Origin of the sequence: Lysinibacillus sp. KU-BSD001, assembly GCF_042920265.1 — a bacterium.
GTDB lineage: Bacteria > Bacillota > Bacilli > Bacillales_A > Planococcaceae > Lysinibacillus_B.
In genome coordinates this window covers 1-57,671 of sequence record NZ_JBDQZI010000014.1, presented here as the reverse complement: position 1 = coordinate 57,671, position 57,671 = coordinate 1, and the positions used below count along the sequence as shown (strand labels likewise).

The 57,671-nt window shown below is 37.7% G+C and carries 50 protein-coding genes and 2 riboswitches (1 of these 52 running past the window's edge); of the genes, 37 read left to right on the top strand and 13 right to left on the bottom strand.

The annotated features are described in order from the left end of the window. From AAGS61_RS17200 to AAGS61_RS17185, 4 genes are all read left to right on the top strand, one after another. Positions 1 to 509, top strand: the 3' portion of a protein-coding gene (locus tag AAGS61_RS17200; RefSeq protein ID WP_391374688.1) for a malate synthase. 346 nt of this gene lie to the left of the window's left edge; 509 of the gene's 855 nt are visible here — the last part of the coding sequence; the start codon falls outside the window, past its left edge; its stop codon occupies positions 507 to 509. A 490-nt stretch (positions 510 to 999) separates the two neighbouring features. Then, positions 1,000 to 1,851, top strand: a complete 852-nt coding sequence (locus AAGS61_RS17195) for a DegV family protein (RefSeq protein ID WP_391374685.1) — start codon at positions 1,000 to 1,002, stop codon at positions 1,849 to 1,851. 304 nt (positions 1,852 to 2,155) lie between these two features. After that, positions 2,156 to 2,992 (top strand): hypothetical protein, encoded by an 837-nt coding sequence (locus tag AAGS61_RS17190; RefSeq protein ID WP_391374683.1) that lies wholly within the window; start codon positions 2,156 to 2,158, stop codon positions 2,990 to 2,992. A gap of 518 nt (positions 2,993 to 3,510) precedes the next feature. After that, positions 3,511 to 5,502 (top strand): methyl-accepting chemotaxis protein, encoded by a 1,992-nt coding sequence (locus AAGS61_RS17185; RefSeq protein ID WP_391374680.1) that lies wholly within the window; start codon positions 3,511 to 3,513, stop codon positions 5,500 to 5,502. Positions 5,503 to 5,986: 484 nt separating this feature from the next. On the opposite strand, the gene AAGS61_RS17180 is transcribed toward AAGS61_RS17185, so the two are convergent. Both AAGS61_RS17180 and AAGS61_RS17175 read right to left on the bottom strand, forming a co-directional pair. Continuing rightward, positions 5,987 to 6,523: a phosphoribosyltransferase family protein gene (locus tag AAGS61_RS17180; protein ID WP_391374676.1), complete on the bottom strand. Its 537-nt coding sequence runs from the start codon at positions 6,521 to 6,523 to the stop codon at positions 5,987 to 5,989. Positions 6,524 to 6,540: 17 nt separating this feature from the next. Continuing rightward, entirely contained in the window at positions 6,541 to 7,614 is a 1,074-nt protein-coding gene (locus tag AAGS61_RS17175) for an NCS2 family permease (protein ID WP_391374673.1), read from the bottom strand. 157 nt (positions 7,615 to 7,771) lie between these two features. After that, a riboswitch (purine riboswitch) is annotated at positions 7,772 to 7,872 on the bottom strand. Positions 7,873 to 8,541: 669 nt separating this feature from the next. Here AAGS61_RS17175 and AAGS61_RS17170 point away from each other — a divergent pair. Together AAGS61_RS17170 and AAGS61_RS17165 are read left to right on the top strand one after the other, a co-directional pair. After that, positions 8,542 to 9,510, top strand: coding sequence for a tRNA dihydrouridine synthase (locus tag AAGS61_RS17170; RefSeq protein ID WP_391374669.1), 969 nt, complete (start codon positions 8,542 to 8,544; stop codon positions 9,508 to 9,510). A 1,150-nt stretch (positions 9,511 to 10,660) separates the two neighbouring features. Further along, the gene (locus tag AAGS61_RS17165; protein ID WP_391374667.1) at positions 10,661 to 12,355 is read left to right on the top strand and encodes a methyl-accepting chemotaxis protein; all 1,695 of its coding nucleotides are present in this window, start codon (positions 10,661 to 10,663) and stop codon (positions 12,353 to 12,355) included. A 400-nt stretch (positions 12,356 to 12,755) separates the two neighbouring features. On the opposite strand, the gene AAGS61_RS17160 is transcribed toward AAGS61_RS17165, so the two are convergent. Next, entirely contained in the window at positions 12,756 to 13,655 is a 900-nt protein-coding gene (locus AAGS61_RS17160; protein ID WP_391374664.1) for a LysR family transcriptional regulator, read from the bottom strand. A 123-nt stretch (positions 13,656 to 13,778) separates the two neighbouring features. Between AAGS61_RS17160 and AAGS61_RS17155 the strand changes: the two genes are divergently transcribed. The 8 genes from AAGS61_RS17155 to AAGS61_RS17120 all read left to right on the top strand — a co-directional run bounded on the left by AAGS61_RS17155 (position 13,779) and on the right by AAGS61_RS17120 (position 23,762). Then, complete coding sequence (locus tag AAGS61_RS17155) at positions 13,779 to 14,834, top strand: 2,3-butanediol dehydrogenase (RefSeq protein WP_391374661.1); 1,056 nt, start codon at positions 13,779 to 13,781, stop codon at positions 14,832 to 14,834. Positions 14,835 to 15,010: 176 nt separating this feature from the next. Continuing rightward, positions 15,011 to 15,697, top strand: a complete 687-nt coding sequence (locus AAGS61_RS17150) for a response regulator transcription factor (protein WP_391374657.1) — start codon at positions 15,011 to 15,013, stop codon at positions 15,695 to 15,697. Between the two features lie 68 nt (positions 15,698 to 15,765). Further along, entirely contained in the window at positions 15,766 to 16,965 is a 1,200-nt protein-coding gene (locus AAGS61_RS17145) for a sensor histidine kinase (RefSeq protein WP_391374654.1), read from the top strand. Between the two features lie 127 nt (positions 16,966 to 17,092). Further along, positions 17,093 to 17,854: an ABC transporter ATP-binding protein gene (locus tag AAGS61_RS17140; protein ID WP_391374651.1), complete on the top strand. Its 762-nt coding sequence runs from the start codon at positions 17,093 to 17,095 to the stop codon at positions 17,852 to 17,854. A gap of 1 nt (position 17,855) precedes the next feature. Continuing rightward, positions 17,856 to 20,201, top strand: a complete 2,346-nt coding sequence (locus tag AAGS61_RS17135; protein WP_391374648.1) for an ABC transporter permease — start codon at positions 17,856 to 17,858, stop codon at positions 20,199 to 20,201. Positions 20,202 to 20,451: 250 nt separating this feature from the next. Beyond that, positions 20,452 to 21,012 (top strand): DUF4256 domain-containing protein, encoded by a 561-nt coding sequence (locus tag AAGS61_RS17130; RefSeq protein WP_391374645.1) that lies wholly within the window; start codon positions 20,452 to 20,454, stop codon positions 21,010 to 21,012. A 195-nt stretch (positions 21,013 to 21,207) separates the two neighbouring features. Next, positions 21,208 to 22,455: an MFS transporter gene (locus AAGS61_RS17125; protein WP_391374642.1), complete on the top strand. Its 1,248-nt coding sequence runs from the start codon at positions 21,208 to 21,210 to the stop codon at positions 22,453 to 22,455. Further along, on the top strand, positions 22,452 to 23,762 hold the full coding sequence (locus AAGS61_RS17120; protein ID WP_391374639.1) for an alkaline phosphatase family protein: 1,311 nt from the start codon (positions 22,452 to 22,454) through the stop codon (positions 23,760 to 23,762). The genes AAGS61_RS17125 and AAGS61_RS17120 overlap by 4 nt, the downstream gene beginning before the upstream one ends. A gap of 113 nt (positions 23,763 to 23,875) precedes the next feature. On the opposite strand, the gene AAGS61_RS17115 is transcribed toward AAGS61_RS17120, so the two are convergent. Beyond that, positions 23,876 to 24,571 carry a YjjG family noncanonical pyrimidine nucleotidase gene (locus AAGS61_RS17115; protein WP_391374637.1) on the bottom strand — a complete coding sequence of 232 codons (696 nt, stop codon included), beginning with the start codon at positions 24,569 to 24,571 and terminating at the stop codon, positions 23,876 to 23,878. A gap of 77 nt (positions 24,572 to 24,648) precedes the next feature. Between AAGS61_RS17115 and yeiL the strand changes: the two genes are divergently transcribed. The 10 genes from yeiL to AAGS61_RS17065 all read left to right on the top strand — a co-directional run bounded on the left by yeiL (position 24,649) and on the right by AAGS61_RS17065 (position 35,998). After that, the gene (gene yeiL, locus AAGS61_RS17110; protein WP_391374634.1) at positions 24,649 to 25,332 is read left to right on the top strand and encodes a transcriptional regulator YeiL; all 684 of its coding nucleotides are present in this window, start codon (positions 24,649 to 24,651) and stop codon (positions 25,330 to 25,332) included. 298 nt (positions 25,333 to 25,630) lie between these two features. Further along, positions 25,631 to 26,257, top strand: a complete 627-nt coding sequence (locus AAGS61_RS17105) for a TetR/AcrR family transcriptional regulator (RefSeq protein ID WP_391374632.1) — start codon at positions 25,631 to 25,633, stop codon at positions 26,255 to 26,257. A 125-nt stretch (positions 26,258 to 26,382) separates the two neighbouring features. Then, the gene (locus AAGS61_RS17100; protein WP_391374629.1) at positions 26,383 to 28,701 is read left to right on the top strand and encodes an ABC transporter permease; all 2,319 of its coding nucleotides are present in this window, start codon (positions 26,383 to 26,385) and stop codon (positions 28,699 to 28,701) included. Between the two features lie 4 nt (positions 28,702 to 28,705). Then, entirely contained in the window at positions 28,706 to 29,464 is a 759-nt protein-coding gene (locus tag AAGS61_RS17095; protein WP_391374626.1) for an ABC transporter ATP-binding protein, read from the top strand. Between the two features lie 238 nt (positions 29,465 to 29,702). Continuing rightward, on the top strand, positions 29,703 to 30,287 hold the full coding sequence (locus AAGS61_RS17090; RefSeq protein WP_391374624.1) for a helix-turn-helix domain-containing protein: 585 nt from the start codon (positions 29,703 to 29,705) through the stop codon (positions 30,285 to 30,287). Between the two features lie 96 nt (positions 30,288 to 30,383). Then, positions 30,384 to 30,605, top strand: a complete 222-nt coding sequence (locus tag AAGS61_RS17085; protein WP_391374621.1) for a hypothetical protein — start codon at positions 30,384 to 30,386, stop codon at positions 30,603 to 30,605. A gap of 72 nt (positions 30,606 to 30,677) precedes the next feature. Continuing rightward, entirely contained in the window at positions 30,678 to 30,881 is a 204-nt protein-coding gene (locus AAGS61_RS17080) for a gamma-type small acid-soluble spore protein (RefSeq protein ID WP_391374618.1), read from the top strand. A gap of 464 nt (positions 30,882 to 31,345) precedes the next feature. After that, entirely contained in the window at positions 31,346 to 33,241 is a 1,896-nt protein-coding gene (locus AAGS61_RS17075; RefSeq protein WP_391374817.1) for a PrkA family serine protein kinase, read from the top strand. A 162-nt stretch (positions 33,242 to 33,403) separates the two neighbouring features. After that, positions 33,404 to 34,567 (top strand): sporulation protein YhbH, encoded by a 1,164-nt coding sequence (gene yhbH / locus AAGS61_RS17070; RefSeq protein WP_391374616.1) that lies wholly within the window; start codon positions 33,404 to 33,406, stop codon positions 34,565 to 34,567. Between the two features lie 24 nt (positions 34,568 to 34,591). Next, entirely contained in the window at positions 34,592 to 35,998 is a 1,407-nt protein-coding gene (locus tag AAGS61_RS17065; protein ID WP_391374614.1) for a SpoVR family protein, read from the top strand. A 54-nt stretch (positions 35,999 to 36,052) separates the two neighbouring features. Here the strand turns inward: AAGS61_RS17065 and AAGS61_RS17060 are convergent, their stop codons facing one another. The 4 genes from AAGS61_RS17060 to AAGS61_RS17045 all read right to left on the bottom strand — a co-directional run bounded on the left by AAGS61_RS17060 (position 36,053) and on the right by AAGS61_RS17045 (position 39,830). Continuing rightward, entirely contained in the window at positions 36,053 to 36,769 is a 717-nt protein-coding gene (locus AAGS61_RS17060) for a LutC/YkgG family protein (protein ID WP_391374611.1), read from the bottom strand. Position 36,770: 1 nt separating this feature from the next. Then, positions 36,771 to 38,195: a LutB/LldF family L-lactate oxidation iron-sulfur protein gene (locus tag AAGS61_RS17055; protein WP_391374609.1), complete on the bottom strand. Its 1,425-nt coding sequence runs from the start codon at positions 38,193 to 38,195 to the stop codon at positions 36,771 to 36,773. 13 nt (positions 38,196 to 38,208) lie between these two features. After that, positions 38,209 to 38,925 (bottom strand): (Fe-S)-binding protein, encoded by a 717-nt coding sequence (locus tag AAGS61_RS17050; RefSeq protein ID WP_391374606.1) that lies wholly within the window; start codon positions 38,923 to 38,925, stop codon positions 38,209 to 38,211. Between the two features lie 188 nt (positions 38,926 to 39,113). Further along, positions 39,114 to 39,830: a FadR/GntR family transcriptional regulator gene (locus AAGS61_RS17045; protein WP_391374604.1), complete on the bottom strand. Its 717-nt coding sequence runs from the start codon at positions 39,828 to 39,830 to the stop codon at positions 39,114 to 39,116. Positions 39,831 to 40,151: 321 nt separating this feature from the next. Here AAGS61_RS17045 and guaD point away from each other — a divergent pair, with 321 nt between their 5' ends. After that, positions 40,152 to 41,516 (top strand): guanine deaminase, encoded by a 1,365-nt coding sequence (gene guaD, locus AAGS61_RS17040; protein ID WP_391374602.1) that lies wholly within the window; start codon positions 40,152 to 40,154, stop codon positions 41,514 to 41,516. Positions 41,517 to 41,739: 223 nt separating this feature from the next. Here guaD and AAGS61_RS17035 read toward each other — a convergent pair whose 3' ends face one another. Together AAGS61_RS17035 and phaQ are read right to left on the bottom strand one after the other, a co-directional pair. Further along, on the bottom strand, positions 41,740 to 42,237 hold the full coding sequence (locus AAGS61_RS17035) for a hypothetical protein (RefSeq protein ID WP_391374599.1): 498 nt from the start codon (positions 42,235 to 42,237) through the stop codon (positions 41,740 to 41,742). A gap of 69 nt (positions 42,238 to 42,306) precedes the next feature. Next, complete coding sequence (gene phaQ / locus AAGS61_RS17030) at positions 42,307 to 42,837, bottom strand: poly-beta-hydroxybutyrate-responsive repressor (protein WP_391374596.1); 531 nt, start codon at positions 42,835 to 42,837, stop codon at positions 42,307 to 42,309. Between the two features lie 218 nt (positions 42,838 to 43,055). On the opposite strand from phaQ, the gene AAGS61_RS17025 reads away from it, so the two are divergent. The 3 genes from AAGS61_RS17025 to phaC all read left to right on the top strand — a co-directional run bounded on the left by AAGS61_RS17025 (position 43,056) and on the right by phaC (position 45,485). Next, positions 43,056 to 43,487, top strand: a complete 432-nt coding sequence (locus AAGS61_RS17025; RefSeq protein WP_391374593.1) for a polyhydroxyalkanoate biosynthesis repressor PhaR — start codon at positions 43,056 to 43,058, stop codon at positions 43,485 to 43,487. Positions 43,488 to 43,568: 81 nt separating this feature from the next. After that, entirely contained in the window at positions 43,569 to 44,345 is a 777-nt protein-coding gene (gene fabG, locus AAGS61_RS17020; protein WP_391374590.1) for a 3-oxoacyl-[acyl-carrier-protein] reductase, read from the top strand. A 42-nt stretch (positions 44,346 to 44,387) separates the two neighbouring features. Then, positions 44,388 to 45,485 (top strand): class III poly(R)-hydroxyalkanoic acid synthase subunit PhaC, encoded by a 1,098-nt coding sequence (gene phaC / locus AAGS61_RS17015; RefSeq protein ID WP_391374588.1) that lies wholly within the window; start codon positions 44,388 to 44,390, stop codon positions 45,483 to 45,485. Positions 45,486 to 45,643: 158 nt separating this feature from the next. On the opposite strand, the gene AAGS61_RS17010 is transcribed toward phaC, so the two are convergent. Then, entirely contained in the window at positions 45,644 to 46,060 is a 417-nt protein-coding gene (locus tag AAGS61_RS17010) for a DUF1284 domain-containing protein (protein WP_391374585.1), read from the bottom strand. 901 nt (positions 46,061 to 46,961) lie between these two features. Then, a riboswitch (TPP riboswitch) is annotated at positions 46,962 to 47,071 on the top strand. Positions 47,072 to 47,176: 105 nt separating this feature from the next. On the opposite strand from AAGS61_RS17010, the gene AAGS61_RS17005 reads away from it, so the two are divergent. Genes AAGS61_RS17005 through AAGS61_RS16985 form a run of 5 tightly spaced genes read left to right on the top strand, consistent with a single transcriptional unit; the run spans position 47,177 to position 50,895 of the window. After that, on the top strand, positions 47,177 to 47,794 hold the full coding sequence (locus tag AAGS61_RS17005; RefSeq protein WP_391374582.1) for a thiamine phosphate synthase: 618 nt from the start codon (positions 47,177 to 47,179) through the stop codon (positions 47,792 to 47,794). Continuing rightward, a complete protein-coding gene (gene thiO / locus AAGS61_RS17000) occupies positions 47,778 to 48,890 on the top strand; it encodes a glycine oxidase ThiO (protein ID WP_391374579.1) in 1,113 nt (370 codons plus the stop codon). The genes AAGS61_RS17005 and thiO overlap by 17 nt, the downstream gene beginning before the upstream one ends. A 14-nt stretch (positions 48,891 to 48,904) precedes the next feature. Continuing rightward, the gene (thiS, locus tag AAGS61_RS16995; protein ID WP_391374576.1) at positions 48,905 to 49,108 is read left to right on the top strand and encodes a sulfur carrier protein ThiS; all 204 of its coding nucleotides are present in this window, start codon (positions 48,905 to 48,907) and stop codon (positions 49,106 to 49,108) included. A 3-nt stretch (positions 49,109 to 49,111) separates the two neighbouring features. After that, the gene (locus AAGS61_RS16990; protein ID WP_391374574.1) at positions 49,112 to 49,879 is read left to right on the top strand and encodes a thiazole synthase; all 768 of its coding nucleotides are present in this window, start codon (positions 49,112 to 49,114) and stop codon (positions 49,877 to 49,879) included. Further along, positions 49,876 to 50,895, top strand: a complete 1,020-nt coding sequence (locus AAGS61_RS16985) for a ThiF family adenylyltransferase (protein WP_391374571.1) — start codon at positions 49,876 to 49,878, stop codon at positions 50,893 to 50,895. Before AAGS61_RS16990 ends, AAGS61_RS16985 begins: the two co-directional genes overlap by 4 nt. A 161-nt stretch (positions 50,896 to 51,056) precedes the next feature. On the opposite strand, the gene AAGS61_RS16980 is transcribed toward AAGS61_RS16985, so the two are convergent. Both AAGS61_RS16980 and AAGS61_RS16975 read right to left on the bottom strand, forming a co-directional pair. Continuing rightward, positions 51,057 to 51,743 (bottom strand): zinc transporter family protein, encoded by a 687-nt coding sequence (locus AAGS61_RS16980; protein WP_391374815.1) that lies wholly within the window; start codon positions 51,741 to 51,743, stop codon positions 51,057 to 51,059. 202 nt (positions 51,744 to 51,945) lie between these two features. After that, entirely contained in the window at positions 51,946 to 53,649 is a 1,704-nt protein-coding gene (locus tag AAGS61_RS16975; protein ID WP_391374569.1) for a methyl-accepting chemotaxis protein, read from the bottom strand. 243 nt (positions 53,650 to 53,892) lie between these two features. Here AAGS61_RS16975 and AAGS61_RS16970 point away from each other — a divergent pair, with 243 nt between their 5' ends. The 4 genes from AAGS61_RS16970 (at position 53,893) to thpR (ending at position 57,144) form a co-directional block, all read left to right on the top strand. After that, positions 53,893 to 54,459, top strand: a complete 567-nt coding sequence (locus tag AAGS61_RS16970) for a cupin domain-containing protein (protein WP_391374566.1) — start codon at positions 53,893 to 53,895, stop codon at positions 54,457 to 54,459. A gap of 360 nt (positions 54,460 to 54,819) precedes the next feature. Further along, entirely contained in the window at positions 54,820 to 55,812 is a 993-nt protein-coding gene (locus tag AAGS61_RS16965) for a zinc-binding dehydrogenase (protein WP_391374563.1), read from the top strand. A gap of 50 nt (positions 55,813 to 55,862) precedes the next feature. Next, entirely contained in the window at positions 55,863 to 56,351 is a 489-nt protein-coding gene (locus AAGS61_RS16960) for a PaaI family thioesterase (protein WP_391374560.1), read from the top strand. Between the two features lie 226 nt (positions 56,352 to 56,577). Next, positions 56,578 to 57,144, top strand: coding sequence for an RNA 2',3'-cyclic phosphodiesterase (thpR, locus tag AAGS61_RS16955; protein ID WP_391374557.1), 567 nt, complete (start codon positions 56,578 to 56,580; stop codon positions 57,142 to 57,144). The last annotated feature ends 527 nt before the right edge of the window (positions 57,145 to 57,671 follow it).

The window sequence follows — 57,671 nt, the reverse complement described above, 5'->3', positions numbered from 1 at the left end:
AGCAGAATCATGCTTTTTCAGAGTGGAACGTTTTTTCGGGCGCAATCAAAAGTGGAAATAACAAAGGGAAGCCAAACAAGCCGAGCCGCTTGCACCAAAATAGCGCTGTCCTGTTAACGGCAATAGATGCCAGCAAGCCTGAAAAAGATAGACGTATATTAGGTGTCTATATGGTAAATGAAGATTTTATCGGTAAGCTTTGTGAAGATGGAAATGTTCCTGCTCATTCAAAATACAAGCTTCAACTTACGGAACAGGAATCGGATCAGTTACTTTTCTGGAAATATTACATGAACAAAAAATCCCCTCAAACAATGTCATGGAATACCGGCAAATATCGTTATTTTGATAATTTATGGATGGCCCAAATTTTACTTGATATAGTTTCGTTAAAAAGTGATCCAAAGGAACGCGAGCTAGCACAACAATTTTTTAAACATTTTTGTAAAATGAATCAAATAACAGAGCAAGAGTTACCAAAGCCTAATGGTGCATTAATGCATAGTTAGACATTCGCCTAAAGATAATAACAATGACAGGAGACTAACACATTTTCTAGTCCTGTTTGCTATTAAACCCACCAGCACCCTATATGTTGCCACATAGCATATTGTAAGGCAGTCGCATAGTTGAAGCTTAATGAAATAAAGTAAACAAGCAGACAGTTTAGAGGTGCGATGATGCATTTCTAACCCGTCTGCTTTTATATTAATTCTAGGTTTAAACCATGTAAAATAGTGGGAAGTAAGTATCGTAAAATTAATTAAAGAAACAATAGATGATGTTACATGATGGTCCAGCCTTAATAGACCTTACTTTATTTGTCTAACGTAGTGTGGCCTCTAAAACCCCCTATAATTTTTGTCGAGAATGTTGATATGCCATTTCACGAATCAATTTTCCGAGTATTATAATGGATAATTTACCCATTTAGTGTATATTTAGAATAAATCAAAATAAATACGCAGGAATGGTTGCGTTGATTGGAAGGAATGTACAATGAGAAGGATTATTTTATCGACAGAGAGTGGAGCGGATTTACCGAAGGACCTGGTTGAAAAATATCAAATTCAAGTAGTACCGATGCACGTCATTATGGATGGGAAGGATTATTTAGATGGTGAGCTATCGGTAGAAGAAGTGTTTGAGTATCATAGTCGCACCAAGAAAATACCATCTACAGCTGCAACGAATGTACATGAGTATCATGATTTATTTACAAAAATTAGAATGAATTTTCCTGATAGCATCATTATTCACATTGGCTATACGTCAAAAGCATCTGCTTCCTTTCAAAGTGCGTTAATTGCAGCGGAAGATTTTGAAGATCTTTTCCTAATTGATACGCTAAACGTGACAGGTGGATTAGGTGCCATCGTGATGTATGCAGTCACACTGCTTGAGGAAGAACCGTCCATTGACCATGTGCACTTAATAGAAAAAATAGAAGCCGTCGTTCCTAAAACAAGGCTAGCTTTCATTCCTGGCAGTTTAGACTTTCTAAGAGCGGGTGGACGGGTAAGTAACATTGCTTATATTGGAGGATCATTGTTAAAAATAAAGCCGTGCATCGAATTAAAAGAAGGAAAGCTTGTGTCAACTAGAAAATATCGTGGGAATATGAGCATCGTTGCGGAAAAACTGATGCGTGATTACTTAAACGAATACGACATTGATCGAAAACAGCTGTATTTGATCTACTCTATCGGACTTGATGAAAGTATTAAGAGACGAATGGAGGAAATTGCAAAGGAAACAGGTTTTAAAAATGTCACGTGGATGCAAGCAGGTGCAATGATTTCCACCCATGCTGGACCTGGAGGCTTTGGGATAGCGGGACTAGAACAGTAGAAAACGGTTTGAAAAAACATCTTTCACATATAAACTTATTTATAGTTAGTGGAGGCATTTTTCAAATGTCTCCCTATCAAAATACTCACTGAAAAAAAACATAAAAAAAACTTCCCAAAAGGAAGCATACATTTAAATTATAATGCTACTACAGACTACAACAGCGCGGTCAATAGTAAGCATTTTATAACATGTCACAAACTACAATAGCGTGGTCAATTTCATGTTATAATACTTTAAATGTACACTTATTATAACAAATTATATGTAATAAATCAATTACTGATGCATTAGAGGTGATAATATGTCGAAGGAATACCCACACAAAGTAAAAATATTTTTTGATGAAAGTGGAAAAGATAAGGATTATCCTAATTTAATGGGCGCCGCCTTAATACCAGCTACATGTTATGAACATGAAACAATGAAACCATTATATGAATTAATTAAAGAGGGTAAGAATCCAATTCATTGGACTGAATATACAGGCGATGGAGCCGCAAAAAGAAGAATTAAAACGTTGGTTGCACAATTAATGAAATACTCAAAACTTATTAAGATCAATGTTATTTCATATAAAATGAATAAATTTGAAGAAATGGCTAAGCCCATAAAAGACTATTATCCCGAAATAACGAATCATACCATTTACACGAAATTACCTGAAAGAGTAGTATACGGCTTAGTTCGCAAATATGGTCAAGATACATATATCGATGCTTCTGTTTTTATCGAACATGACAATAGTTATTCAGGTAGACAAATTGTTGAAGAATCCAGTAATAAGAAAGATTTAAAAATTACGATGTTTGAGCAGCTAAATATACAGTCATTGTATCGGGGTGAACGATATAGAATTAGTGAAGTAGATTACTTTCCGAAACGAAAAGAGTTTGGAATCGAGTTTATTGACATCATGCTCGGAATTGTACGCACTGTTATTCAAAATAACCCTTCGACAAGTAAGTCGAAAAGAGCAAAAAATGAATTAATATTAGAAATGATTGAGATAATTCCTAATCTTTCAAGTTTCCTAGATTCTAATGTAATGCTTTACGAATGGAACGATATGCAAAATGAATTAAATACGGTACCGTTTAACAATTATTTAAATGTATTTTTAAGTGCTAATTTAAAATAGCTAAACCCACCAACATCTCGTGTATTGCCCCATACACCCCTGCTCAACTAATGAAAGCATATCTTTAACTTTTTGACGGTAGATACTGCGTAATTTTCATCTTCATATTGATTTTTTCATTAAGTGGAGTTTTTTTAGTTTGGTATTCTTTTAAAGCATCCAATTCAGATTGAGTTTGTTCTAGCCCTTTCTGAATTGGGTGTTTTTTTGTTGCGCTTTCCTCTTTTAAACTATTGTACAGTCACTTTAGCTTATGCAAGATGACGTTTTTTCACGAACTACCACTGTACCCACACCTCATGTTGCCACCACATCGTAAAAAGTATATAAATTGAGTTGTTAAAATTCAACATTTAAACGATATATTTGGGTAGAAAGTTATATGTAATATTATGTAAAATAAATCGTTTGACATTACGAATTATAAGAGAAATGAATACATAGACTAAAAAATTTAAAGAAAAAACAGAAAATTGTGTTATAATTACTGAAATCCAAATAGAGAGAGAGGATTCAGTTTGTATAAATCAGTCAAAACGAAAATTATTTTAATCGTGATGATTCTGTTTATTGTCGGTGTCTCAACGATGAGCGTAATCAGTATCATGCAAATGAAAAATAAAACGGAGGAAAGTGTGGTCGACCAAAGCACGGTCTTTGTTAATCAGATGTCCGTCTCCATCAAAAATTATCTAGAACAATATGAAAAAGGGATCGACCAGTTATCCAATTCTCGTACTTTCGATGGTTTCATGGAAGTAGACAAGCCTAAAAACGATACTAGCTCAGTTCTTGACAAAGAGTTCTCCCAATTTTTAGACACCTACAGTGATGCGGCATTCATTTATTTTGCATTTCCAACGAAAGAAATGATCCACATTCCATATGTAGATTTAGGTTCGGATTTTGATCCAACAAGCCGCGGTTGGTATAAAGGCGCGGCCAGCAATCCTGATGCCGTTTATTGGACGAATCCATACATTGACGCCGCAACGGGAGATTATGCGATTACCGCAGCTAAAGCTGTGCAGCGCAATGGAGAACTTGTAGGGGTTATTGGTATTAGCATAGAGCTATCTGCGCTTACTAATACTATTCTCGAAGTGGAACTTGGCTACAACGGATATCCAATTTTGTTAGATCCAGAGGGGGTTGCGATTGTTCATCCGACGTTAAGTGGTGAAAATATGATGGAACTGCCTTTTATTAAGGAAATGTATACAGACGGTAAGAATAGCGGGAACATTGATTATAATTATGAAGGTGCCGACAAAGTGTTGCTCTTTACAACGATTCCAGAACTGAATTGGAAAGTGGCCGCAACCTACGAGAGTAAAAATATCAACGCATCAGCAATAGAGTTGCGAAACAACATGCTGTTAGTAGCACTAGTTACGTTAGTAGTCTTATTTACGGTGTTATATTTCGTGATTAGTCGGACAATCAAACCGATCAGTACACTAAAAACACTGATGAATGCTGTATCTAAAGGAGATTTGACCGTTCGTTCCGACATCAAAACGAAAGATGAGATTGGGGAGCTTGGAGAGAATTTCAACACAATGATCGACAATATGAATACCATTATTACGGTCGTGAATGGCTCTGTGGAAAACGTCCGAGCGAACTCTGAAAGTTTAAGTGCGGTTGCTCAAGAAACAAGCGCTTCAAGTACCGAAGTCTCTCACGCAGTTAGTGAAATTGCACAAGGTGCTTCCAAATCGGCGGCAGACGCAGAAACCGTCACTGAACGGGCCGATTTACTTGGTCAGCAAATTAACGAAATCACAGTGAAAGCTAGAATCATGTCGGATATCGCAATGAAAACCGGCGAAATGAACACCGATGGACAAGTTAAAATGCACGAGCTGAAACTGTCCTTCAACGATTGGGAGCGAAACTTACAATCGATGTTTGAAGTGATTAGCACATTAGAAAATAAAGTGAAAGCGATCGGCGGTGTCATGGAGACTATTACAGAAATCTCCTCACAAACAAACCTACTTGCACTGAATGCAAGCATCGAAGCCGCACGTGCAGGGGAACATGGCAAAGGCTTCGCAGTCGTCGCCGAAGAAGTGCGTAAACTTGCCGAACAATCGGCACGCTCGACAGAAGAAGTAAAAGTGACCGTTCAAGAGCTACAAGCAGAGTCCCGACTCGTCACGGAGCAAATGGGTGAAACGCGTGAACACTTCCTACGACAAGGCAACGTCGTCAATGCCACTGAAATAACGTTTAGTGAAATCTCGACGCTCATGTCAAATATGCAGGATTCGATTGACTCGGTATATGAAGAAATTCAAAAAGTAGCAGCGCACAAAGACGACGTCACGGAAACAATCCAAATGATGGCGGCTACTTCACAAGAAACAGCCGCAGCCTGTGAGGAAGTGAGTGCCTCTACAGATGAACAGCTTCGTGCCATCCAATCTGTGACGGATGCAGCCGAAACGCTGGAGAAGTTAAGTGATCAATTAAGTGAGGCGGTAAATCAGTTTAAAGTATAGTGACAGTAATCCAGCCTCATAAAATGGATACGAAACAATAGTCACTCGTAACGTCTTACAACTCATTTTAAAAGAAGGGGGTGTCCAGAAAGGTAAAAACTTTCTGGACACCCCTTTACTTCTTAATCATGGTCCATTAAGAACTATTGCTCCTGCGGTGGTCACAGCAAAATGCCGCCATCCTCGTCGCAAAGCTTTATCCTACTTCTAAGGGACTTTACCTTCGTGTGTACAAGTAATCCGCTCAATTAGTGAATCACATTCATTCATTAAGCTAGTTTTTCTTAGATGGTACATATCACTTAAATAAAATTGAAGAGCAAAAGCTTTTTAAAACAGTAGACTTCTCAGGATATATTGCAAAAGTTGTAGAAGATCATAGAGGTAAACACATCACGATAATAAGAGAACGAAAAGAAACACCTTCAGCACATTACTCGGTCGAAGGTGTTTCCTTTTGTTAAGATATAATCATTGTTACCAATTACTCAAAAAGGGGTAGTTTTTCTAAGAATATAATGTCGTCGCGATGAGCTGCGTCACCTTCTGCTAAAATCGCTGCTTGTGCTACGATGTTTGCGCCTGCACTTTCAACAAGTTCTGCAAGTGCGCGAAGGGATTCACCACTACTAATGACGTCGTCAATTAATGCAACACGTTTGCCTTTAATGAATTCTGCATCCATTCGATCGAGGCAGAGAAATTGCTCTTTTTGTGTTGTGATGGAATTTACTTTGCTAATAAGTGGGTCTTCCATATATGCTTTGATTGACTTTCTCGCAACAATATAACGTGGCATTCCCAAATGCTTCGCTATCTCATGGACTAAGGGGATCCCTTTTGCTTCAGCTGTAATTAAAAGATCGACTTCTGGTAATTTATCAGCAAGCATAGGTGCTGTCACGCTGACGATTTCCGTATCACCAAGAATAACAAAGCTAGCAATACTTAACGAATCAGAGATAGGTAGAATCGGAAGCTCTCTTGTCAAAGAGCCGATTGTCAATGTATATGTGTTCATATTATGAAAATCCTCCATTAAAATCCGAATAAAGTCATAAGAAATTGTACAATGATTCCTGATAACATACCAAGGAATGGGTCAGTAATTGCAGTAACAACCATTGTCACACCGCCAACGATGCCATTTCCCGCACCTTCGCCTGTTAATGCCATTGCAGCATTACCTGGTAAAGTAACAATTGCACCTAAGACGAATAAGAAACCTGCAATCGAAGAACTTGGTACATACTTTCCGATTTTAGGAAGAAGTCCTGTAATCAGAACGATGGCCATCAATACCATCATCAAAACGCCTGACCAAACAGCGTGAGGTGCACTTGCAGTTGCTGAAATGACAATTTCAACAGGAGCTCCACCGAATAATGAAGAAACCATATCTGCTAAGCTACTAATAATCGTTAACGTATCTACATTGACATCAGTATTTGAGATTTCACCGTTGATTTTACCGAATGCAATATTTGCTCCGATATTTAAACATACCATTGCTAAGGCTCCACGGATCACCATAGGGTTGACAATTAATTTTTGTAAATGAAACCCTTCCTTAACTGCAGGGCGCTTGGCAAGATTGTCTTCTTCTTTTTTTGTAAATGCATATACAATGCTAGATAAAATAACAGATGCTGTAATCGTGTATACTAAATCCTTCGTCGCAAAGTAAACGACGAAAGCACTTAACACCGAAGTGATACCGACGATGCGATCGCTTTTCGCCATATCCCATGCCACTTTAGAAAGCATAATGCCAACACCGGCCATCATACCTGTCGTAATGATAGGCCCAATCCAATCAATAACCGTTTCTAAAATACCAAAAAGGCCAATAATTAATAAAATTGCAGCACCAAAGAAAATCATGGAGAGTCGTTCCCTCATGTTTTTCCCCATTGTACCAGCTAATGTAATAGTTTCAGCCTGATACGAAATAACTGCCACATTACTCGTTGCCGCATTACCAAACGCACCGACCATAAATGCAAGTGCAGTAGGAATGGAAGCGAAACCGAATGTAAGTGCGAGCAGCCCCTGTGGTAAAGCATTTAATACGCCACTAAGTGCTGCTAAAATGTCCTTCCAAATGTCCATCTTGTTCTCCCCTCAACACGCCACCATATGTGGAGCAACAAACGACACTATTCGTGATACAAAACCTCATGAAGATAAAGGCCAATAAAGTAATTGAAATGCGATCTATATAAAAAAGAAATGCTCTCTATACAATAAAAAAATGCGCTCTATACAATAAAAGAAATGCACCAACCATAGTAGAGCAATTAAGGTTGCTCCGTAGAAACTCCTGAACCCAATTATCAGGACTATATGGGGGTGATAGATTATTTAATCAGATAATAAAATAGCATATTTGAACTGATTTCACAATTACTAAATTCATTTAAAGACGAATAATGATATATTTTTATGTTTTATTGTTCGGTAATATAGCGGTATATACGCGTTGTTTAGTGTAGAAACTAATACGAAGAATATTTTTTGCGAACAAAAGTTAAAGGGTGAAAGTAGGTAGAATATTTGTGGGGGTTTATAGAAATTATTATAAAAAAATGAAATTCATCCATTTAATCTAGATTATTTACCACTCAACACAAAACCCATTTCTGTTAGGATTCGATGGCTGATAGAAATTATTTTAAAATTTGCGATAGTGACCGATCAAACAATCTAGTGCGAGCAAAACTTTGCTGTATCCGAGCAAAAGCCCGCGATGAACGGTCAAAAAGCTACGGTATCCGAGCAAAAAGCCGCTCCATCCGGTCAAAACTCAGATAGTATAGAAAAAAGTCTAAATCATCTGCTGTTTTGTTTATAAAAATACCATTCAGCATCGATTTTCGTTAAAATAAACATGTTCGATTTTCACAAAGTATAAATGTACTTGTGTTTGATAATGAGTAATGAAGCATGATATAAGTGTAAAAGAAGTGGAACAGTTAGCTTCATATTTTTGACCGAGAGTTTGAAGCAGTATCCATAGTGAGAGGATTTGAGTTTGACATGATAGAGAATTTTTGGCGTGATTTACCACGACCATTTTTTGTACTGGCACCAATGGAAGATGTGACCGATGTTGTTTTTCGTCACGTCGTAAGTGCAGCCGGTCGACCGGATGTATTTTTTACTGAGTTTACAAATTCGGATAGCTATTGTCATCCAGAGGGCATGAAAAGTGTGCGTGGCCGTTTGATTTTTACAGAAGATGAGCAGCCCATGGTGGCACATATTTGGGGGGATAATCCCGCATATTTCCGTCAAATGAGTATTGGCATGGCAGAGCTCGGGTTTAAAGGCATCGATATTAATATGGGCTGCCCTGTACCGAATGTGGCGTCGAGAGGGAAAGGCAGTGGTCTTATTCTACGTCCAGACGTCGCGGCAGAGCTGATTCAAGCAGCAAAAACGGGCGGACTGCCTGTCAGCGTGAAAACACGACTTGGCTATAGCGATGTCAATGAGTGGGAGGAGTGGCTAACGCATATTTTAAAACAAGATATTGCGAACCTTTCGATTCATTTACGTACAAGAAAGGAAATGAGCCAAGTAGATGCGCATTGGGAGCTAATTCCGGAAATCAAAAAATTACGTGACCGTATCGCACCAAATACGCTATTAACCATCAATGGAGACATTCCTGACCGTCAAACGGGGCTGGAGCTTGCTGAAAAATATGGTATTGATGGCGTGATGATCGGACGAGGTATTTTTAAAAATCCTTTTGCCTTTGAAAAAGAGCCAAAAGAGCATAGCAGTAAAGAGTACCTGGATCTTTTAAGGCTGCAGCTTGACCTTCAAGATCAATATGCAGAAGTACTACCACGTTCCATCACAGGGCTTCATCGCTTTTTCAAAATTTATGTCAAAGGATTCCGCGGAGCGGGTGAATTAAGAAATCAATTGATGAACACGAAATCAACAGATGAAGTGCGTGCATTGCTTGATCACTTTGAATCCAACAATGTGGATTGACGATAGAATGATGTAATCTTAAAAAGTTAGCGCTTATGAAGCAGTAATAAGCAGTGAACTGGCGCACTAAATCTAATTTAAACCTGTTTTTTAACATTGCTTTTATTAGGATGTATTTAAGTTATATGTAATTTAATATTTGTTCAAGCATAAAAAGTAGACGGTCTAGAAGTGTAATAATGCATTTCTAATTGGCCGTCTACTTTTACTATTATATTAAACAAAAAAATCCGGAATACCTTATAGACTTTTGTGAAAAGAGCTTGAAAATGAGCTATTCAGCATGTGCTAACGTGTGTAAATGAGCATCCATTACAGCGGTGTTTTTAAAAGTTTAATGCTATTTAAAACCTATAAGTTTGAGTTTAGGACTTCATCCGTATTATTACCCCAAAAAAAGCTCCTCAGTAGAAACCGGAGCAAGCAGTATAGCTGTTTTTCTCTTTTCTAATCTTAATATTAAGTAATAGAAAATAGTATTTTAAAGAATTTGCTTATGAATTCTCATTCTTTTAAGAGATTTATATCATTTATAATTGATTTAGAAGGGGGATTCATTATATATATGTTAAAATATCTATCGCTTTTAACAGCATTTTCAACCATAATAAAATATGTATTTCCTTTTTATAGTAATTTTTAAATGGTGATCTAGTAAAGTGTTAGGAATTTAGGTTTTGAGGAAAGGTTATAGCAAATGGTACAACGTCTCCTTGGCTGAATGGAAAATGGTAAAAATTGTGACGGATGCGTAACGGAACATTAACAGAAGTTTGGCGATACTTCTATTTAGGGGAAAGATAGTAATTCTACAACATGGGGGCTTTGTAAAAGGAACTTAATGATTGTTAGTATTGATGCGCAACTTTGATTTACCTAATACATATACATTTCATCGTGACTTACATAAATGATGGGCTGGTGAGCGTTTAAAAAAGATATACGTTAGTAATATAATATCTTGACTGAAAATAACGCCAACTATGCAGAGATTCAACATATGGTTTCACAAAAAATATTTGCAGCCGATTTAGTAGAAAGTATCATCCCGTCATAGAGACAATTATTGTATTCAACAAAAATACCAGTATGCATTTAGTTTATATCAAAGGATACGACTCAGTAAATTAATATAAAAGGAGCTATTATTATGGGAAAAATGACTATTGGTAAAAAAATATTATCAGCTTTTTCAATTGTTATCGTACTTTTAATTACTATCTCCATTATTACTTACACTCAATTTAAAGGTGTAGATAATAGCTATAGTGCAACTATTGAAGATCGTTCAACAAAAATTGAAATAGTAACTGAAATATTATCGTTAACGGATAACGAAATCATTGCATTACAAGACTATTTAGTTAGCGGAAACGAAGAGGAAATAAGAAACTTATACGCCATTGAAGAGGAAATAAAAATAAAAATTGAAGAAATCAATGCTAATACAACAAATCCTGAAGCGAAGCAACTAATTGAAAAAATAATAAAAGCAGAAAGTGACTACATTACCGTAGCTGAGAAAATGATTGCTCTGAAACAACAAGGTAATACGGAAATGGTGCTTCAAATAATGAAAACTGATGGAAAAGAAGCACGGAAAAATCTTTCCGCGGGTATTGATGCATTAATAAATTACCAACAGCAAGAATTACATATAGCAAGCGATGCTTTATCCAAGACAACTGTGAAGACAATAAACGTCGTTTTAGCAATTTCGATTCTATCAATTGTTATCTCCATTTTGATAGCATTAATTATTAGCCGAATGATTTCAAGACCAGTTATTTCTCTCACTGCGGCTGTCGGAAAAATTGCTAACGGTGATTTAACAGGTGAAAAAATAACTATACGGAATCGTGACGAAATTGGTCAGTTAGCAACTGGCTTTAATACGATGACACAAAACTTAAAAACATTGTTAAACGAAGTCAATGTAATGGCTGAGCAAGTTGCCGCTTCTTCAGAGCAACTAATGGCAAGTACTGAGCAAACAACATATACAACAAATCAAGTAGCAGGATCGATTCAAGAAGTAGCGTCTGCAATTGATACACAAGGAAAAAATACAGAAGAAAGTGCTGTTGCGATGAATGAAATTTCAACAGGTATTCAACGAATTGCGGACTCCTCTTCTTTAGTTGCTGAGTCTGTCACAGATACAGCTACACAATCAAACAAAGGATATGGTTTTATTCAAGAAGTATCAAACCAAATGAATGCAATCTTTGATACGAGTGAATTTACTAAGAAAACGATGCAACAATTAGAAAGTCGCTCAAATGAAATAGGGCAAATTATCGAAGCCATTACAAGTATTGCTGATCAAACGAATTTACTAGCATTGAATGCTGCAATTGAATCTGCACGCGCTGGAGAGCATGGGAAAGGATTCGCAGTGGTAGCGGATGAAGTACGTAAGCTGGCAGAGCAATCGAGAGAATCAGCCAATCAAATTGCAGAAATTATTCAACTTATCCAAAAAGAAACAGAAAAAGCAGTTGCTACTACAGAAAATGAAAATGAAGAAGTAAAAAAAGGGTTAGAAGTAGTAAAAGAAACAGGCAATGCATTTATTCAAATTTTACAGTCTGTTGAAAATGTAAATGCTCAAACGCAAGAATTAGCAGCTGTTTCAGAACAAATTTCGGCAAGCATTGAAGAGGTAACTGCCTCTGTTGATGAGGTTGCACATTTAGCGAAAAATTCTTCTAAAAACACACAAGAAATTGCTGCAGCGGCTGAAGAGCAACTAGCTACAATTGAAGAAGTATCTTCATCAGCAGCTTCATTATCTGAAATGGCTGAAAAACTAAGAACATTAGTAAGCCAATTCAAAATTTAATTTCTTAGTGGTTTGTTACAATATGGTGTTTTTATAAAAGCATATTTTCTAAAAGTTTATCATCCTTGACTGCAGGGCATATGGTAAGAGATTTGGCATAGTCGGAGATAGTGTAAATTTAATTATGAATAGATTCTGAGCTTGAGGAATCCGTTCACTTATAAAATAGCTCAAGTATAAAAATAGCAGACGGTTTAGAGTGTGATCATACACCTCTAGTTGACCGTCTGCTTTTTATTAGAAATGAACCAAGCTAAAAATCGTCGACACTTCATAGTTTGTTTGTTTTGATGTGTGGTGTAATAGAAGCATTTAATTCATGTTTATCTACAATGGGTGTAATTGATTATCTTAAACACCTTGCGTAAATATTCAAGTCGTCATTTCATCTTCCACCAATTTAAAAATCTAACACTTGAGCCATTTTATATCTGCTAATAAAATTTTTCACTTGTGGACTTAAGGGAATATGTTTGTTGCGAATCCAACCAATTTGTACAGGTAATTGTTCAAACCCTTTAATTTCTAATGGAACAAGTTTTCCTTCTAAATAAAATTGGGAGAAGTAAAGGGAATAGTCATGCCCAACACTCATGGCGTTTTGTTCTGAAATGCCTAGAATGATCGCTTCAACATTATTTGTACGAAATAGTATATTTAAATTTCCGTATTTTCTTGTGAACTCTGCTTCAAAGTGTTTTACATGGTCATCTTTATAAAAAATTAAATTTTCTTCCTTTAATTGTTCTACAGTGATGAATTTCTCTTTCGCATAAGGGGAGCGATGGCTTGCTACAGCAACCATTTTTCCTTTCACAACAGGCTCGAAAATTAAATCATTTATTTCTTCATGAAATAAACTTGATTGTACAATGAGTCCGGCATCTAATTCTCTGTCTAAAATTTTTTTTATGACCTCTTCACTTGATCCTTCTGTTAAAAAAATTTCAATGTTAGGATAGCTTTTTTTGTAATTAGTAACCGTTTTAACTAGTGGAAGCATGACACCTGGAATCGCTGCTAAACGTAATTCCTCCGTCACTTTCGTATACCCAAACAATGCATCTAATTCTTCAAATTTCTCCAGAATTTCAACAGCTTTTTTAATAATGTCTTTTCCTTTTTCACTTGGATAAGTGCCTGATTTTGACCGAATAAAGAGTGGAAATCCGATTTCTTCTTCCATTTGATAAATCGCTTGGCTAATTGTAGGCTGCGTGACGTTGAGACTTTTGGCAGCTTTGTTTATAGACTTCATTTTTGCCACTTCAATAATATATTCTAGCTTTGCTGGAAACATATAAGGATACCCCTTGTTGTTATAAAAAGTACCTATAACATAACAAATAATTTCGATTTTAACAATTTTGTGAACTAAATTATAATGGCACTGTACAAAACAATTCGATCGGAGGGTGTAACAATGAAAGCAGCAGTTTGGCATGGTGTAAAAGATATTCGTGTTGAGGACGTTACGGTTAAAGAAGTAACAGGCAATAAGGTAAAAGTAAAAGTGGAATGGGCAGGCATCTGCGGAAGTGACTTACATGCCTATATGCATGATTTAAGTGCATCAGGAGCAGGTATCCCAGTTGATCAACCACACTTCATTTCAGGTAGAAAAGCGCCTTTGACAATGGGACACGAATTTTCAGGCATTGTGACTGAAGTTGGTCCTGAAGCGACACACGTTTCTATCGGAGACCGTGTAGCAATCGAGCCAATTATTCGTGATGAGGCTTCTTCATATGTGCAAAAAGGTTTTTACAATTTAGGAAGATTTGGATTAGTAGGATTTAGTGACGATGGTGGGTTTGCAGAATATGCCGTTGTGGAAGATTATATGGTCCACAAAGTACCAGATCATGTATCGATGGAAGAGGCAGCTATGGTAGAACCTTTAGCCGTAGTGATGCGAGGGCTTACGGAAAGTAATTTTAAAGCGGGTATGACAGCCGCAGTATTTGGTGCAGGACCGATTGGTTTATTAACAGTGCTAGCATTAAAAGCCGCTGGAGCAAGAGACATTTATTTAGTAGATATTGTAGAAGAACGATTAGCATTAGGAAAAGAAATCGGTGCAACGCGTGTCATTAATAGCTTACATGAAAAAGCTGAAGAAGTTCTTGCTTCGTTAACGGAAGATGGAGTAGATATTGCTTTTGAAGTTGCGGGTGTGCAACCAACATTAGATAGTGCGATGAATGTTGTTCGTAAAGGCGGAGAAATAGTAGTATTATCTGTGTTTGCAGAATCACCACGCGTAAACTTTACTTTGATGATGCTAAAAGAACTTCGACTGCTATCAACTTATTGTTACCGAAACAACTATGAAGAAGTAATTGGCTTAATGGCTTCTGGTCAAATTAATGTAAAACCATTAATTACGAGCAAAATTCCTTTAGATGAAATCGTAGAAAACGGTTTCGATAAATTAGTGTCAGATAAAAAACAAGCTAAAATTTTAGTAAGACCATAATCATTTCAATAATAATAGCCCACCTATTTCGATCAATTTCCGTCGAAATAGGTGGGTTTTTTATGTGGAACAGCTTGAGAGGGGGAATATAAGTGTTTTTGATAAAAATGTAAGATAATGTATACTGTAAATATCCTGTTAGACAAGCATGGAAATCATTTTCTAGGAGATTTACGATGAAATTAGATTGTTTAATTGTTGATGATGAGCTCGCTTTAGCTGAAACAACTTGTGAATATTTTAATATGTTCGAGGTCAAAACAGCATTTGCTACAAGTGCAGAGGAGTGCGAGCTTTTGTTGAAGGAACATGATCCATCATTGATTCTTTTAGATATTAATCTCGGCGATGAATCGGGGTTTGATTTATGTAAAAGATTGCGTAAAACAACACAGATTCCGATTCTGTTTATAAGTGCTCGTTCCAGCGATGATGATGTTTTAATTGCACTTAACATCGGAGGAGATGATTACATTCAAAAGCCGTATACACTAAGTGTTTTACTAGCAAAAGTAAAAGCGGTACTCAAAAGATATGGTAGTAGTTCGAGTAGCCAACAAGAGATTTTAGAATTTGGTCAGATCCAAATTGATACAAAGCTTCATCGTGTTCGAGTAAAGAATAAGGATATTCAACTAAAAACAATGGAATATAGGCTTCTATATTATTTAGCCAATAATAAAAACCGTATCATTACAAAAAATGAATTGTTTCAAAATGTATGGGGAGATTCTTTTGTAGGAGATGGAACACTAAATGTGCATATTCGGTATTTACGTGAGAAAATTGAAGACAATCCAAAGAGCCCGCAATTCATCAAAACGATTTGGGGCACAGGTTATGTATTAGAGGACAATAACTAATGAGAATAAAACTGCTAATTGTCATTATATTAGTGATTTTTTCCTCAGGAATTGCTTTTCAAATAATTATGCTGAACAAGACAAATACTGCAAAAGTGAATATGGTAGATATTAATGAAGTCGTTAAGGTCGTCGAAAAAAATTGGGGAAACATCAATAAAGAAATAATTGAAACTAGCGGCTTTCAACAACAACTTACAATTATAGATAACTTAGAAAACGTAATTTATCAAACACCCAGCAATCCTTTTAACAATACATATGATGCCATCAAAAATAGGGATACGATTGTAGATGTGAAGCAAAATGACATGGTAGTAGGTAAAATAATTATCCGTAATAACGACCAGGATATAGTGCAGCAGATGAAAAAAGATCTGCTTATTTCTTTCAGTTTAATCGTAGGGCTATTAATCATTGTTACGATTCTTTATCATATCTATCTTTATAAAACATTATTGAAACCGTTTGGGCAGCTACAACAGTTCGCAGCAAATGTTGCTAGAGGTAATCTAGATATTCCTTTAAATATGGACAAGAACAATTATTTTGGGGCATTCACGGAAAGTTTTGATTTATTACGTGAAGAACTGTATGCTGCTCGTCAAAGAGAATATGAATCCAACCGCAGTAAGAAAGAGCTTGTTGCTACAATAAGTCATGATATTAAGACACCTATTGCTTCGATCAAAGCAGTCAGTGAGTTAATGCTGATGCAAATAAAAGATGAAAAGATGATGAAGCACGTCAATACAATCAATTCAAAAGCAGAGCAAATTAACTTACTTGTTACGGATATGTTCCATGCTACTTTAGAAGAACTTCAACAGTTAAAATTAACTGTTACAGAGGAGCCGAGTGAAATACTTGCTGACATGTTTGAAAACGTCAATTACGATCATCAAATCGTCTATGAACCATTTCCAGCGTGTATCATTTTAATCGATCCTGTGCGTTTGCAGCAGGTAATAGATAATATTATAAGCAATTCATATAAGTATGCAGGAACGAAAATCTCGATTACGTCTCACATTATTCAGGATTATCTTGAGCTACATATTCAAGATTTTGGACCGGGAATTAGTGAAGAGGAACTGCCTCTCCTGTTTAATAAATATTATCGAGGTAAAAATGTGGAAGGTAAGAATGGTTCTGGTCTTGGACTCTATATATCCAAGTACTTCATGGAAAATATGTACGGCCAAATTTCTTGTTACAATCGAGCGGATGGTTTTATTGCAATCTTGAGAATAAAGCTCGCGAGTTAATTAAGGAATAGTTAAGAATCATACAAAGACTTAATAAGAATTCATTTTGTATGCTAAGACTGTAATCTTCATTACGGTCTTTTTTCTTTGAATTGAAAATCAATTAGGGGAGAGTGCAAATTTCATTATGACAGGGATTATTATTAAAACAGAAAAGTTATGTAAAACTTTTTCGAGTGGTGGGATTCAGCAGCATGTTTTGAAAAATCTAGATATCAGTTTAGTTGAAGGGGACTTTACAATTATCATGGGGAGTTCAGGATCTGGGAAATCTACTTTACTTTACGCAATGAGTGGTATGGATAAACCAACGTTAGGAGAAATCAATTTTGCTGGAAAAAAGATATCTCGATTAAACAACGATCAACTAGCGATATTTAGAAGAAACCACTGTGGCTTTGTATTTCAACAAATTTATTTACTAGATAATATGAGCGTACTCGATAATGTACTTGCAAGTGGTCTTTTAGTAAATAAAAATAAGCGTGAACTCGCACAAAAAGCGAAAGAATTATTAATACAAGTAGGGATCGATGAAAACGCATGGTCTAAATTTCCGACACAACTTTCTGGTGGTGAGGCGCAGCGAGTGGGGATTGTTCGTGCATTGATAAACAGTCCGAGAATCCTTTTTGCAGACGAACCAACTGGTGCATTAAACTCTGCTTCTAGTGAAAGTGTGTTAGATGTATTAACAAATGTCAATCGAAACGAGCAAAGTATTGTCATGGTCACGCACGATATGAAAACAGCATTACGCGGAAATCGAATTTTATTTTTGCGAGATGGTGTCATTTGTGGTGATTTGCAATTAGGTACATACAGTGAACAAAACAATCTCGAACGGCAGGAAAAGCTTCAACATTTCCTAGAAGAAATGGGGTGGTAAGGTGAAAATCATAAACCTAGCCATGGCGAATATTAGAAAAAGTAAATCTGCTACCATGTCTTTATTTATATTCATTTTAGTTGCTGCGCTACTTCTTAATGTGGGGTTAATGGTCCATACGCAGCTCAATGCATTTTTTGATCAAAAAAACGAACAATTAAAAGATCCTCACGTAACATTTATAATGGACCAAGCAAGTTATCATGCGGCTCATAACGAATATTTAGCAAATTATGCTGGAATAAAAGAAACTGAAACAGAAGAAACTATCAACTTGCACACTGCTAAAGTTATTTTTGGTAATGGTGAATTAACGGATAGTTTTGTTATTTTTAATGCGGATACCAAACGTGCTATTGGACCGTTGAATTTAATTGAAAAGTCGAATACAACAAGTATCAATGATATTTATGTGCCTTACATTTTTAAAACAAATGGGGGCTATAAATTAGGCGATGACTTTACCATCACCTATCAAGATAAGAACTATGACTACCGGATCGCTGGTTTTTTAGAAACAACGATGATGGGTACAAATAACAACGGCGTGATGAAATTTATGTTAGCAGAGACCGCCTATGAATCACTAGCAAACGAACTAGCTAATCAATCAAAAGGGGTAATTATATCTGTAGTGATGGAAGACAAAAAACAATCTTCGAAATTAATCAATGATTTTTTTCAAAATGTAAAGAAACCTCAAGTAGACACATCAACTTCTTATATCGGGAGTTTAGATATTGAAATGCTTAAAAATGTAGATTCATTAGTTATTAAAATAATAGCTACAATATTAATAGCTTTTTCGGCAATTATTGTGATTGTCTCATTAATTGTCATTAAGTTTCGTGTTTCGAATAATATTGAAGATGACATGGCAAATATCGGCGTGTTGAAATCCATTGGTTATACAAGTAGGCAAATTCTTTCCTCAATTATGCTTCAATATTTCTTAATTACGCTTAGTGCTAGCGTAGTAGGAATTGCATTGTCATATGCTCTTATGCCGTTAATAGGAAGTATCATTTCAAAATTATCTGGATTAGTATGGATTAATAGCTTTGATGTGATGATCAATTTAATCAGTATTTTCTTTGTGACGGTTTGTGTTGTCATCGTAACATTACTATCAGCCTTTCGAGTACGAAAAATTCTACCTGTTGCAGCACTGCGTGGGGGTATTCAGACACATAGTTTTAGAAAAAATTATGTTCCTTTGGAAAAAGCAAAAGGCGGGCTTCATTTTTCATTAGCTATTAAGTCAATGCTAGTAAATGTGAAACAAAATATCATGATCCTTTTAATTATTATGGCGTTAACTTTTGCTACAGTTTTTTCTGTAGTGCTGTATTACAATATTGCTTTTGACAAGTCCACATTTGTTAACTTATTTGGTGAAGAACCTGGGAATGTGATGATATATGTTAATCCAGATACAAATACAAGTGAACTTTTAAGTGACATTAAACAGATGGACCAAGTAAGGAACGTAAATATAGTTGATATTATTTCAATAAAAATTGATGATCAGTCTGTATATACGAATGTTACGGAAAATTTTAATCGGTTAGAAAATAATGTTGTCTATGAAGGTCGTCAGCCTAAATATGAAAATGAAATTTCTATATCTTGGGTTGTGTCTGATCGAATAAATAAAGGAATTGGTGATACGGTTAACGTAAAATATGGAGATGAAACAGACAATTATTTAATAACGGGTCTTAGTCAAACAGTTGGTAATGTAGGGCAGACAGCATCATTAACAATGGACGGCATTCAACGATTACAATCAAATTATAAAGGTACTACATTTTTTGTATATTTAGATGGAATATCGAACAAGGACTTTATTTATAATGTCCAAAAACAGTACGGAGATTATATAGTTGATACATTAGATCTCGATAAACAGATAGAAAGTCAAACAAGTATGTACACAGATGCAGTATTGGCTATTATGGTAATCGTTTTGACAATTACTGTGTTAGTTGTTGTATTGATTTTATATTTAGTCATTCAAACAATAATTACAAAGCGTAAGAAAGAGTTTGGTGTTATGAAAGCAATTGGTTATTCAACAATTCAACTGATGAATCAAATATCTATCAGTTTGCTACCAATAATCATCACAGGTGTTGGTATTGGCGGCTTGTTCGGGATATTCTTCACTAATCCTATACTTTCTGTATTACTTTCAAGTGCAGGTATTAAACGTTTGGAATTCACCATCTATTTACCGATTATCGCAGTGGTTTGTGTAGGACTCCTTATGTTAGCCTACATTGTCTCAATGCTCGTATCTTTAAAAATTAAGAAAATATCTGCTTACGGTTTAATTACAGAATAATGAGAATCAGGAAAATTATAAACAGAGTGTGTTCCATTTTAAGGGGGGATGAATTTATTTTATTTGCTAATAAATACACCAGCAAAAATTATGTTGCCTCATTGTGAATTATTATAGATTTTATAGGAATGCATTCTTTTAGGGTGCATTCTTTTTACATATTGCGGCCGTTTTGTTGACGAAATAATAGCTACTCCTTTAATTTAAAGGGAAGAATACATTGTTATTACAATTGATTAGGAGATTTAAAATGGCAAAGAGTTTAACAAAAGAGCAGCATACGGAATTAGTACAGACGTTAAGGGATAGATTTGAGAAGAACATGAACCGTCATGAAGGGATTGAATGGGAACAGATAGTAGCAAAGCTTGAAGAGAATCCAGACAAGCTATGGTCGCTTCATCAAATGGAAGCGACGGAAGGTGAGCCTGATGTAGTAGGTGTTGATGCGAATACAGGAGGAGCGTATATTTTCATGGATTGTTCTGTAGAGAGTCCAAAGGGGCGCAGAAGTGTTTGCTACGACCACGAAGCACTAGAGTCAAGGAAACAAAATAAACCACAGAACAGCGCGATCGGTATGGCTGCTGATATGGGGATTGCGATTTTAACGGAAGAACAATACCGTGAGCTACAGCAGTTAGGGAATTTTGATATGAAAACATCGAGCTGGGTGAAAACACCGGACAATATTAGAAAGCTCGGTGGGGCCATCTTTTGTGATCGTCGCTACGATACGGTCTTTGTCTATCACAACGGAGCAGAATCTTACTATGCAGCTAGAGGCTTCCGTGGCTTGCTAAGGGTCTAACTTTTGCGGTGAGGAATCAGTGCAATACAATGAAGGAACGAATTTCTAAAGGTGGAATTCGTTCTTTTTTGTTTTTATTAAGGACTAACCTCATCTTTTTCACTTAACTATAAATTAACAAAACCTTTAATCATTTGAATAAAAGGAGAATGATATAATAACAGGAACAGATTTAATCTAAAAAGGGGTGGGTGGATGAAGCTAAGTAGGGAAGAGAAATCGTGGATACTGTATGATTGTGGGAATTCTGCTTATTCTATGGCGATTATGACGGCTTTGTTTCCGATTGTATTCGGCATGTTTGAGGAAACAAATAGTATGGACCTTGGCTATTTTAATTCATTAGCCAGTATTTTGGTTGCTGTCCTTAGCCCAATATTAGGCACAATCGCTGATTATAAGGATAAGAAAAAACGCTTCTTTATGTTTTTTGCATTACTTGGCATCCTAGCAACATGCTCTTTTACATTTATCTCTCCTGAAAGCGGTCAGTGGCAGCTTTTAATCCTACTTTACGTATTATCAGCAATTGGCTTTGCTGGTGCGAATATTTTTTATGACTCTTTTTTAGTTGATGTAACGAGCGATGAAAGAATGGATAAAGTGTCCACGAGCGGCTTTGCTTACGGTTATATTAGTAGTGTGATTCCGTTTGCGATTAGTCTTGCCGTCATTTTCTTTATGGGGATGGATCAGGCAATTGGGTATCAGATTGGCTTTATGATTACAGCACTTTGGTGGGGCTTATTAACGATACCGATGCTTAGAGATGTTTGCCAGCGCTACTATATTGAGCCAGAACCTAAACCTATAGTGAATAGCTTTAAACGACTAGGCATAACCCTTTTACAAATTAAAAACTATAAAGTTGTATTTCTATTTTTAATCGCCTACTTCTTCTATATTGATGGAGTGGATACGATTATTAAAATGGTCGTTCCATATGCCACAAGTGTGTTAGGGAATGATGCATTTAATACGTTCACATTACTTGGTATTTTACTAGTTATCCAAATCATTGCCTTTCCTTGTGCACTTCTTTACGGAAATTTAGCGAAAAAGTATTCAGCACGAAAGATGATTATTGTTGGTATTTTTACGTATATCGTTTCCTGTATCGCTGCATTTTTCATTTCATCCGTATGGCATATTTTTATTCTAGGTGCACTGATTGGGTCCGCACAAGGTGGGATTCAAGCACTGAGTAGGTCTTATTACGGGAAAATTATACCAAAGGAAATGTCGAATGAATTTTTTGGCTTCTATAATATTTTCGGTAAGTTTGCGGCTATTATAGGTCCATTTTTAATGGCATTCACAACTACTGTAACGGGTAACGCAAAATTAAGTATTTTATCGATTATTCCTTTATTTATCATTGGGCTCATTGTATTTTTAACATTACCAAAGGAAAAGAAAATCGGTGGAGAAGTGATCGGATGAATTCGAAATCAAAACATGAGAAATATGTAATCGTTATTTCCTATGATGCTTTTTCACAGGACAACTGGGAGATGGCTAGTCAACAGCCTAATTTATCGAAGCTAATCGGAAATGGTGCATGGACGACGAAGCTAAAAAGTGTCTACCCAACCCTCACATATGTGATTCATACGTCTTATGTAACAGGAGTTTACCCGAATAAGCATGGTATTTATCATAATAACCCGTTCCAACCATTTATTCCTGAAGAGGATCAGAGTTGGCACTGGTTTAGACGCGATATAAAAGTACGGACTGTTTATGAGGAAGCGATGAAGCGAGGAATGAAGGTAGCTGGCATCCTATGGCCAGTTTCAGGAAAGGCATCGATCCAATATAATATGCCAGAAATAAAGGCCATTAAAAATGAAAATCAAGCATTAAAAATATTAAAAAATGGTAGCCCGTTTTACAGTATGAGGATGGAATACAAATACGGTCGATATCGGAAAGGGGTTGAGCAGCCGTACTTGGATGATTTTTCAACCATGTGTGCAGTTGATACGATTAAGCGTAAAAAACCAAATCTTTTGCTGCTCCATTTAATCGAGCTGGATGATACGAAGCATGCGCTCGGCACAAAGGGAGAGCACATTGAGCAGGCGATTAGGCGTATGGATAAACGGCTAGGCGATTTAATGCATGCAGTAGAAGAAGCAGGCATCAAAGAGCATACTACTTTTATCGTAGTAGGTGACCACGGACAGCTAGATGTGCGATATAAGGTGTATTTAAATCGGTTGTTGAAAGATAACGGGCTCATTTATGAAGAAAACGGTGAAATGAGATGGCGAGCCTATGTACAAGGAGCAGGTGGAGCAGCTTACTTGCATGTTAGAGAAGGCGACCCTGAAGCACAAGTACGAGCACTTGAAGTACTCGAAAGAGCTCTTGCTGAAGATCGTTATGGAATTGAAAGTATTTTTGGGAGAAATGAGCTCGATGGCTTACATGTAGATAATGCATTCCACTACATGCTAGAGGCGAAGGAGGGCTATGCCTTTGAAGATGCAGCCGACGAACCCATTATCGTTGATTTGCATCAGGGCGGTATCAAATATGCTACACATGGCTATTCCCCCAATAAACCTAACTATACAAGTGTACTTGTCATATCAGGCGAAGCGGTTAAAAATCAATTTGAACTAGGCGAAGTAGAAGTCATCGATATTGCACCAACTATCGCTACTATCCTAGGTATAAACTTTACTGATTGTGACGGAAGAGCTTTGACGGACATATTTAAAACAAATGGTGTAACAGTGTAGCTTTAGGTAGACACAAAAAGACAGACGAATGGGCGACCCGTTCGTCTGCTTTTCGTTTTAACGTAAACATTGCTCTAGTAGCACTTCAGATGAACGGAACCCTTTTTTCATGCCTATTCCTCTAATAAGTCTAGAATTTGCATTAAATTTGATACGGTATAAGTACTTTTCGGGGAATGCAAAGGCGGTTCACTTTTTTTAGGATTAAACCATACGCAATCGATGCCAACATTAATGGCGCCCTGAATATCCGATGTTACACGATCACCAATCATCAAAAACTCTTCTTTGTGATCGGTATGAAGAGCATCAAAAATATAATGAAAGAAATTTGGGTTTGGTTTTTCATAACCAATTTCTTCCGAGATAAAAAGTTGTTCGAAATAGTCTTGTAGCTTGGCATCTGTTAATCTTTTTCTTTGTGTTTTGCCTACACCATTTGTACCGACATACAGTTGATACCCTTTCATCCGTAAAGCATGTAATAACTCCTGTGCATGAGGTATTGTTTTATGCCCTTCGTTTAAATGTTCACGGTACATCTCTTCTACTTTTGCTCCGTTTTCCTCAATATTAAATTCCTTTAGAAACAGTGAAAACCTTTTATTGAGTACATCTTCTCGAGAAATCAACCCTTCCTCCAGACGATGCCACAATTCCTCATTAATCTGTTTATAAACCGTAATTGTTTCTGGCGTATAAGGTAATTTGTATCGCATTATAATTTGCTTTAAAGCCTTTTGTTCTGAATCTTGAAAATCAAGTATCGTGTCATCTAAATCGAAAATAATGTGTTTGTATTTGTTCATGATGATCCACCTCTTAATAGTAATATACCGAAGGCCAGAATATAATAATAGGAGATATCTCACATTGAGGTGATGAAATGAAGAAAATATTATTGAAGGATTATGCCGAACATTTTGTAGATATATATCATGATCTTCAGAAAAAATTTCCGAAGTCTGTATTAGACCAAGCCTTTGTTTGTAAGTTTTTCGCTAATGAATACATCGTACGTTTTGATGAAAACATGCCGTACTTATTTTTCGTCATAGATGGGCGAGCAAAAATATATAGAGTCCATGAAAATGGAAAGCGGACGTTAATTCAATTTCTAAAGAACGATGATTTGATTGGGGAATTATCTTTAATTGGCGTAGAGGAGAATTTAAAAGATGTGGTGGCGATCAATGACTGCACGTGCTTAGCGATGACGTTGTCTACATCGAAGGACCTTTTGTTAAATAATAATGTGTTCCTTTATCATTTATCGAAATATTTAGGGGATAAATTACTGAAACGGACGAATCATTATACAGCGATGCAAGACTATGAATTCAAAAATCGATTGGCACAATATATTCTGCAACTAGAAAATAACGGATGTTTCGGAGAAAAACATACCGAAACAGCAGAGTACCTAGGTGTAAGCTATCGACATCTCATGCATACATTGAATCAATTTCAACAATATGGATTATTAAAGAAAGAAGGAAGGCAGTATTTTATTGTTAATAAAGGGGAATTAGAAAAATTAAGTTCAAATCGGATGCATGAAATGATTTGAAATGTAATATAAGTGAGCTTTTTACTTTAAATCGCCTATACCTGCTAAACAGTGACATAGTGAGAGGTTAATTTAATATGGCTTGAAATATAGAAAGCAGATGGTGTAGAAGTTCAGTAGTGAATTTCTCATTAACCATCTGCTTTTATTATGTTAGTTCGTTAAGTTACATAGAAAAAGGAACGGAGAATCTAAAGCCTCTCATAATTTTTCCTTTAATTTGTAATTTATTCTTGAAAATTGAAATAAAGGTGTTATAATTTTACAGACAGGCAGTCGGTCTATAGGAGGAGTAGAAATGAGAAAAGAAGCAGGGGAACGCAGGAACGAAATTTTGGATGCGGCAGATGAGCTTTTTGGTCAGAAAGGCTTTGACGGTACAAGTACAAACGATATTCTCGAAAAGGTCGGAATTGCGCGAGGAACATTGTATCACCACTTCAAATCGAAGGAGGATATTATGGATGCACTAATTGAGCGGTATAGTATTCGTCTTTTAGAGACAGCGCAGAAAATTGCGGCAGACAAGAGTATACCTGTAGTTGATCGCATTATTCGTGTTGTAATGTCAATGAACATAAGTGGTGGAAGTAGTCAGGAAATTATGGAGCATATTCACAGACCGCAGAATGCACTTATGCATCAGAAAATACAGAGGGTCGTCATCAACGGTCTTACGCCGATACTGGCAGAAATCATCTATGAGGGCATTGAGCAAGGGCTATTCAACACACCATTCCCGTATGAATGTATGGAAATGGTTGTGACATATGCCAATACGATCTTTGATGATGATATGGTTCAAATGACCAATGAGGAGCGTGCTACACGTATTCAGGCGTTTATTTTTAATGTAGAAAGGCTACTTGGTGTTGAAAGCGGAAATCTTATGTCGGTTATAAAGATGTTTGGTAGCAATGAATAATTAGAAAAAATCTTCAGTAGCGGAAAGTGATATTTCTCTTCTTATCATAAGAGTACTGATATGTGTAATATAGGTAATTATTTACAATTATAAATCGGTTAAAAGTTTGAAAACAGAGGTGACTTATGTATTTCAGGATAATCCGTAATGACATGTTAAAGAGCAAAATGATAACGCTGATCACAGTAATATTTGTCGCTATTGCAGCTATGCTTGTTTCGCTTGCGGCGATATTGATGGTTAATCTTTCAAGTGCGCTAGACACACTTATGATAAAAGCTAAAACGCCACATTTTATGCAAATGCATTCGGGGGAAATTGATACTGCACGACTGACATCTTTTGCAGAGCATAATAGTAATGTCGATGAATTTCAGATAGTAGAATTTCTCAATATAGATGGCGCACAAATTATATTAGGTGAAAGTGCACTTGCGGGTAATGTTCAGGATAATGGCTTTAGCGTACAAAATAAAAAATTCGATTATCTGCTTGACCTTGAAGGGAACATCATAAATGTATCCGATGGAGAGCTATATGTTCCAATAAGCTATATGAGAGATAACACGACAAAGGTTGGTGACAAGGCAACAATAAGCGGGAAGGAATTTACCGTTGCGGGATTCCTCCGCGATTCGCAGATGAATTCCACACTCTCCGCTTCAAAGCGATTTCTTATTAGCGAAAATGATTACGAGGAAATAAAAAGCCGTGGAAGTATAGAGTATTTGATTGAGTTCAGATTAAAGGATTCCTCTGCGTTAGGTGCATTTGAAACGGCTTACGCTTCTGCAGGACTTGAAGCCAATGGACCAACAGTTACCTATAAACTGTTCAAAATGATGAACGCACTTTCAGATGGAATGATGATTGCCGTGATACTTCTTATAAGCGCACTGATCATTATAATCGCATTTATGTGCATACGCTTTACGCTTCTTGCGAAAATCGAAGACGACTACCTTGAAATTGGTGTTATGAAAGCAATAGGTTTACGTGTTTCCGATATCCAGAAGATTTACCTTGCGAAATATGCAGCGATTGCTGTGGTAGGTGGCATTCTCGGGTTTGGACTTTCCAACATGTTCAAAGGCATGCTTCTTGAAAATATACGGCTTTATATGGGGGGAAGTGAAAATTCTTCGTTTGCTGCAGCTTTAGGGATTATTAGCATACTACTCGTACTATTTTTGATTATCTTCTATGTAAAAAGAGTACTACAACGTTTTCGAAAAATATCGGCTGCAGAGGCAATACGTTTTGGTACTTCACAGGAAAAAAACATCGGTGCAAAGCGTTTCGTACTAAGCACAAACAGATTGTTTAATACGAATATTTTTTTGGGGATTCAAGATGTTCTCGCAAGAAAAAGACTATATGCCACAATGCTTGCGGTGTTAGTGATTTCGGCATTTATTATGATTGTTCCTCAGAATCTATATAACACGATTTCTTCCAAAAGCTTTATCGGATATATGGGAGTCGGTAACTACGATATGCGGATTGACATTCAGCAGACGGATAATATTGCTGAAAAAGTCGCTGTAATTTCAAAGACGATCAGCAGTGACAATACCATTTCAAATTACACCGTTCTTACCACAAAAATATTCAAAGCAAAAATGGAAGACGGATCGGAGGAAAATATAAAAATTGAATTTGGCGATCATATGACATTTCCTATCGAATATTCAGACGGTAGAGCACCCGCCAAAGAAAATGAAATTGCGCTTTCAACTATGAATGCGGATGAAATGAACAAAAAGGTCGGAGATGTTCTTACGTTGGTAATAGAAGGAAAGGAGAAAGAGCTTACAGTAAGCGGAATATATTCTGATATTACCAACGGCGGTAAAACGGCCAAAGCTATATTTACCGACAAGTCGACAAATATTATGTGGAGCATTATCAGCGCTGAATTTTCAAATCCATCTCTTGTCGACAGAAAAGTCTCAGAGTATGCAGATCGGTTTAACTTTGCCAAAATTTCAGATGTGGATGAATTCGTTAAACAGACATTCGGTTCGACAATTAGTTCTGTTAAAATGGCTTCCTATGCTTCAGTTACGATTGCACTCATTATCACAGCGCTAGTGACACTATTATTTATGAAAATGCTCGTGGTAAAGGACAAATATTCCATTGCTGTAATGAAGGTGTTAGGTTTTACTAATACAGATATTGCGGCGCAGTATATTTCACGGTCGCTATTCGTTCTAATTAGTGGAATTATTCTCGGCACGCTTCTTGCAAATACGCTAGGAGAGGTACTTGCAGGTGCAGTGATCTCCTCGTTTGGGGCATCATCATTTAAGTTTACGGTCAATCCACTTTCGGCGTATCTATTTTCTCCACTGCTAATGACGGGTGTGGTACTTATCGCAACCATGGTTGGTACATCGGACGCCGGACGCATAAAAATTTCAGAAAGCATAAAGGAGTAGGGATATGAGCAAAATTATTATCGGTGACCATATAGTAAAAACTTTCGGCGAGGGAAGTGAAAAGCATCCTGTTCTCGACGGAGTGTCTGTTGAAATAAACGAGGGAGAGTTTGTTGCAGTGATGGGGCCTTCGGGATCGGGAAAATCGACGCTGATGTTTGTATTGAGCGGAACAGATCGTATTAATAGTGGAACAGTTAGTTTTGAAAGCAAAGATTTATCGGAGATTGGGGAGGAGAAGCTTTCAGATATACGTCGAACAAAGATGGGATTTGTTTTTCAGCAGCCTACTATGTTGAAAAATCTGAATGTTCTAGATAATATTATTCTTCCATCAATGCGTGATAATAGAAAAAATGCTGCAAAAATTACGGAGAAAGCAAGAGCACTTATGAAAAGGGTAGGGATTGAGCAACTTGAAAAGCGTGATATTACACAGGTTTCAGGAGGTCAACTTCAGCGTGCGGGCATATGCCGAGCACTTATGAACAATCCAAAAATTATCTTCGGTGACGAGCCTACAGGTGCCCTCAATTCAAAATCTGCGCAGGAGATTATGGCCTTATTTTCTGAAATTAATGCGGATGGTACTGCCATTATGCTTGTCACTCACGATGTAAAGGTTGCAGCGTGGACAGAACGAATTTTGTTTATGCGTGACGGAAAAATCGTGAGCGAGATGAATCTTCCGAAGTTTGACGGCACGGATATGGATGACAGGGTCCAAAAAATAACGGCGAAAATGATGGAAATAGGTATATGATTTGTTGTCTCAAAGTCATGAGTTTTAATAATAATTTAGATCTAATGTCTTCTAAGCAGTTGTTTTCTTGTGAGAGTATAGCAGACTTTACAGTAGTATAGCTAGAGTTAGTATAATAATGTAAGAGCGTATACCTAGTTAAAGGGCATATGTTCTTTTTTTCTTGTAGTACTCTACGGAGCGTTTGTTGTTGGAAAAGCGATTACGAACTATGATGAATGTATCAGGAGGTGAAGCGATGGATTGTAGTAAAATTGGCAACTTGATCTTAACGTTGCGAAAGGAAAAAGGGCTTACGCAAAAAGAATTAGCGGACCAAATGCATATTTCTGACCGAACGATTTCAAAATGGGAACGCGGTCAAGGCTGCCCAGATATCTCGCTATTGCAGGATTTGTCTTCCCTCCTTGGTGTCAACATTGAAGAGATTCTAGATGGTGAACTTACCACCAATGATTTTGTAGGAGGAAATATGAAAAAATCAACATACTTTGTATGCCCCGCATGCCATAATATTGTTTTATCCACAGGGAACGCCACGATCTCTTGCTGTGGCAGAAAACTAGATGCTTTAGTGCCGACCAAAGCGACAGACGAAGAGAAGCTGGAAATTTCAGTAGTTGAGGATGAGTGGTATATTTCAAGTAACCATTCGATGAACAAAGATCATTATATTTCATTTATTGCTTTTGCTACAGGAGAGCAAGTGCAGATAATCAAGCAATATCCAGAATGGGCATTGCAAACACGTATTCCGAAACGTAAACATGGAAAGCTGCTCTGGTACTGTACACAACACGGATTATTTTATCAGTTGATTTAAGAAATGATATATTCATCTGTGATAATCCTCATTATATTTCCCCATCAATCAGGAGAATATAACGATAATACCTGATACCTGAGGAGCTAAAAGCATATGAAGGAATTCAAAGTCACCTATTTTTTCGATGAAAACCATTATATTCGACGCTTCATTCATATGGAATCGCAAGAACAAGCAGAGGAGCTGATTCGAAGTGAGCGCGATCAGTATCTGTCGTTTACCGATAGTCGAGGCATGTATCACGAGTTGCACATGAGACATGTAAGGGTTGTGCAAATTTCGGAATATCATCGCATCGACAAAAGTAAAAAATAATTTCACGCAAACGCAGTCATAATAATCCTTCTTTGAGGAAACATAAAAGCAAACAATCAAGGAGGTTTATCCATGACTAATGAAAAATTTACTTCTTCTGGGACAAATATAGACGACGTCAAACGAAAAAATGCGGCTTCGGGCTTATCGTACAATCAAATAAAACGAATGCTTGTGCAAGTAGATGGATACGATACAACGAATAATGAGGAAATCGCAAAGGAATTTTATCACGAAAAGAACCCATCCAATAAAAATGAAGAACAAAAGCGCTAAAGCGCCTGCTCATCCCCGACACGCGCTGGAGAATCCCGACAAGTGTGCTTGCCACAAGTAGGAGGGAGTCGAAGCGTCGCGAGGGGATGGCGCTTTCGCCTAGACGTAGATGCTCTTTTCCACAACGATTATCCACAATGCGACATTTTATAATTTCCTTAACAATAAAAAAGAACGGAGAGATGCTACGGTGCATCTCTCCATTTTCTATTTGTAAGGATATGATACATATAAAGAAATGAAAATATTTAGGTGAAAGCATACGCCTTGGGACATAGCGATTCCTTTTGCGTTCACTTTAGATTCAATCAGATTTGTCGGGGCTACGCAGGCACTTACGCCCAATACCATCAAAATAATGAAAAATACATTCGCAATATTTAAAGGAATCCAAAAGTATTAGGTATCATCATTTGTCTTGTTTCATACTATGTTAAAAACATGCCCTGAATGGAGGGATGGTCATCGACATTTTAAATAAAGTCCGGGGCTACCGTGAAGAAGAGGATCGACTGAAGTGGGAAGGGACATTTGCTGAGTATTTAGAAATTGTAAGGGAAAGACCAGAAGTGGCGCAAACAGCACATTCGCGCGTGTACCACATGATTAAAAGTGCTGGTGTAGAGGAAAGAAATGGGCATAAAATGTACCAGTTTTTCGGTCAAGAAATTTTTGGGCTTGAAACAGCACTGGAGCGACTGGTAGAGGAATATTTCCACCCAGCAGCTAGAAGATTAGATGTTCGAAAGCGAATATTATTATTAATGGGACCAGTAAGTGGTGGTAAATCCACGATTGTGACCATGTTAAAAAGGGGACTTGAGCAATATTCTCGTACGGATGAAGGTGCCGTTTACGCAATCAAAGGGTGCCCGATGTTTGAGGATCCACTGCATCTCATTCCACACCATTTACGTGATGATTTTTATGAAGAGTATGGGATTCGAATCGAAGGGAGCTTATCACCATTAAATACGATGCGTCTAGAAAAGGAATATGATGGACGTATTGAAAACGTAATGGTAGAGCGTATTTTCTTCTCAGAAGACAAACGGGTTGGGATTGGTACATTTACGCCGTCTGATCCGAAATCACAAGACATTGCCGATTTAACAGGTAGTATTGATTTTTCAACGATTGCTGAATTTGGTTCAGAGTCTGACCCGCGCGCGTATCGCTTTGATGGGGAATTGAACAAAGCGAATCGCGGTATGATGGAGTTCCAAGAAATTCTAAAACTGGATGAAAAGTTTTTATGGCATTTATTATCGTTGACGCAAGAAGGGAATTTTAAAGCAGGCCGATTTGCGTTAATTAGCGCAGATGAATTAATTGTGGCCCATACGAATGAGACGGAATACCGGTCTTTTATTTCAAATAAGAAGAATGAAGCGCTCCACTCCCGAATTATCGTCATGCCGATTCCTTACAATTTAAAGGTGAGTGAGGAAGAACGCATCTATAAAAAAATGATTAGAAATAGCGACATGGCAGACGTGCATATTGCACCACATGCTTTAAAGGCTGCTGCTATTTTCTCGATTTTGACAAGGCTGGAAGTTCCGAAAAAACAAGGTATCGATCTTGTAAAGAAAATGCGTTTGTATGACGGCGAAAGTGTAGAAGGGTATAATGCAGTGGACGTAGAGGAGCTAAAAAAAGAATATTCATCTGAAGGTATGAACGGTATCGATCCACGTTATATTATTAATCGAATTTCTTCTGCTATTATTCGGAAAGAAGTACCGTCCATTAACGCGTTAGATGTTTTACGTTCATTGAAGGATGGACTAGATCAACATCCTTCGATTTCAGAAGAAGAACGAAAAAAATATATGAACTACATCGCAGTCGCACGGAAAGAATACGATGAAATTGCGAAAAATGAAGTGCAAAAGGCATTTGTATATTCATATGAAGAATCGGCAAAAACACTCATGAATAATTATCTTGATAACGTCGAAGCATATTGCAATAAAAATCGACTGCGAGATCCTTTAACAGGAGAGGAAATGAATCCTGACGAAAAATTAATGCGTTCGATCGAAGAACAAATTGGCGTATCGGAAAATGCGAAAAAGGCATTTCGTGAAGAAATTTTAATTCGTCTTTCAGCGTTTGCGCGAAAGGGGAAACGATTCGACTACGATTCGCATGAAAGATTACGAGAGGCGATTCAAAAGAAGATGTTTGCTGACTTAAAAGATATAGTGAAAATTACAACTTCAACGAAAACACCGGATGAATCGCAACTGAAAAAGATGAATGAAGTCATTGCTACATTAATCGATGAGCATGGCTACAATTCAACTTCCGCAAACGAATTACTACAATACGTAGGCAGCCTCTTAAATCGTTAAACTTTTGAACGGAGTGTCCAATGCTTTTTGGGCGCTCTTTTTTCTTACTCAAATTATGTACAAAAACTTTCAATACAGTCATAACATATAAAAAGTGAATGTTGTTCGCTTTGTGAAGCCCCTGGCAGATGTCAAACAATGAAAAGATGGAGGAGGATGAAAATGAGTGAAAATCAGCATAACCGATTTGTCGTTTCAAAAGAAAACTGGTCACTCCATCGCAAAGGCCATCAAGATCAACAACGCCATATGGAGAAAGTAAAAGAAGCGCTAAAAAATAATTTGCCTGATTTAATCACTGAAGAAAGCATTGTCATGTCGAATGGTCGTGAGGTTTTGAAAATTCCGATTCGGTCATTAGATGAATATAAAATTCGTTATAACAATGATAAGTCCAAACACGTTGGTCAAGGGAAAGGCGATAGTAAAGTCGGCGATGTAGTGGCACGAGATGGAAGTCCAGCACAGCAAGGAGCGGGGAAAGGGAAGGAAGCAGGCGATAAGCCGGGAGAAGATTACTATGAGGCAGAAGTAACGTTTGAAGAAGTAGAGAACATGTTATTTAAGGAGTTAGAGTTGCCAAATTTAGAGCAGAAAGAAATGGCAGATATTACGACTGATAAAATTGAATTTAATGATATTCGGAAAAAAGGACTAATGGGGAATATCGATAAGAAACGCACAATTCTTTCGGCTATTAAACGTAATGCGATTAAAGGAAAGGCAGCGATTAGCCCTATTCATAATGACGATTTACGATTTAAAACATGGGATGAAGTCGTGAAACCAGAATCAAGAGCAGTCGTGCTTGCGATGATGGATACAAGTGGTTCCATGGGCTATTTTGAAAAATATTGTGCAAGAAGCTTCTTCTTTTGGATGACCCGATTTTTACGTTCGAAATATGAAACTGTTGAAATTGAATTTATCGCCCATCATACAGAGGCAAAAGTGGTAACAGAGGAGGAATTTTTCACGAAAGGAGAAAGTGGCGGAACAATCTGTTCATCGGCTTACGCAAAAGCGTTAGAACTTATTCAAGCGAAGTATAGCCCGGTAAAATACAATATTTACCCAGTCCACTTTTCAGACGGAGAGAATGTGTCAGCGGACAATGAAAAATGTATTAAATTAGTACAGGAGTTAATGGGGGTTTCTAGAATGTTCGGCTACGGGGAAGTGAATCCTCATGGCAGATATTCTACACTAATGTCCACTTATAAAAGAATCGATAACCCGAAATTCCTTCATTATGTTTTGAAACAAAAAAGTGATGTGTATAAAGCATTAAAAACATTTTTCAAAAAGGAAGATGCTTTCGTTTGATTAGAAAGTCTAAGGGGGATGTAGATGGAAAAAGAACTACACCGAGCCATCGATGAAATAACAGAAATTGCGGCCGGCTTTGGACTTGATTTTTATCCAATGCATTATGAAATTTGCCCAGCCGATATTATTTATACGATCGGGGCATATGGCATGCCTACACGATATACGCATTGGAGCTTTGGGAAACAGTTTTACAAAATGAAGCTTCAATATGATTTAGGTTTGAGTCAAATATACGAGCTTGTCATTAATTCCAATCCTTGTTATGCTTTTTTACTTGATACGAATTCGTTAATCCAAAACAAATTAATTATCGCCCATGTGTTAGCCCATTGTGATTTTTTCAAAAATAATATTCGATTTTCGAATACGAGACGAGATATGGTCGAAAGTATGTCCGCAACAGCAGATAGAATCGCCCAGTACGAACTACAGTATGGGAAAGAGGAGGTCGAGAAATTTTTAGATGCCGTATTATCCATCCAAGAGCATATCGACCCATCGATTTTAAGACCGAAGCAGTTAATTGAAAATTATGATTTAGAAGTAGAAGACGAAGAAGTAGCGGCTCAAAAAACATCGTATGATGACCTTTGGAATTTAGATAACGAAGCACCAAAAGAAGATGTACCGAAGCGAAAGCGAAAACCATTCCCGCCGAAGCCTGAAAAGGACTTATTGCTATTTATTGAACAATTTAGTCGGGAATTGGACGATTGGCAACGAGATATTTTAACGATGATGCGAGAAGAAATGCTGTATTTTTGGCCACAGTTAGAAACAAAAATTATGAATGAAGGTTGGGCATCTTTTTGGCATCAGCGTATACTGCGAGAGTTAGATTTAACAACAACTGAAACGATTGAATTTGCGAAATTAAATGCAGGTGTTGTGCAACCATCTAAGACAACAATCAACCCGTATTATTTAGGGCTGAAAATTTTTGAAGATATTGAGAACAGGTATAATCATCCGACAGAGGAAATGAAAAAGGCAGGGGTTTTGCCAAACTCGGGTCGAGAGAAAATTTTCGAGGTACGCGAAATTGAATCGGATATTTCCTTTATTCGCAACTATTTAAAAAAGGAGCTAGTAGAGCAAGAAGATCTTTATTTATTTGAGAAGAAGGGCAATGAATATCGAATTACAGATAAAGATTATGAAAATGTCCGCGATCAACTCGTTTCCATGCGCGTAAATGGTGGCTTCCCTTATATTGTGGTAGAGGATGGCGATTACAAGAGGAGTGGCGAACTCTATTTAAAGCACGGCTATGAAGGAACCGAGCTGGACCCAAAATATTTAGAGCACGTGTTACCTTATATTTATCAGCTATGGGGACGCCCTGTTCATTTAGAAACGTGTGTAGAAAATAAACAAACGATTTACTCCTATGACGGGAAGAAAAGTTCGCGTAGTGTAAAATAAGATAAACAAACGAAGAGGCGTCCAAGAAGTTATTCCTGAACGCCTCTCTTCTATTTATTGATCTTCGATAACGATATAAGTCATTTTCACTGGTCCGTGAACCCCTACTACAAGGATCATTTCGATATCTGCTGAATTACTTGGTCCTGTAATGAAATTCACACATGAAGCGACTTGCTCACCATTTTCAATTGCATCATGTATTTTTTTAGCAGCTTGTGTCATACGTGGTACGATTGTGCTTTTAGGTATGAGTATAATGGAGTTTTCAGGTAAGAAGCTAACAGAACGCCCGCGATGTTTCCCGCTATATAAAACGGCCGTACCCGATTCGGCAAGCGTCATTTCACTAATCGTCATGCCCACTTTTGCCTGCTCAGCCAATCGGATGTTGTCAACCCCAGCCTCTTCATGCCAATAATGAAGTTGAATGTTTTCACTTGGCCATTGTTTATCCATAAGTGTGTCTAGCCCAAATGTTTGAAAACGCTCATCTTGCCAAGCGACAACGGATCCTGCACCGTATGATTTGACAACATCGTTCACGACAGTAGGTAATGTATTGGAATGGGTCACGAGTATATTCGTATGAATGTTTTTACATTGTTCAATTAATACTTCTAACAGCTCATCTTGACTTAAGCCCGCTAGCACTTGATGTTGCGGTCCGTATTGCCATGTAGGTTTTGGGACAGTCGTTAAACGTTCACGCCCAAGTTTACTCGCAATGTTCGTTAAAAACTGATCGCGATTATGAATCGTTCCGTTCATGTTATTTGCCTCCTTTCGTGCGCTCTTTCATCCATTGACGGAAGTTTTCTTTATTCGGGGCAGGGAAGTCACGTTCCTCTGTCCAAGCTTTTAGTGGTCCTGGGCCGTTTGTAATTTTATCGCCTTTTGTGAAAGGAGACATCACGGGCTTCGCCATTTTATTTGCCAAGCCATATAATCCTGAAGATGCACTACCAAAACCAAATGCTTTCATTATCATTTTTTCCGAGAAAGGTGTTCGTCCTTCCTGTTCCACAATGACTTGACGGTGTTTATGGAGTAATTGATGGAGCGGAATTTTCACCGGGCAAGCGTCTGTACAAGCGCCACATAAGGTGGACGCATAAGGTAATTCTTTATAATCGTCATAGCCACCTAAAAGAGGAGAAAGTACTGCGCCTACTGGACCTGAATAAATCGAGCCATACGTATGCCCCCCAACGTGACGATACACAGGGCAAACATTGACACAGGCAGCACAGCGAATACATTGTAAAATCGGTTGGAACTCGCTACCTAAAATATCGGAGCGCCCATTATCGACAATGACTAAATGGAATTCTTCTGGTCCGTCTGAATCTCCTTCATCGCGTACACCAGTTAATGTTGTAATATAGCTTGTTAGCTTTTGTCCAACCGCACTTCGTGTCAGTAAGCTCACGAGCACTTCCATTTCTTGAAACGTTGGTACGATACGCTCCATTCCCATGACGGTAATTTGCGTTTTCGGTAAGGCAGCAACTAAATCTGCATTTCCTTCATTCGTTACAAGTGTAATGGAACCACTTTCGGCGATGGCAAAGTTACAGCCCGTAACGCCGATATCGGCTGTTAAATATTCTTGGCGTAATTTTTCTCGTGCATGAAGCGCCAGTTCTTCCGGCTTGGATGTTTTATCATAGCCTTGTTTCTCTTTAAATACATCGCGAATTTGTTCTTTATTTTTATGCAGTGCAGGTACAACGATATGGGAAGGTGGCTCATGATCATCCACCTGTAAAATATACTCACCAAGGTCTGTTTCAATCACTTCACAACCGATTGCCTCGAGCGCTGCATTCATATGAATTTCTTCTGTCACCATCGATTTGGATTTGACAATTTTCTTCGCTTGTTTCTCTTTCGCTACTTGTTGAATATAGTGAAATGCTTCTTCAGCGGTTTGCGCAAAAAATACATGACCACCACGTTTCGCGACATTTTCACTTAGCTGATATAAATAATAATCTAAATGATTGAGTACGTGCTGGCGAATTTCTTCACCGTGTGAACGCCATTCCTCCCAGTTTCCGAGGGTTTCTGCTGCTGCTAGACGCCGTGTTTGGAAACGTTCCTGTGCAGCTGATACCGCACCACGCATAAACGTATCAGATAAATTATCTGTCACACGTTCTTTAAATGGTTTATCACTCGTTTTCATCGACATTGCCAATCCCCCCTTAGCGATTATTTAATACTTCTGCAATATGCATTACTTTAATAGGTTTCCCTTCACGACCGATACGCCCACCGATATTCATCAGGCATCCTGCATCTGCCCCAATTAAATAATTCGCCCCTGTCGATTCGACATCTTGCACTTTCTCATCAACCATTTGTCCGGAAATGTTCCCCATTTTCACAGAAAATGTTCCGCCGAAGCCACAACAACGGTCCTTACCTGGTAACTCAACAAAAGTTAAGCCTTCCACATTTTTTAACAATGTCAACGGTGCATCTTTCACACCTAACAGTCTCGTCATATGACATGAGTAGTGATACGTTGCAGTACCGTTTAATCTCGCTCCGACATGTTCCACTTTTAAAATGTTAACGATAAAGTCCGTTAACTCATATGTTTTATTTGCAAGTGCTTGTGCTTTTGGTGCCCAAATCGGGTCTTCTTTAAAAATTTCTGGGTACTCTTTCAACATATAAGCACAGGAACCCGAAGGCGAAACGATATATTCCGCATGCTCAAATGCAGTCATCATTTTTTTCATCGCATTCTTCGTTTCTTCAACATAACCGCTATTGTATGATGGCTGCCCGCAACAAATTTGATTTTCTGGAAAATCAATGTCACACCCTAAACGTTCAAGCAATTCGACAGTTGCTTTTCCGACATTCCCTTGGAACATGTCGACTAAACATGTAGCAAAAAGAGTAACTTTCAAAGTTTCCACCCCTTATTATATTCGTATAATTCAACAGGTCATCTGATGACTTAAGTGTTTGATAAGTATATTACTACAGAAATCAACAAAAAAGAAAGCGCTTTAGGCGGAATTTTCAAAAAAATGAGCCATCCTACTTGTTGGACAGCTCATTCGGTGGTCGCAAACACTCCGTCTCACAAATGTTTTTAACCGTTCGTTGATTCGAAATATTGTATTAAAGTGGCACGAACATTTTCTAAATGTAAATCCATACATTGCTGTGCTAATAGTTCATTGCCTTCTTTAATAGCCACATAAATGCTCATATGTTCTTCAAATAGTTGCTCACTCGTTGTAATTTTGGAATATAGCCAAATGCGGCGAGTTTCACGCATCGCTTCAATCATCGTTTCAGACACTTGGTTGAGTAGATTGACGAGCATAGGGTTTTGAGATGCTTTTGCAATAGCGGAGTGGAATTGGAAATCTGTTTTTTCACCGAGTTCTTCATTACCGTGTGCATGTTTCATTTGTTCTAAAATGATTTCTAACGTAGTGAGATCTTCTTCAGTACGATTTTTAGCAGCATAGCCAGCCGTCCCTACTTCAAGGATTTTCCGCACTTCCAGTAAATGTTCGATGTTTTGTTTTGTTAATTGAGGGGCATATGGAAAAATAATTTCTTGCTTTGGTGTTTCTTTCACAAATGTGCCAGACCCTTGCTTCATTTCAATCAGTCCCATCGCTTTTAAAGCAGAAAGTGCTTCCCGAACAGCGGGTCGACTTACCTGTAATTGTTCTGCCAGTTGTTCAACGGAATCTAATCGATCCCCTGGCTTTAATTCGCCTGAACGAATAGAGTGTAGTAGCATGTCCGTTATTTCTTCGTAAATCTTTTTCGTTTTAATTTTTTTATAGGCCAAAGTTACACCTCTTTGTTATTGACATTGTTTTCATTATACATGAAGTTGCTTGTGAAATTTGAAAATAAAAATTTTGAGGAAGTTAGTAGTGTAAGCACAATCGGTTGTCATAAGTCAGCATTGTGAAAGAAATTTATGTAGAAGCGGTTAACTCCAATGCAACAGGAAAGAGGGGAGAATCCTGTGACGATTGCGATACACTTATATCAGCTATGAACATATGAAATTTAAGCAAAGTTACCTAGTATTATACTTTCGACTTTTTTATAAAAACCCTCTATACTGATAGCATTCGAATACTACAATATTGAAGGAGCATCTATGTCGAACTACACACATATTTTTCAAGGAACTGCTTTTTCGAGCAACTCTCCAAAGGAACTTCACATATTAGAAAATCATCTTTTTTGTATCAATGCAGAGGGCATGATTGAAAAGGTGGTTGCACCAGCAGATGAAGATTATGACACATTACTAAGTATGTATGAAGGGAAGGACAACTTCCATCGTTTAGAGGAAGGGCAGTACTTCCTTCCAGGATTTGTTGATTTACATGTGCACGCACCCCAATGGGCACAATCGGGAACAGCATTAGATATTCCGCTTTTCGATTGGCTAAACACTTATACATTCCCAATCGAATCGAAATTTTCAGATGTATCGTTTGCTAAGAAGGTATATGAGGATGTTGTCAGTACTTTATTAGCAAATGGTACAACAACGGCCCTTTATTTTGCGACAGTGCATAAGGAAGCCAGTATTTTGCTTGCTGAAATTTGTGCGAAAAAAGGACAACGGGGATTAGTCGGAAAAGTCGTGATGGACGATCCAGAACAGAATCCAGCCTATTATCGCGATGCTGATACGAAGACGGCGCTAGTAGATACAGAGGAATTTATCGTAGCGGTAAAGGAATTAGCGAAGTCCGTAAAGCAAGGTGTTTACCCTGTTGTGACACCGCGTTTTATCCCAAGTTGTACAAGTGAAGGGCTACAAGGCTTAGGGGAATTAGCGGCTAAGTACGATACGTATATTCAATCGCATTGTAGTGAAAGTGATTGGGCGCACCAGTATGTACAAGAGCGCTATGGTAAAAATGATGCCTTTGCCTTACATGATTTTGGGCTTTTACGTGAAAAATCAGTCATGGCGCATTGTAATTTCTTAGATGATGCCGATGCCGACTTATTTGCACAAACAGGAACGGCGATTAGTCATTGCCCAATTTCCAATGCGTATTTTGCCAATAGCGTCATTCCGCTTGCGCATTTCCATGAAAAAGGGGTTGAAATTGGTCTTGGCTCCGACATTTCAGGTGGTTTTTCTCCTAGTCTGTTTGATAATATTCGTCAAGCGGTCATGTCCTCTCGTATGTTAGAGGATGGGGTGAACCCAGCGCTTCCTGCAAATGAGCGCGGTGTACCGAATGCACGCATTACCGTAAATGAAGCCTTTTACTTCGCCACTGCTGGGGGAGGAGAGAGCTTAAGCTTACCAATCGGGCGCTTAGCTGAGAATTATACGTGGGATGTTCAAGTGATTGATACGACGATTCCGTCAGCTAGACTACCAATTTACGAGGCGAATGAGCCTTTACACGACATTTTCCAAAAAATGATGTATTTAGCCCGCCCAGAAAACATTCGTGAAGTATGGGTACAGGGAGAAAAGGTGCATTCACGTTAGTCGAAGGTTTATTAAAATAGTGTACATATTACATCCACTATGCTCCATGTAACCTTGCATCTAATTGAATAGCCAAATGGATTGCACATATGCAACAGAACCTTTACTATTTAGGTAAGAGCATTTTCCATTAAAGAAGGTTGTGACAGCTGCCACTGTCACAACCTAGTAGTGCCTAAAAGCGTATAAGGCAAATGCTTAGGTAAAAGGGTAATAGCTACTATTACTCTTTGCCTACTGCTAATAGACGTTTATGTGTTTCTTTTAACTCACCAGCAAGCTCTTCAATCTTCTTGAACGCTTCGCTGCGTTCTTGTTTTTGATGTTCGATTGCTTTTTTAGCTGTCGCTTCCCATTGCTCTTGTGAATTTTCAAGAAGATCTAAGATAGCATGGTTCGGTTTCCACGTGAAGGATTGTACCTTTTCGTTAATGTCCTGTAAACTGTCAAGCCAGTTTGTTACTTGATCTAATTGCTTATTTTTATTCATCTCATTTAAACTGACCTTTACTTTATCTTGCCATTCTTTCGAAGCTTTTTTCGATTCTTCCTCAATTGAATTTAATGTAGACACAGTAGATTTTAGCCATTCTTTTTGACTTTCGACTGCTTGTATAGCTTTCTTCTCTACTTCATCTTGAAATTGGTGAACTAATTTAAAGCTGTTTAACCATCCATCCCAAAGAGTATCCATACTTTTTAGTAATACATCATTGTTCATCATTGTGCCTCCTGTTAATTACCTTTTATTTTTTATAATGAATGCAACGAAGTGCATAACACCCAAAGATTATTGTTCATTTTTCGTTTGTCTAGCAGTTCTCGTATTTCTTCTTTTTCGAACAGTTGTATTTTGTTTAGTTGCATTCGTTTCTGGGATAGTAGTAGTCTGAGTAGTTTTTTTGGCTGCTGAAGCTGTTACGGTTTGTTGTTTTTCTTGAAGTGACTGACTTGGAGTATAAAAAGGATTGTATAGATTGAAAAAATTGTTCAATAACTTTTGGTACTGATTTAAAGAACCTGCCCACATATCTAAATATTGTTCGCCTGCTTCCGTAATGGAATAAATACGTTTTGCTGGCCCACTTGAATTTGTATCCCAAGCGGATGTGACAAGTGAATCTTTCTCAAGCTGCCTTAATAAACGATAAAAATTACCTTGATCTACAGAGCTGATGCCAAACGTCGTTAATTTTTCCATCAATTCATAGCCGTGCGAATTCCACTCACGAAGATGTAATAACATAATCGGAACTAAAAAATTTTTAGGTGCCCCAATATTCGGATTTTTTGCTTTGTCATTACTTTCCTCTGATTTCATGATTTATCACCACCTATAGTTAATTAGCTTATAAGTGTAATTTACACCTACACGAATATTTTGTCAACAATTAACATACATAAATTATTAGTACCAAAAATTACAATTGTGTTTTTGTGTAAAAATAATATTTTTGTCACAATAACATATTGAAAAAATTTACATATGTGGTAAATTTTAATTGTTGGGAAAATTCTAAAAATAGGAGAGGATTTATATTGACCAATAAAACTCCATTTGAAGCTTTCAATTTATGGAAAGATTTGTATGACAAAGCAGAAAGTTCTTGGCGTGATATTATTCAAGAGACGTTAGAACAAAAATCTTTTTCGGAAGTATTAGGGCAAGTACAAAGTCAATATTTACAGCAACAGGAATTTTTTAATGTCATTACAGAGTCTTACTTGAAGCAAATTAATGTCCCTACTCGTGAGGATGTGGCCAATACGGCATCATTAATTATCAATGTTGAAACGAAAGTTATTGATTTAGAAGATCAATTAGATAACGTAACAGAAAATACAACAAAAGAAATTGAGTCTTTAAAGCGAGCTGTCACGAAATTAGATAAAAAATTGGATACGGTCATTGAATTACTTTCTAAACCGAGCACCCCTCCTGCTTCGCCTCCGCGTAATTCAAATAGCTAAGTAAAATATATTTACAAAAAATCGAAGTAAATGATATTTCGAAAAAGCAAATGAATATTAAATTAAGAGGAGAGATTGTTAATGTCAGTATTATTACAAGAAAACCAAGTTGAGATTCAAAAACCATTACTAGGGAAAGTGGCGATTGTGACTGGCGCATCACGTGGTATCGGGGCAGAAATCGCAAAAACTTTAGCCAAAAACGGTGCAAAAGTAGTAGCGACTTATCAACAAGGGACAGAATGTATGCTTGAGGTAGTTCAGCAAATTGAAGAAAATGATGGGACAGTTTTAGCGGTTCAAGCGAATGTAGCCGTTCCAGAAGATACGCAAAAATTAATTGATGAAACAATCAAGCACTTCGGTAAAGTGGATATCTTGATTAATAATGCTGGTATTACGAAAGACCGTTCATTCCGTAAAATGAAAAAAGAAGATTGGGATCAAGTATTAGATGTCAATTTAACAGGGGTTTTCAATACAACAAAACAAGTGATTGAACATATGTTGGAACAAAAATTTGGGCGCATTATTAACATTAGTTCAATCGTTGGTCAGGCGGGGGCATTTGGTCAAACGAACTATGCTGCAACGAAAGCAGGCTTACTAGGTTTTACAAAATCTTTAGCTTTAGAAACAGCAAGCAAAGGGATTACTGTAAATGCCATTTGTCCAGGGTATATTGAAACAGAGATGGTTGCAGAGATGCCGGAAGATGTAAAACAATCAATCGTTTCAAAAGTGCCGATTCCACGATTAGGTCAACCAAGTGAAGTGGCAGAAGCCGTTCTATATTTAGTGCAAGCAAGCTTTGTAACCGGCCAAGCAATTAATGTTAATGGTGGATTATACATGTAAATTTTAGCGCGCCAATAGAAACCATTAACTAGGAGGAGTTCCATGATTAACTTAGATACAAAGCCATTTGAGGAATGGATGGATCGTTTTGCTTATTCCATCCCATTTTCAAGTGATATTGAACGATTCAAACGTGTAAGTGCAGTGCTTACGAAGGATGCTGATCCACAAGTTGGTCAAACACCAAAAGAAGTGGTGTGGACAAAAAATAAAGCGAAGCTATACCGCTTCCAGCCAAATGCGAAAAAAACAAATAAAGTGCCGATTTTAATGATTTATGCACTGATCAATAAACCGTATATTTTGGATCTTTATCCGGGTAACAGCCTCATTGAACATTTAACGGAGCAAGGTCATGATGTTTATTTACTAGATTGGGGTACAGCAGGTTACGAAGATCGTCATATGAAGTTAGATGATTATATCGTCGACTATATACCTCGAGCAGTGAAAAAAATATTGAAGATTTCCAATGCGAAAGAAATTACGATGTTTGGATACTGCATGGGCGGTACAATGACGGCTATTTTCACAGCCTTGTATAATGATATCCTGCCAATTCGTAATTTAGTATTAATGACAACGCCAATCGATTTTGAAGATGCCGGTTTATATACGAACTGGTTAGACAAAGATTATTTCCAATTAGATAAACTAGTTGATACATTAGGCAATATTCCATTTGAAATGATTGACTATGGAAATAAATTGCTAAGTCCAGTTTCTAATACATTAGGGACATATATCAATTTAGCGAATCGTGTGGATAATGAAGAGTCGGTTTTAAATTGGAAATTAATGCAAAAATGGTTGAATGATGGCGTGCCTTTCCCAGGTGAAGCATATAGACAATGGATTGGGGACTTTTATCAGGATAATAAATTAATGAATGATGAATTAGAAGTCCGTGGACAACAAGTAAAGCTAGCTAATATTAAAGCGAATCTATTGAATATTTGTGCTCTTCGTGACAATATCGTTTTACCACAACAAATTAAGCCACTGAATGATAAAGTATCAAGCAAAAATAAGACATTGCATGATGTGCAAACAGGTCACGTTTCTGTATGTACAGGTCGTCGTGCAGTAAATGAAATTTATCCTTATATTGAAAAATGGCTTAAGGAAAATTCACTTTAGTCGTTAAAAAAGAGAGCACTCAATCATTTTGTACGCCAAAATGATTGAGTGCTTCTTTTGTCTGTTTACGTATTTTTTTTTGAAAAAATCAAGGGTAGTAACAGGGGAGATTGCTATAGGAAAGCATCATACTACAAGTAAAGAGACGTTTATGCAGTCTATTTCACTTCCCACAACCCGTTTCCTGTAGTAATTCGCTGAACCCCTTCCTCACATACCCCGTAAGAGCGCCAAGAACATGTTTCACAAACGATGCCAATATCACTTGGGATGACATGTTGTTGGACGGAGGATTCAATGTCTTCCCAACTTACAATTTGTCCAATATGAAGACCGAGCTTTTCTAAAATGACAGCATCTCTATCATAAATATTGTCATCTTGACAATGATATTCGCCAGAGTTAGGATACTTTTCGCATAAATGATCAGGGCCTTTAACAAGCTGCACAAGTGTTTTTGGATTAGCTCTCAATGTTTGATGGATGCGCGTCATATTTTCTACGTATTCTTTAGAGTAGCCCATTCCTCGATACCCTAAAAGGCAAAAAAGGTGATGCCCGCGTAGTTTGTACATAATACTTTCCTCCGTATGTAATGATTTTATGTAAACATTATTGTGTTAGTAGTTAACTTATATTTTATCATACTACTCATAATGAGAAAATTCACAAATATATATTTCCATTTGAGTAACCATTGCTTTCCGCTGCGGCACTCGCTTTCCACGGGCGAGACCAAGCCTCCTCGTCGCTCATCCTTCGCTGCTCCTGTCGCTGCGCTTTCGTCGCAAATAAATTTCCTGCGGGGTCTTGAGGCCAACATGATGTTGGTCACAAAGGCGTTGTCACAGGACGTGACGGTTTTAGCCTTTGTTCTTCTATCGCTTTTCCCGTAGGAAGCTTTGCTCTGTAGCGAAAGGCGTATGCCGTCAGCTACACTCTCGTGCCTCCGCTACAAGCAACTATTGTTTCATAAATAATCGGTTGCTAAAAATAAAGAAAGCTGCTCATTCATTACGGTAGAGGCTGGGCAATTATACTTGCAAATAGAAAGAAATTGATTTCTTTTAGAGAAGAGAACTGGTTTTCTAGCATATCGAGAAGTATTCACTTTTGCCGTAGCGCGCCATAGCCACAGGAGCCAAGATTTTCTTTGCGACGAAAGCGCAGCGTCAGGAGCAGGAACAGGAGATCCAAACAGGCCGTGCCTGTTTTAGCTCCTGTGTAGGCTGTGGCAAAGCGCGGAGGCTATGATACATACCTTGTACTATTGACCTGGTATTTTTAGGATGAGTTTTTGCTCATTACGAGATACCTAGATAAGAGAACATAAATATCTATATGAAAAGGGAGAACTTATGCGATTACGACATGAATTGAAGTGGAGATACTTGTAACATATTTGAAAAGCCTTCTTGCTATTTCAACATTTGTGTAATAGAATGATGGTTAAATTCATAATAATTGAATAAATTGAAATTTTACTAGGGGATCCCTTGATAAGGGCTGAGAAGAAAGTAGTTACTTTTAAACCCTCACAACCTGATCAGATTTGTATCTGCGTAGGGAAGTAGAGTGATGTTGGGGTTTTTTGTGTACTTTTTTGTACATGGATCTTATTCAAACAGAACCACTTTCCTTTTCAGGAGAGTGGTTTTTTTTATTTGTAAAAATCGCCAAAAGGAGGGTGCATGTCTAACATGAAGCTGATGGCAGTAACGGATGATTCGCATACAGTGCTGGAACTGGCAAAGAAAATACTCCAAATTCAGCACAACGTCGACTTTATCCAAATACGAGAAAAGACAAAGACAGTAAAAGAAGTCATGACATTGCTTCACTATTTAGACGAGGGTGGTATTGAAAAAGGGAAGCTTATTTTAAATGATCGATTGGATGTTGCATTATGTAGTGGCATTCAAACGGTGCATTTGCCAGAAAAGGGGTTACCTGTACAAAAGGTGAAGGCGTTATTTCCACATATCAAGGTAGGGAAGTCTGTACATGATTATGAAGGCGCACAAGAGGCGGAGCGACAAGGGGCTGACTATGTGTTATATGGTCATTGCTTTGAAACGAATAGCAAAAAAGGAAAGGCTCCGCATGGTCTTGCCCCGATTCTTCAGATGAAAAAATATTTGAAGATTCCTGTCTTTGCAATTGGTGGGATTAAGTTAGACCAAGTACAGGCATTACAACATATACAAGCGGACGGCATTGCTGTGATGTCCGGTATTTTTTCGGCAGAAAATCCATTCGCTGCAGCAAGTCAATTCGATGAGGTGGTCAAATATGAAAACAAGCTATGAAGTAGCCGTCATTGGTGGCGGGATTATTGGAAGTGCCATTGCTTACTATTTAGCAAAAGAGCAAATCGACGTAGCGGTGTTTGAGGAAAGTCAAATCGGCGCAAAAGCGACAAGTGCAGCGGCAGGCATGCTCGGTGCTCATTCGGAGTGTGAAGGGGATGTCAATGTTTTTTTCCCTTTTGCAAGATATAGTCAGTCTCTTTATTCGAAGTTAAAAGAGGAATTATATGCGTTAAGTGGTATCGACTTGGGGTATAGAAAGGGCGGGATTTTAAAGCTTGCCTTTTCTGATCGTGACAAAAAAGAATTAGCGGCCATGTTAGCGCAACCTACTGTTACATGGCTTGAAGCAGAGGAAGTAAGAAAACTAGAACGAGATGTTTCCCCTCATATAGTAGGTGCAGCATATATCCAAGACGATATTAATGTGTTACCGATTGGTGTATGCCAGGCTTTTGCTAAAAGCGCTCAAGTTCTTGGAGCATCCATTTTTGACTATACAAAGGTGCTACACATCCAAAAACAGCATGACAATTTTCTAATTGAAACAACACGAGGACTTGTGGAAGCAAAGCGCGTTGTGATTGCCAGTGGTGCTTGGAGCACTACTTTCTTTAAGGAGCTAGGTTTACAGCATCAAATGACGCCAGTCAAAGGGGAGTGTATATCCGTTACGGATGAACAAGCTGTTTTAAAGCATACGATTTTCCATGATAAATACTATATTGTTCCAAGAAATAACGGAAAGCTTGTTATTGGCGCAACGATGAAAGAGAACGACTGGACAGAACAAGTAAGTTTAAATGGTATCGAAACATTAATTCAAAAAGCGAAAGAGCTATTGCCTACTAGTGCTCATATGAACATCGATGCTGTTTGGTCGGGATTACGACCACAAACGTTTGATCAAAAGCCATTCATCGGTCATCATCCAGAAGATGAATCCATTTTATTTGCAACAGGGCATTATCGCAATGGCATTTTGTTAGCTCCCGCAACAGGTGAGATGATTGCCAATCTCATTTTGAAAAGAGACGTGAAAAAAGAGTGGATAGAGGCATTTCGACTTGACCGCCAAAAGCCATTAACTGTTTAGGAGGTGATGAAAGCATGTTCATAATTGTAAATGGAAAACAAATTGAACTGCCAGAAACAGTTCAGACTGTTCAAGGATTGCTAGCTCATTACAATTTAGAAAATCGCATTGTTGTCGTAGAAGTAAATCAGGAAATTATCACAAAAGAAAATTATGAGACGACTAGCCTGTCACATGGCGATGTCGTAGAAATTGTTCATTTTGTTGGAGGAGGATGAAATATGTTAAAAATTGCAGATCGTACGTTTCAATCAAGACTTTTATTAGGAACTGGGAAATATCCATCATTTGAAGTACAGAAAAAAGCAGTAGAAGTATCACAATCAGAAATTTTAACGTTTGCTGTGAGAAGAATGAATATTTTTTCAGCGGAACAACCGAATTTTCTGGAGCAACTAGATTTAACGAAATACACGTTACTACCGAATACAGCAGGGGCTAAAACAGCGGAAGAAGCGGTGCGTATTGCCAAACTGGCGAAAGCTTCTGGGTTATGCGACATGATTAAAGTAGAAGTCATTGGCGATGATCGTACACTTTTACCAGACCCGATTGAAACATTAAAAGCGTCTGAAATGCTGCTTGCGGAAGGGTTTATCGTATTGCCGTATACATCGGATGACGTAGTGCTAGCGAAACGCCTTGAAAATCTGGGTGTCCATGCCATTATGCCAGGTGCCTCACCGATTGGATCTGGCAAAGGAATCATTAATCCTCTTAATTTGAAATTTATTATTGAACAGTCCGAAATTCCAGTTATTGTCGATGCAGGGATTGGTGCCCCTAAGGATGTTGCCTATGCAATGGAGCTAGGAGCCGATGCAGTGTTACTGAATACCGCCGTATCAGGTGCAAAAGATCCAGTGAAAATGGCAGAAGCAATGAAACTAGCCGTAGAAGCTGGCAGACTAGGATTTGAGGCAGGAAGAATCGAAGAAAAAGAATACGCTGTGGCAAGTAGCCCAACAACGGGAATGGTGACATCTTGAACAACCGCTATGCACGACAAGCATTATTTTTAGGGAAGCATGTGCAAGAACGTATGCAGCAGGCGAAGGTTCTCATTATTGGGGCAGGAGCACTTGGTTCGGCTAGCTCTGAAATGCTAGCGAGGGCTGGGATTGGGCAGATAACCATTGTCGACCGAGATTATGTGGAATGGAGCAATTTACAAAGGCAACAGCTCTATGTAGAGGAAGATGTTCAAAAGAAAGTGCCAAAAGCGATTGCTGCTAAAAAACGACTGGAGCAAATCAATAGTGAAATTGCTATTATAGGCATTGTTGAGGATGTACATGGGCTCAATATTGAAGAATTAATGAAAGATCATGCCATTGTCGTAGATGCAACAGATAATTTTGAAACGAGCTTAATCGTCAATGATGCAGCGATGAAGCAAGGAATTCCTTATATATTTGGTGCTTGTGTAGGGAGTTACGGGTTAACATTGCCGATTACTCCAGGAGCGACACCTTGTTTACATTGTTTACTCAATCATTTGCCAATAGATGCCATGACGTGTGATACGGTTGGTGTCATTAGCCCGATTGTGCAAGTAACAGCTGCCTATCAGGTGACACAAGTATTCAAATGGTTTGCTGGAAAAACAATGGTACCTATTGTACAATCCATCGATCTTTGGAAAGATGAACGAGCTGAAATCAATGTGCAAAAGCTAAAAAACCCTTCTTGTCCAAGTTGCGGAGAGCAGCCAACGTATCCTTTTTTACAATTTGAAAATCAAATGAAAACACATGTGCTGTGCGGGCGAGATGCTGTTCAACTCAGACCAGGCATTGCACAAACATACTCATTGGAAGAGATAGCGAACAACATAAACGATCAAGTTACAAACCTTGTGTTAAACCCGTATTTGCTATCGTGTCACTTTGAGGATTGTCGAATCGTCTTTTTTGCGGACGGGCGTGCCATTATCCATAGTGTCACGGACCCTAAAATAGCACGAGCGGTGTATAATCGATTTATGCAAATCGGGGTAAAATAATATAGTCATAGATAAACTTGTCGTATCGACTTCAAGATACGTGGTTTATCTATGACTTTTTGTTTAAAGTGTTTATACCATGTCCAGAGATACCTGATATGTGATGCGTACTATTGCTTGAGGGGGATGTTTTTGAAGGTCTCATTGTATGAAGTGCTCTGTTACCCAATGACTAAATGAAATCCAAAGCTGAGTAAATAGCCGATTAGCAGATAAGTTAGCACATTGATTTTCGATGTAGCTCGAATGTTATGTACAATAAATTCAGAAATACTAGTACTAGCGATTAACCCAATGGAAACGCCTATTAAGATCCCTTCAGATACATTACTGAGATTCGTATAATAACCAAGCCAGACAAACACACCAAAGAAAGCGGCAAATCCTGTGAAATAAAGAAGCAATCCGAGAAGTTTTTCCCCTTGTGAGAGCATAATCGTAGTGATGGCAAAGCCTTCAGGAAGATGATGTAGCACGATAGAAGCTGTAAGAGCAATCCCGAGTGTCGCATTACCAAGTAAATTGCCGATCGTGAGGCTAAGTGGAATCGTATGAATCAGTATAGCAATAGTGAGCAAGTAGACAGATTGTTTTTGCAAATTTGTCTGATAGAAAAAATGATGCAATATAAGAAATAGCAGATGCCCAATGAGAAAACCAAGTATAAGGCTTAACAGCTCATACATCTGTAAAGAACTAGGGATAATTTCGAGTAGAAGTAGTCCAATTAAAAACCCGCCACATAGTAGCGATAAATGATGTGTTGTCTGACGAAATAGCGCTGAAAAGAGCCAAGCAATGCCCCCACCAATACTGACACTTAAAAAAATAAAGCCACTCACAATCATGACATTCAATAGTATCCTTCTTTCTATCGAGAGTAATCGAAGACCGATTCTGTAAATTATATGTGCGGGAAATAGGTATATTCTTATGTGTCGTTCCTTGAAAACATATACTTTCCTATCCATCAAAAAGACCAGTACATTTACGCACTGGTCCAAAATTTTAAATCGTGAAATTTTGTATAGCTTTTGTAGTCGTGATGTTTTATTCACCTCTTAGCTTATAACGATGGATACCTGCTTTCATTTGTTCAGCTGTTTCGAGAAGCTGGTGAGCACGACTTGCTACTTCTTGCAGGGAGCTACTGGATTGTTCAGCAGAAGCAGCTGTTTCTTCAATACCTGCCGCCGCTTCTTCCGTGACAGCGGCAATTTCTTCAATTATTTTGCCGACATTTTCACTGTCTGCTGTTACTTGGTTGATACGGTAAGATGTATCTTGAATATTTTGTGTAACGAGATGAATGGCTTGGTTGATTTTATCAAAGGTTTCGCTTGTTACGCGCATCTGTTCAGAGCCTTTCTCAATCTCTGTATAGCCATTTTGAAGCGAGTCTGTGACAGTACGTGTTTCGAACTGAATTTTATCGATAATTTGAGTAATATTGACAACCGAATGAGAAACTTGCTCTGCTAATTTTTTTACTTCAGATGCCACCACAGCAAAGCCCTTTCCAGCTTTCCCAGCCCGAGCTGCCTCAATAGCAGCATTCAGTGCAAGTAAATTTGTTTGGGCTGAAATTTCTTCAATGACCGCAACGAGTTGATAAATTTCTTGTGATTGTTTTCCTAGTTCTTGTACGTTCACAAAAGATATTTTAAAGACATCATTAATCATTGCCATTTGAGAAAGCGACTGATTCATCAATTGTTGACCATGAGTTGTCATTTCAAGAATTTCATCCGATTGAATCGCCATTTTTTGTCCGTTGTCATTAATTTCATTGATGTTTTGTGTAAATGATTCAATCTTACTTACCATTTCACCTGATAGATTTGCTTGTGCCTCCGCACCTGTTGCGAGCTCATTCATAGTCATGGCAATCTGTTCAGACCCCTTACTCACTTCTGTTGTTGAGTATGAAATTTTGTGGCTACCTTGATATAGGTCATCAGCAGTCTGTTGAATTTGCTGCAGTAGTTTATTATTATTTTCGCTGACAGCATTGGTAGCATGCATTAGCACACCAATTTCATCTTTTAAGTTGACTGTAAGTGCTTGATCACTCAAATCTCCATCGGCAATTTTTTGGAGTCGGTGCATAACACGGTTAACGGGTTTGACAATGCTGTTTGTGACATAGAAGGCAATAACTAAGCCGATGATTATGATGGTGATAATGAAGATTACATTGACCAACATAATACTAGTACCTAATTTGCTAATTTCTTCTCCTTGGTTTTCCATTCTTACTTCGCGATTAGCGGTCATTTCATTGTAACCTGACATTAATTCGCGTGCATGTATTTGTGCCTCACCACTTAATAAGGAAATTGCTGCTTCTACATTTCCTTGATCGTATAAAGGAAATACTTGATTTTCGACTGTATTTTGCCACTGCTGGCCTAATTGAATAAGGTTTTTCACTTGCGTGGAATCTGAGTGTTCCATTAACTGTTTTTCTAACTCAATTGTTTGTTGGCTGTATTGTTCAAATTCTTCTTTATAGCTTACATCGCCTGTTAGTACATAACCACGCGCTAATGCAATTTTTTCTGCAATATTGAATGCCATTTTTTCGTCTAATACGAGCAAGTTCAATTCATCTTTAATAACTATGTCAGTTTTTTGATGGATGTACTTCATTGTTAAAATGAGATAGCTTGATAACATTAACATGAGCAATAAAACAACACCAAAACCTGCTAAAATTTTTTGTCTTACTGATTTTAATTGAGTAATACGCATGATAAGCTCCCCTTAAAACTTCCATAAATGACTAATTGTTTATATATCTATACCTACTATTTTATTATAATGCTAATTTAATATTTTTAAATTAGAATAATGTATTTTTTTCCTATTGAAGAAAAAAATGTGCGAAAAAAGTCACAAGATAATGTTGTTGTATAGTATAACGTGATTAGTAAGTACGTTCCCTCACAACATTGCATACGATAATGAGAGAAATGTACGAAAGGGTGGAACAAAATGTACTATGCACCTTGGATGTATTCATATCCAGCTTCTCCTTACATGTCTATGCCGATGTGTAATTGTATGGGACAGCTGAATTATGGGATGACAATGAATGGTACGTACCCATTTGGATTTGACTCATCTACAATGGAAAGAAGTCATATGGAGTTAAAAGATTACGGACCGAACCCGTTTGTCATTAATATACATGAAGCAACAGAACAGAATAACACGTACCGAACGGCTTTATGGACAGGAAAGCATTTGCAAGTGACATTGATGAGCCTTCAACCGGGAGAAGATATTGGATTAGAAATACATCCTCAACTTGACCAATTTATACGGATTGAACAAGGGCAAGGGATTACTCAAATGGGGAAAACAAGAGAACAGTTAAAATTTGTAAGGACTGTACAGGATGATGATGCCATTATTATCCCAGCTGGCACATGGCATAACTTGACGAATACAGGGAATATCCCGCTCAAGCTTTACTCAATTTATGCCCCTCTACAACATCCATTTGGCACGGTACATGTAACGAAAGAAGATGCAATGCGTGCAGACAGACATCATTAAGACCGTTATATCGTGCACGTTCACGACCTAATTCATATGAATGAGTTGGGTTTTTTTATTGTTAAGGAAATTATAAAATGTCGCATGGTGGATAACGGTTGTGGAAAAGAGCATCTACGTCTAGGCGAAAGTGCCATCCCCTCGCGACGCTTTGACTCCCTCCTACATGTAGCAAGCACACTTGTCGGGATTCTCCAGCGCGTGTCGGGGATGAGCAGGCGTTTTAGCGCTTTTGTTCTTTAGTTTTATACGCTAAGGATTTTAAATTTTGAATAGTCTGTATATTTAGTATATGATTATGAAAGAAATTGGCTAATTTAATAGAGTAATAATCGGATTGAAAAATAAGGAGTGTTCTAGGTGAAAGCAGTTGTGCATGAAAAGACAATAGGCTTTGAAGGTCTTACATATCGAGAGATAGAAAAAGTACAGCCAAAAGCAGGGGAGGTGCGAGTAAAACTTAAAGCAGCGGGACTTAATCATCGTGATCTATTTGTCCTTAACCGTCATCAACCGACGGATCCCGCTCTTATTATCGGGTCAGATGGTGCAGGAATCATTGATGCGATTGGTGAAGGGGTATCCGATGTTCAAATGGGTGATGAAGTTGTCATTAATCCAGGACTTGGCTGGAAAGAAAAGAGTGATGCGCCACCTGAAGGATTTGAAATTCTCGGTCTACCGTTTCATGGGACGTTTGCGGAATATGTTGTCATTCCTGCTGAAAATGCAGTACCAAAGCCGAAGCATTTAACATGGGAAGAAGCGGGTGTATTATCTCTCGCAGCACTTACAGCTTACCGAGCATTATTTACGAGAGGACGTGTACAGCCAGGCATGAAGGTACTCATTCCTGGTATCGGTAGTGGTGTCGCGACATTTTTATTACAATTTGCGAAAGCAGCTGGGGCTATTGTGTATGTAACATCGCGCTCAGAAGAGAAGTGTAAAAAGGCGTTAGAAATGGGTGCTGATCAGGCAATTGATAGCAACTCAGATTGGAACGAGGCATTCAGTGGAGAAAAGGTAGACCTTGTCATTGAATGTGTAGGCGCGGCGACGTTTAATAAGTCACTAGAGCAGCTTCGCCCAGGTGGGACAATCGTCACTTTTGGGGCTTCAGCAGGGGATGTGGTGCCACTCGATCTTCGCACATTCTTCTATGGTCAATTTAGCCTTTTAGGTTCAACAATGGGTAGTGCAGAAGAATTTCGTGACATGCTGCAATTTATAAAGCAGCACGGAATCACACCAATTGTCGATGCCATGTATCCTTTGGAGCAGTTTGAACAAGCATTTAAGCGATTAGAAAATGCACAGCAATTAGGGAAAATCGGGTTTGTCATTGATTAAAGGGGTAACTAGGAAAAACTAAAGATTTTCTATACATAGGGGGGAGAAACATGGAAGAAAAAGTGATTAAAGCGATTCAAGATGATTATCCAGATGATTTTGCTGGGTGCTATGGGTGTGGACGATTAAACGAACAGGGGCATCATCTTCGTACAGGCTGGCTTGGCGAGAAAACGATTACGATTTACACACCACGACCAGAGTATACAGGGGGAATTCCTGGGTTTGTGTATGGTGGGGCGCTTGCATCGTTTATCGATTGCCATAGTGCCGGTTCAGCCTCTTTGTATTTGCATCGTCAAAATGGACATGAAATAGGTGACGGGGTGAACCCACCACGCTTTGTAACAAGCTCGTTGCAAGTAAATTATAAACAACCAACCCCAATGGGCGGGCCGTTAAAGGCAATCGGTACAATAGAAGAAATCCATCCGAAAAAGTATAAAGTGTACACTGAAGTATTCGCGGATAATCAACTCGTTGTAACAGGAGAAGTAATCGTTGTGTTAATGCCTAAAACATTTCGGAAGGAAGAATAAAAACTAAAAACATTACCATTATTTCACTCGTATCATAACTACTGTAGCCCGAAAATGCGATAAAGCTTTTCGGGCTTTCTTCATATAGAATAGTTACAATCATCTTAAATGACGGAAACTAGTGAACATAATGATGACTAACATGGCTAACAATATGAATGAAGGGAAGTAACATATTAATCATTTTTAGTAAGAGAAATCGAAATATATTAAAAAGAGGGATCAAATGAGTAAAAATCCACATTATTTTTGGGCCGTGCCATTACCAGATAAGATGAAGAAAATCATTCATGCGGAGATGCTACATGTAAAACATATTTTTCAGTTTAACCGCTGGGTACATATGGATGATTATCATATTACTTTAGTTTTTCTCGGTGCTGTAGAAGAGCAAAAACTGCAAACAGTGATTGATTTAGTAGGTGAAGCTATAACGGAAGGACAAAGCTTTTCTTTGCAAATTACAGGGCTGAATATTTTCGGCAATGAGCAAACACCGCGCATTTTTTGGGGAGCAGTAAACGAGGAACATGCATTATTTCAACTGCAAGCCATTGTGCAGCAACAATGTTTAGATGCTGGATTTACGTTAGATACACGTCCGTATCATCCTCATATTACATTCGCACGGAAATGGTCTAGTGCTGAAAGGTTCGATCAGGAGCTATTAACAAAGTATAATCCCTTTCAAGCTAAGCCATTATCTTTTCATGTAGAAGAAATCGTATTGTATAAAACAAATATGGAACAAATCCCTAAATATGAGCCAGTTATAAGAATCTCCATTAAATAAAAGGTTGGTTTAACGTGAGAATTTGTTCGTATCTTAAGAAACATATTGAATGATAAAATAGTTAAATTAAGGAATAAATTGACTAAGTAAATATGTTATGGTAATTTAAGGGTAATGATAGGTGGATCTATTAAACAATAGAGATGCAAAATTACAGATCTAAGGCGTTAGATGCTAGTATGACTGAACTGTAAAAGTAGATTAGTAATAGTCAGTGATACATCTGTTGATTAGTGAAAAAAGTATGCTATTTTATTTACGGATAAAGGCCGCTTCCTCTTTTAGAAGATGACTAAAATCTACATAGCAAATTGATTGTTCACCCATTCCACAAACTAAAAAATGGATAATCGACATCTATGCTGAAGTTATTATAATTTTCCTGTTAGCCTATTGTTTAAATAGGCTCAGACTGTAGACAAACTCGAAAATTTCGAGTTTGTCTACAGTCTTTTTTCTTTATAAAATAAAATTAAAAGATATTCTTGAAAATAAAATTAGCACTTACTACTAGAGGTGATAGATAT

Coding starts and splice junctions, on each gene's coding strand:
- AAGS61_RS17195 (WP_391374685.1), top strand. CDS start 1,000: ATGAGAAGGATTATTTTATCGACAGAGAGTGGAGCGGATTTACCGAAG.
- AAGS61_RS17190 (WP_391374683.1), top strand. CDS start 2,156: ATGTCGAAGGAATACCCACACAAAGTAAAAATATTTTTTGATGAAAGT.
- AAGS61_RS17180 (WP_391374676.1), bottom strand. CDS start 6,523: ATGAACACATATACATTGACAATCGGCTCTTTGACAAGAGAGCTTCCG.
- AAGS61_RS17175 (WP_391374673.1), bottom strand. CDS start 7,614: ATGGACATTTGGAAGGACATTTTAGCAGCACTTAGTGGCGTATTAAAT.
- AAGS61_RS17170 (WP_391374669.1), top strand. CDS start 8,542: ATGATAGAGAATTTTTGGCGTGATTTACCACGACCATTTTTTGTACTG.
- AAGS61_RS17165 (WP_391374667.1), top strand. CDS start 10,661: ATGGGAAAAATGACTATTGGTAAAAAAATATTATCAGCTTTTTCAATT.
- AAGS61_RS17160 (WP_391374664.1), bottom strand. CDS start 13,655: ATGTTTCCAGCAAAGCTAGAATATATTATTGAAGTGGCAAAAATGAAG.
- AAGS61_RS17155 (WP_391374661.1), top strand. CDS start 13,779: ATGAAAGCAGCAGTTTGGCATGGTGTAAAAGATATTCGTGTTGAGGAC.
- AAGS61_RS17150 (WP_391374657.1), top strand. CDS start 15,011: ATGAAATTAGATTGTTTAATTGTTGATGATGAGCTCGCTTTAGCTGAA.
- AAGS61_RS17145 (WP_391374654.1), top strand. CDS start 15,766: ATGCTGAACAAGACAAATACTGCAAAAGTGAATATGGTAGATATTAAT.
- AAGS61_RS17140 (WP_391374651.1), top strand. CDS start 17,093: ATGACAGGGATTATTATTAAAACAGAAAAGTTATGTAAAACTTTTTCG.
- AAGS61_RS17130 (WP_391374645.1), top strand. CDS start 20,452: ATGGCAAAGAGTTTAACAAAAGAGCAGCATACGGAATTAGTACAGACG.
- AAGS61_RS17125 (WP_391374642.1), top strand. CDS start 21,208: ATGAAGCTAAGTAGGGAAGAGAAATCGTGGATACTGTATGATTGTGGG.
- AAGS61_RS17120 (WP_391374639.1), top strand. CDS start 22,452: ATGAATTCGAAATCAAAACATGAGAAATATGTAATCGTTATTTCCTAT.
- AAGS61_RS17115 (WP_391374637.1), bottom strand. CDS start 24,571: ATGAACAAATACAAACACATTATTTTCGATTTAGATGACACGATACTT.
- yeiL (WP_391374634.1), top strand. CDS start 24,649: ATGAAGAAAATATTATTGAAGGATTATGCCGAACATTTTGTAGATATA.
- AAGS61_RS17105 (WP_391374632.1), top strand. CDS start 25,631: ATGAGAAAAGAAGCAGGGGAACGCAGGAACGAAATTTTGGATGCGGCA.
- AAGS61_RS17100 (WP_391374629.1), top strand. CDS start 26,383: ATGTATTTCAGGATAATCCGTAATGACATGTTAAAGAGCAAAATGATA.
- AAGS61_RS17095 (WP_391374626.1), top strand. CDS start 28,706: ATGAGCAAAATTATTATCGGTGACCATATAGTAAAAACTTTCGGCGAG.
- AAGS61_RS17090 (WP_391374624.1), top strand. CDS start 29,703: ATGGATTGTAGTAAAATTGGCAACTTGATCTTAACGTTGCGAAAGGAA.
- AAGS61_RS17085 (WP_391374621.1), top strand. CDS start 30,384: ATGAAGGAATTCAAAGTCACCTATTTTTTCGATGAAAACCATTATATT.
- AAGS61_RS17080 (WP_391374618.1), top strand. CDS start 30,678: ATGACTAATGAAAAATTTACTTCTTCTGGGACAAATATAGACGACGTC.
- yhbH (WP_391374616.1), top strand. CDS start 33,404: ATGAGTGAAAATCAGCATAACCGATTTGTCGTTTCAAAAGAAAACTGG.
- AAGS61_RS17065 (WP_391374614.1), top strand. CDS start 34,592: ATGGAAAAAGAACTACACCGAGCCATCGATGAAATAACAGAAATTGCG.
- AAGS61_RS17060 (WP_391374611.1), bottom strand. CDS start 36,769: ATGAACGGAACGATTCATAATCGCGATCAGTTTTTAACGAACATTGCG.
- AAGS61_RS17055 (WP_391374609.1), bottom strand. CDS start 38,195: ATGTCGATGAAAACGAGTGATAAACCATTTAAAGAACGTGTGACAGAT.
- guaD (WP_391374602.1), top strand. CDS start 40,152: ATGTCGAACTACACACATATTTTTCAAGGAACTGCTTTTTCGAGCAAC.
- AAGS61_RS17035 (WP_391374599.1), bottom strand. CDS start 42,237: ATGAACAATGATGTATTACTAAAAAGTATGGATACTCTTTGGGATGGA.
- phaQ (WP_391374596.1), bottom strand. CDS start 42,837: ATGAAATCAGAGGAAAGTAATGACAAAGCAAAAAATCCGAATATTGGG.
- fabG (WP_391374590.1), top strand. CDS start 43,569: ATGTCAGTATTATTACAAGAAAACCAAGTTGAGATTCAAAAACCATTA.
- phaC (WP_391374588.1), top strand. CDS start 44,388: ATGATTAACTTAGATACAAAGCCATTTGAGGAATGGATGGATCGTTTT.
- AAGS61_RS17010 (WP_391374585.1), bottom strand. CDS start 46,060: ATGTACAAACTACGCGGGCATCACCTTTTTTGCCTTTTAGGGTATCGA.
- AAGS61_RS17005 (WP_391374582.1), top strand. CDS start 47,177: ATGTCTAACATGAAGCTGATGGCAGTAACGGATGATTCGCATACAGTG.
- thiO (WP_391374579.1), top strand. CDS start 47,778: ATGAAAACAAGCTATGAAGTAGCCGTCATTGGTGGCGGGATTATTGGA.
- thiS (WP_391374576.1), top strand. CDS start 48,905: ATGTTCATAATTGTAAATGGAAAACAAATTGAACTGCCAGAAACAGTT.
- AAGS61_RS16990 (WP_391374574.1), top strand. CDS start 49,112: ATGTTAAAAATTGCAGATCGTACGTTTCAATCAAGACTTTTATTAGGA.
- AAGS61_RS16980 (WP_391374815.1), bottom strand. CDS start 51,743: ATGATTGTGAGTGGCTTTATTTTTTTAAGTGTCAGTATTGGTGGGGGC.
- AAGS61_RS16975 (WP_391374569.1), bottom strand. CDS start 53,649: ATGCGTATTACTCAATTAAAATCAGTAAGACAAAAAATTTTAGCAGGT.
- AAGS61_RS16970 (WP_391374566.1), top strand. CDS start 53,893: ATGTACTATGCACCTTGGATGTATTCATATCCAGCTTCTCCTTACATG.
- AAGS61_RS16960 (WP_391374560.1), top strand. CDS start 55,863: ATGGAAGAAAAAGTGATTAAAGCGATTCAAGATGATTATCCAGATGAT.
- thpR (WP_391374557.1), top strand. CDS start 56,578: ATGAGTAAAAATCCACATTATTTTTGGGCCGTGCCATTACCAGATAAG.